This window comes from Mesorhizobium sp. M0166, assembly GCF_040322255.1.
Classification (GTDB): Bacteria; Pseudomonadota; Alphaproteobacteria; order Rhizobiales; family Rhizobiaceae; genus Mesorhizobium.
In genome coordinates, this window is record NZ_JAMYTD010000006.1 from 169151 (window position 1) to 223337 (window position 54187).

Sequence of the window (54187 nt, forward strand, 5' to 3'; positions counted from 1 at the left end):
TGCCGGTGACCTATGCATCCCTGAAGAACAAAGACCTCGACGTGTTCCTTGGAAACTGGATGCCGTCGATGACAAACGACATCAAGGACTATACCGCCGAAGGCTCGGTCGAGACCGTCAGCGAAAACCTCAGCGGTGCCGGCTACGGCATCGTCGTTCCGACCTATGTCGCCGATGCCGGTGTCAAGACGCTGACCGATCTCGGCAAGTTCAAGGACAAGTTCGACGGCAAGATCTACGGTATCGAGGCCGGCAATGACGGCAACCGCATCATTCTCGATATGATCAAGGATCCGAAGACTAATCTCGAAGGCTTCGAACTGGTCGAATCTTCCGAGGCCGGCATGCTCACCCAGGCCGAGCAGTCGATGAAGAACAATGAATGGATCGCCTTCCTCGGCTGGACGCCGCATCCGGTGATGGGCGCCATGAAGATCACCTATCTCGAGGGGATGGGCGATAGCGGCTTTGGCGCTGCCACCGTGCATACCAATGTGCGCAAGGGCTACATTAGCGAATGCCCCAATGCCGGCAAGTTCATCGCCAACCTGAAGTTCAACCTGGACATGGAAGGCGAGATGATGGACGCGATCCTGAAGGGCGGCGACGCCAATACGGTCGCGACCGACTGGCTGAAGAAGCACCCGGACGCGGTCGCTCCCTGGATCGCCGGCGTCACCACCTTCGACGGCGGCGATGCGGCGGCTGCGGTGAAAACGGCGCTCGGAAGCTGACCCGACCATCTGGCATGACGAGACAAGGGGCCGCCACGGTAGAAATGGCTGCCCTTTTTCATATCCTGTGACAAGATGACCCTCCGGCAAGGACGGCGCCGGCAGAAGAGGGGCTAGATGGATCCGATCTCCAAATTCCTGGTCAGCTACAAGATTCCCATAGGGGCGTGGGGGAAGGCGTTTTTCGGCTTTCTCACCGATAATTTCGACACCGTCTTCAGGGCTTTTTCCAACAGCCTCAACTTCCTGCTCGACGGCATCGTCGACGGGCTGCTGCTGCTGCCGCCGGTTCTGCTGATCGCGCTGATCGCTCTGCTCGCCTATTTCCTGCAGCGCTCGAAAGGACTGGCCCTGGCGGTGTTCATCGGTTTGCTGTTCATCCTCAACCAGAATCTGTGGAAGCAGACAGTGGAGACGCTGGTGCTGGTGGTTGCCGCCGCCGCCGTGTCGATGGCCATCGGCGTGCCGCTCGGCATCTGGGCCGCGCACAAGCCGAAGATCTATCGCGTCATGCTGCCGGTACTTGACCTGATGCAGACGCTGCCGACCTTCGTCTACCTGATCCCCGTGCTGACCCTGTTCGGCCTCGGCAACGCGCCCGGCCTGATCGTCACCATCATCTTCGTCATCCCGACCTCGGTCCGGCTCACCCATCTTGGCGTCACCTCGGTGCCGAAATCGATCGTCGAGGCGGGCGAAGCTTTCGGCGCCACCAAGCGCCAGCTATTGTGGAAGGTGGAGCTGCCTTCGGCACTGCCGACCATCATGGCTGGGCTGACCCAATCGATCATGCTGTCGCTGTCGATGGTGGTGTTCGCCGCCCTGATCGGCGCCGGCGGGCTCGGTACGGAAATCAACCGGGCGCTCGGGTCGCGCAGGATCGACCTCGGGCTTGAGGCAGGGTTGGCCATCGTCGTGCTCGCCATCGTGCTCGACCGGATGACGCGCATCGGCGTGGGAGGCAAGAAATGACCGTCGCCGTCGATTTCAGGAATGTCGATATCGTCTTCGGCGCCGACCAGGCAGGCTCGCTGGCGCTGATCGACAGTGGTGCCACCCGAGCCGAGATCCTCGAACAGACCGGCAACGTACTGGGCTGCGCCGGCGCCAGCCTCACCGTGAACGAGGGCGAGATCTCGGTGCTGATGGGGCTTTCCGGCTCCGGCAAATCGACGCTGCTCAGAGCCGTCAACCGGCTGAACGTCGTCTCGCGCGGTCAGGTGCTGGTCAAGGACGGCGATGGTACGGTCGACGTCGTCACCTGCGACGAGGCGACGCTTCGGCGGCTGCGGCAGAAGCAGGTGGCGATGGTGTTCCAGCAGTTCGGCCTGCTGCCGTGGCGCACCGTGGAGGACAATGTCGGCCTTGGCCTCGAGCTCGCCGGGGTACCCGAAGCCGAGCGCAAGGAGCGGGTGAACAGGCAGCTGAAGCTGGTTCATCTCGACCAGTGGTCGAAAAAATACGCGCATGAGCTTTCCGGCGGCATGCAGCAGCGCGTCGGCCTGGCGCGCGCCTTTGCCACCGAGGCGCCGATCCTGTTGATGGACGAGCCGTTCTCGGCGCTCGATCCGCTGATCCGGACCAAGCTGCAGGACGAGTTGCTGCAGCTCCAGGCCGAGCTGAAGAAGACCATTATCTTCGTCAGCCACGACCTCGAGGAGGCGCTGAAGATCGGCACCCACATCACCATCATGGAGGGCGGGCGTATCGTGCAGACCGGCGCGCCGGAAGACATCGTGCTGCGGCCTGCCAACGACTATGTCCGCGACTTCATCGCCAATGTGAACCCGCTCTCGGTGCTGACCGCCTGGAACGTCATGCGCGACCGCCGCGACCTCGAGCACGGCGAGAACGGCTGGGTGTGGCTCGACCGGCGCAAGACGACGCGCTTCAAGATCGACGAGCATGGGCTGGTGGCGGCGGCCGAGCGCGACGGCAAGCCGGCGGTATGGGTGTCCTGCGCCGATGTCGAAGCCCAGCCGGAGGAGACTGCGCAGGTGTTCTGGGCCAATCCCGGCACCTCGCTGAAGACCGTGATGCTGGCCATGCATCGCTCGCAGACCGCACCGGTGGCGCTGTTCGACGACCAGTCGCGCTTCGTCGGCGCTATCGGCGTCAGGGATGTGCTGAGCGCGGTGCTGCGAAGATAGCTTTTTTCCTTGGGGAGAGAACCAAGATCAAACGCCGGCTTAGCCCGATACCGCATGCTAAACCGCCAGCGGCAGGCGCAACTCCGTCAGCAGGCCGCCATCGGGATGGTTGGACAGGCTGACTTCACCGCCGGCGGCGCGGGCGATGTTGCGGGCGATGGTCAAGCCGAGGCCGAGGCCGCCGGTCTGGCGGTTGCGCGATTGTTCCAGGCGCACGAACGAGCCGAACACGGCGTCGAGCTCGGCCTGCGGTATGCCCGGACCGTCGTCGCGGATCGCCAGCGTAATTGTCTTGCCTGATTGACGCAGGCTGAGATGCGCCCTCTTGCCATAGGTCACCGCGTTCTGGACGAGGTTGGTGACGCAGCGCCGGAGCGCGACCGGCCGCGCCACGCAGATCAGGCCGCGCGAGCGCGCGTCCTCATTGTCGAAGGAGACCTCGTCGAAGCCGTCGGCGATCGATTCCACCAGCGACCAGAAATCGATCCTCTCGCTCTTTTCCTCGGTCACCTCGAAAGTGGCGAAGTCGATGACCGAGCTGGCAATGCCTTCGATGTCGGCGAGGTCGTGCGCCAGTGCGGTGCGGACGGTCGAATTCCTAAGCAATTCGAGGCGCAGCCGCATCCTGGTCAGCGGCGTGCGCAGGTCGTGCGCCAGTGCGGCCGCAAGATGCTCGCGGTCCTCGACATAGGCGCGCAGCCTCGCCTGCATGGCATTGACCGCCTTTGCCGCGGTACGCACCTCGCGGCTGCCGCTCTCGGCGATCGGCGGGCTCTTCAGGTCCTCGCCGATCCGCTTCACCGCGGTCTCCATCATCCGGTAGGGCGCCGTCAGCCGGCGCAGCGACCAGATCGAGGAAGCCACCACCAGCCCGGCGATCAAGGCATAGAGCGGCAGGCTGTCGAAGCTCAGTATCGGCCCGGCCGGTGTGTTCGGCTCGGTGAAGTTCAGCCATTGGCCGTCGGCAAAGCGAAGCGAGGCGGTCAGCTTGTCGCTCTGGGCGAAATCGGCCGCCAGTACCAGCAGGTCGCGCTCGACCTGGCCGATATCGGGACCGGCGACCGTCCCACCGGGAGCGTCGGCTTCGTGCGTTGCCGGGTCGCGGCGGACCCGCGCGTCGGTGATGCCGAACTTCGATAGCCGGCCGACCAATATGTCTTCCAATTCGGCCAGTTCGTCGTCGCCGGCTATCGAGGAAGTAACAGCGGGCGTGTTGGAAACGGTGAGCGCATAAGTGGCGTTGAACAGGCCGGAGGCCGTCGCCTTGCGCTGTTCCGGCGTAGCGTCATGCATCAGCTGTACCAGCGAGAAGGCGCGGTCGTTGAGCCGGTAGAGATCGACGACGTCATTGGCGGCGGCACGGTCGCGCGAAACGATGTAGAGGGTCGCGATCTGGCTGATCAACAGGCCGGCGATGACGATGAGCAGCACCCAGACCGGCAGCGTTTGCGGCAGGATGCGTCTCATTCGGAGGTCGTCTCAGGCAGAAACTGATAGCCGCCGCTGCGCACGGTCAGGATCAGCTTCGGCGTTTTCGGGTCGTCCTCCATCTTGCGCCGCAGCCGGCTGACCAGAATGTCGACGCTGCGGTCGAAGCTGTAGCCGCTGTCGCCGCCGGACAGCTCGATGAGCTGCTCGCGGCTCAGTACGCGCTGCGCGCTCTTGACGAAGGTCTGCAGGAGATTGAATTCGGCCATCGTCAGCTCGATCCTGACGTCGCCCGGCGCCATCAGCCGGCGGCGCGAACAGTCCATGGTCCAGCCGGCGAAACGGTAGACCTGGCGCGACGTGGGCCGTCGCGGCTCGGCGGCGCCGTTGCGCCTCAGCACGGCACGGATGCGTGCCAACAGCTCGCGCGGATCGAAGGGTTTCGGCACGTAGTCGTCGGCGCCCATCTCCAGGCCAACGACCCGGTCGGTAGTTTCGGTAACCGCGGTCAGCATGATGATCGGTGTCGAATAATTGGCGCGCAACTCGCGGCAGAGTTCCAGCCCGCTCTTGCCGGGCAGCATGACGTCCAGGACGATCAGGTCGACCTGGGCGCGGCGCAGGATGGTCTCCATCTCGGTGCCGTCGGCGGCGACTGATGTATGCAGCCCTCGCTTCTGGAAAAATTCCTGAAGCAGGTCGCGAATGCCCTTGTCGTCGTCGACGATCAGTATGTGGGGGTCGGATTTCACAGGGAACCTGTCATTTGTGGATCGCCCAAGCGGTGCTTCGGCCGTCAGCCAGACGATAGAATTCAGGCCATAAGTTGGCCAGTGAAGATCGGCAGCCCGATCCGGGCTGCCCAGAAACAATCCAGAAACAAAATTCTACAATCCGGAAAAACTGCCGAAAAAAATCAAGGGCATAAGTGGTGCCGTGGCGGTCAGGTCATCGGCTGCGACACGCGTTACGGGATTACGGATAGACCAATGCAAAGGTTCTCGATCAGTCTGATGGGTGCGTTGCTTTCCATTTCGCTCGTCACGGCCGCGGTTGAACAAGCCGATGCAAAACTGGCCGATGCAAAGGTGGCCAATGCAAAGGCGGCCGATGCAAAGGTGGCGACCACCCGCAGCGAGCGTTGCATCGATCTGAACCGCCAGTTTGACGAAGCCCTCGAAACCCATGCCGCGGCAACGCAGGTCACCGCGGCGAAAGCACTTCAAAGAAAGGGAAACCGGTTCTGCGCCAACAAGAAACAGGCACAGGGAATCCGGATGCTCGCAAATGCTTTGAAGCTGCTTGGTGTCACACCGATCGACCCGGTTCAGTGATGCTCAAACCGACCTGCACAAACAAGGAAATGAAACCATGAAAAAGTCCCTCCTCTCCGCTCTCGGTCTCGCCGTCGCGCTTGCTTTCTCGATGCCGGTCCTCGGCAACGCCGCTGCCACGACCGTTGCTCCCGCCGCCACGACGACAGCGGCTGCCCCGGCGAAGGCGCCGATGAAGAAGGTTGTCTCCAAGACGACCGCCAAGAAGGTCTGCAGGGTTACCAAGACGCACAAGTGCCCGGTTAAGCACACCGTCAAGAAGACCGCCCCCAAGGCTTGAACCACGCTTACCTAGAGCGGTTCATCGTTTCACGGAACGCCGAACCGCTGCATGTCTTTGTTTTTGCGCAATTCCGGACGAAAACCGTTTCACACTTTTCCTGGAATTGCCCTAGACTACAAGGCCGCTCCAGCCGCAATCTGGTTGGAGCGGCCTTCTGGTGTCGCATACGCATCCGATATCCCGCGTCGCATAACCCGGTCGCAATCCCGTCCCGCCGAGGCATCCGCATGAACGAGCGCGTCGAGCCCGTTTTGTTCGCGCCCAGGATTTTCCGTGGATTGGAGCTACATCGCCATCTGGCGGACCCGATTGCTGATTGTGCTCATCGGCTCGGTGTTGGTCGTCGCCTGGCTGGCCACCGCATGGAGGGAACGCCGGCCGCAGGCTGCCGGGCCTCGTCCCGATGCGCCGCCCGCCGCACCAAGGCGGCAAGTCCACGACCGTCGCATCTTCGGCCGCCAGGACCGTTGAACGCCAGGCGATAGCTCCCACATAGATTGCGAATGACCGCGCCGATCGTAATCCCTGCGCGGTTGAAAAATGGACGGCCGCTTTCGCACATGTCAAAATGAAAGCGAGTTGTCGCGCAGCTACCGGTCCCATGCCAGAAATCACGACAAAACCTCGCACCAAGGCCCAGCCGAAGGTCGAACGGCCGAAGCTCTACAAGGTCATCCTGGTCAATGACGATTTCACGCCGCGTGAGTTCGTGGTGACAGTGCTGAAGGGCGAATTCAAGCTGAGCGAAGACCAGGCGCATAGGATAATGATCACCGCGCACCGGCGCGGCGTCTGCGTTGTCGCCGTCTTCACCAGGGATGTCGCCGAGACCAAGGCGGCGCGGGCAACCGATGCCGGCAAGGCCAAGGGCTACCCGCTGATGTTCACGACGGAGCCGGAGGAGTAGGTCTGGTTCTCCCATCTGCCACGGGTGGGAAGCGGTGCAGCTACCGCCCTTCGCGGTACCACATCGAGCCCATCGCCAGAAGCAGCAGGCCGAGCCCCAAAAAGCCACCGAAGAGCGGCACGCGCGAGACGGCCTTGAGCACGCTGTCATCGGTGGTGCGCAGGCCGATCCAGTCATTGCCTGAGGCCGCGCCCGAGGAACGGACCGGAACGATTGAGGGCAGCGTGACCGTGCTGGTGAGATTGCCGAGCGCCGAGGCCGGCGCCAGCCTGCGAACGCTGCCGCCGGTTGCCTCAGCCGGTGGTTTGAGCCGGTTCTCGGTGGAGACGACGTCGGTGAATTCCGGCGCGTTGACCGGCCCGACATGGGCCAATGCCGTCAGGTCCCCATTGCCGACCTGATAGAGACCGATTTCGCTGGTTTCGACGCTGCCGAGGAAGACGCCTGGCTCGGATTTCTCGAGCCTGACGATCAGTGCCTTGCCGGATGGCGTGATGACTTGCGCCGGGCCGGGGTCGTCGCTCATCGTCTGGCGGCGGATCTCCAGCACCATGCCGCGGCCGTCGGCGGTCAGCCGCTCTTCCTCGAGTTCGGGCTCCTTCATCAGCCAGTGGGCGATGCGCCGGTAGAGTTGGACGTGCGGGCCACCGCCCTCGAAGCCGCGCGCCCACAGCCAGCCCTGGTCGGACAGAAGCATGCCGACGCGGCCTTCGCCCTTGCGGTCGAGCAGCAGCAGCGGCCGGTTGTCGGCGCCCTTCATCACCACCTCGCCCTCGGGATTCTCGACGCCGATAGTGCGGAACCAGCGGCTCCAGTGCGGCGGCTCGGTCGCGGAGCCGTCGAGCCCGCGGGTTACCGGATGACGCTGGCCGGTATCGGTGAGGCGCGGATAGAAGGCCTTGTCGATGACCTCGCCGGTCGGCATTGCCGGCAGCGCCGACATCAGCGGCGTGCGGGCGATCGAGCTTTCGCCGGCATATTCGGGGCCTGCCGCGATCAGCAGCGCGCCGCCCTTTTCGACATATTCGGAGATGTAGTCGTAATAGAGGATCGGCAGCACGTCGCGGTGCTGATAGCGGTCGAAGATGATCAGGTCGAAATCCTTGATCTTCTCGACGAACAACTCGCGCGTCGGAAAGGCGATCAGCGACAATTCGTTGATCGGCGTACCGTCCTGCTTTTCCGGCGGGCGCAGGATGGTGAAGTGCACGAGGTCGACCGAAGCGTCGGATTTCAGCAAATTGCGCCAGGTGCGCTCGCCGGCATGCGGTTCGCCGGAAACAAGCAGCACGCGCAGATTTTCGCGGATGCCGTCGATCAGCGCGATGGCGCGGTTGTTGGTGTCGGTGAGTTCGCCCGGCTCGTGGTTGATGGCGAGTTCGACGATGTTGCGCCCGGCGCTGGGAATCGTCACCTGCAGCGGCATCGCCTGGCCGATGTTGGCGTGCTCGACCGATACCTGCTCGCCGTTGACCGATACGCGGACGTCGACCGGGCCGGTTTCGTTGTTGGTGGCGATGACGCGATAGGTCATGTCGAGCGGCTTGCCGACCAGCCCGAATCGCGGCGCATTCTCGAAGCGGATGCGGCGGTCCTTCTCATGCTCGTTGCCGGTAATCAGCGCGTGCAGCGGGGCAGTGAAGTCGGGTGCGCCGGGCGGCGCGTCATGCACCTCGCCATCGGTGATCATGATGGCGCCGCCAATGCGCGACGGCGGCACGTCGCGGAAAGCATTTTCGAGCGAGGAAAACAACCGCGTCTCGGTGCGCTCGTCGGCGGCTTCGGACTTGCCGGTTTCGACGACGCGGACGTCGAACTGCTTGAAGCGGCCGAGACGCTGCTGAAGCCCGGCCAATGCCGCATCGGTCTGCTTGGTACGGTCGCCGATATCCTGGCTCTGGCTGCGATCGACGACGACGGCGACGATGCTTTTCAGCGGCTCGCGTTCTTCGTCGAGGAACACAGGATTGAGCAGCGCCGCAGCCAGGGCAATCAGGGCTGCCAGGCGGAAGACCGCGCCGCGCTGGCGAAACCAAAGGCCGACCAGCGCCAGCAGCAGCAGCGGGACCAGAACTACTGCGAGCAGCGGCCAGGTGGTGAGCGGTTCGAAGGCGAGCGACCAGTTCATGGTCTATTGCCCCAGCCGTTCGAGCAGCACCGGGACGTGCACCTGGTCGGATTTGTAGTTGCCGGTCAGCATGTACATCATGATGTTGACGCCGGCGCGCAGCGCATAGATGCGCTGCATCGGATCCGACGGCACGGTCGGCAATAGCGGGTCGCCATTCTCGTCGACGGCCCAAGCGCCGGCGAAATCATTGGCGGTGATCATGATCGGGGAAACGCCGTCGCCGGTGCGCACCGGGCGGTTCTCGGTGTTGCTGGCTTCAAGCGATGCCTCGACCCACAGCGGGCTGCCGGCAAAACGGCCGGGAAACTCCGGAAGGATGTAGAAGGATTTGGTCAGCACGTGGTCCGACGGCACTGGTTCCAGCGGTGGCACGTTGAGGTTGCCGAGGATGTCGCGCAGCCGCTCCGTCGCCGGGCTGGTCGAATCCGCACCAATGCCATTGGCGAACTGGTCGCGGGTGTCGAACAAGACCGTTCCGCCCTGCTGCATGTAGGCGTCGATGCGGGCGATGGCGGCCTCGCTCGGCATCGGGGCCGAGGGATCGATCGGCCAGTAGATCAGCGGATAGAAGGAAAGTTCGTCCTTCGAGATATCGACGCCGGCCGGTGCTCCGGGTTCGAGCGCGGTTTTTTCTATGAGGAAGCGGGTCAGGCCTTCGAGCCCGGCGCGGCTGATCGAATCGACACCCGGCTCGCCGGTCAGCACGTAGGCGATCCGGGTCTTTGAAATGTCCCCGATCGCCTCCGTATCTCCCGGTTTGGCGTCGTCGGCGCGCGCAACGTCCGCGTGGCCAATCAAGGCGCCGAGCGCAATCAGCAGGACGGCTGCCGTCGCCGCCGCGCCGGCACGGCGCGGCCGGCGCGACAACAGGCCGCCCATCCAGAATACGGCAAGCGTGTCGAGCACCATCAGCACCAGGGCGGCCGTGACAAGCGGACCTTTGAGGTTGCGCTGCTCGTCGAAAGCATACTGGATGGTGGTGACCGGCACCGTGATCTCAGGCCGGGCCAGCGGCGTGAATGCGCTGTCGCCACCGAGCAGATTGTGAGCGAACACTCCCGTCTCCGAGCCGTAGAGGCCGGGCGGGTTTTCCAGCGTCACCGGCAGCGGGCCGGCGTCGGGCACCAGCGGCCTGGCATCCGGCGTCGGCGGCCCCAACGTGCCGTCGGCGGCGATCATGCGATAAGGTGCCAGCGACGTCGCGGCGGCCTCGGCATTGGCGACAGCCGCGCCCTGGTTGCGCGACAATTGCACGATGCGCCGCAGCATCTCGACGAAGCTGCCGGAGATCGGCAGGTTGGACCATGTCGCCTCGGGGGTGACGTGGAACAGCACCAGGGTACCCTTGTCCTTCTTCATCCCGGTCACCAACGGCGTGCCGTCGGCAAGCGTGGCCCAGGTGCGCTCGACGATGTCGGGCGTCGGTTCGGCCAGCACCTGCCTGGTGACGGTGACCTCGGTGGGCGGCGCGAGGTCGGCGAAGGGACCGGTTTTCGGGAATTCGGTGACCGGCTGCGGCGCGGTCCATGACAGCGCGCCGCCAAGCGATCGCTCGCCGGTGCGCAGCCGGACCGGCAGCAGGTCGTCGTCATTGCCGGCAGCGGCCAGCCGCGAACCGGCAAAACGCACCAGCGTGCCGCCCTTGTCGACCCAGTCGACCAGCCTTTGCCGCGCCTGTTCCGGAATGGTGCCGACATCGGCCATGACGATCATTGCCGGCTTCTGGTCGAGCAGTTGCGGGATGGCGTCGGCGAGATCGACGCTCGACGGCTCGACGAGATCGGCAAAGGGCTGCAGGGCGCGGCGAATGTAGTAGAGCGGCGACAGCAGCGGTTGCGCCTGATCGGCCTCGGACTGCGAAAGTAGGCCGACGCGGCGGCGTTTTGAACTCTCGTCGAGAACGCGGACGGCACCGGCCTGGCGCTCGCCATCGAGCGCGATGTAGGCGAAGTCGTTGCGGAGTTCGAACGGCACCGCCATCGTGCCGGTGGCGGTGGTTCCGCCCGGGGCAAAGGTCAGCGTCGCGTCGGCAATGCGGCGGCCCTTGTCGTCGAAGGCGCCGGCCGTCACCTGTGCAGGTGCCGGATCGCCCGGTGCGCGGATGGCGGTCAGGGCGAAGCCGTCGACCTGGTTGTCGGCGCCGGTCAGGCCGGTCAGCGACAGCCGGTCGGAGACGGCCCACACGACACGTGCCGCGTTCTTTGACAACAACGTGTTGAAGGCGGCTTCGTCGCCTTGCGCCGCCAGACCATCGGCGAGCACCGCGACGCTGGCGCCAGGCAGCGACTCCAAGGCTGAAGCGACGCGGCCGTAGACGGCGGGGCGGTCGGTCGGGATCGGCCGCGGCTTTGCCGCGCGCAGCCGGTCGAGCGCGGCAGCGGCATCGAAGGGACCGATCTCGGCATTCGGCTTCTCGGCGGTGAAAGCGATGAGCACCGGCACGCCGTTCGAATTGGCATCGGCGATCAGCCGCTCGGCGGTGGCGACCCGCTTGCCCCAGTCGGCGGCACTTGCCCAGTCATTGTCGATCACCAGCGCCAAGGCGGCGCCCTCGGCCGGCAGCTTTTCGCGCGGGTTGAAGACCGGTTCGGCAAGTGCTGCCACGATAAGCGCGGCCATCAGCAGCCTGAGCAGCGTCAGCCACCAAGGGCTCTGCTGCGGCGTTTCTTCGCGCCTCAGCACGCGGGCGAGAATCCTGAGCGGCGGAAACACCTCGGTTTGCGGCCTGGGCGGGGTCAGCCGCAGAAGCCACCAGATCACCGGCAGCGCCAGCAGGCCCCACAGCACCATCGGCGCCCCGAAGGAGAGCGGCAGCCAACTCATGCGCGGGCTCTCCCGGCAAAGCTGCCCTCGGCGGTCATCGCCATGTGGATGCGCACCAGCGCCTCGGAGGCAAGGCGATCTGTATGATTGACGGTAAAGCTCCAGCCAAGCCGTTTGCACCAGGCGGCCAGCTCCTGGCGGCGGGCGGCATAAAGCAGGCGATATTCCTCGCCCAGCATTTCGGCGCGGCCGGCGGTCAGCTTGTCGCCGGTCTCAGGATCGGTGAATTCGGTGCGCCCGGCATAGGGGAAGCTTTCCTCGGCCGGATCGGAGACCTCGATCAGATGCGCGCGCACGCCGTGGCGGGCGAGCACGTCCAGCCAGGCTATAGTGTCCTCGACCGGGTCGAGGAAATCGCTGACGAGGACGATGTCGCAGAAGCGGCGAATGCCGGACAGGTCGGGCTTTGCCGGCAGGTCGGCGGCATGCATCAGTTGCGCCGCGATGCGCTCGGCGCCATTGCGGGCGGTGAACGGGTCGGTCAGGCCCGGCCAGGCAATGCGCTCGCCGCTGCGCGACAAAAGCTCGGCCATGGCCAGCGCCAGCACAAGGGCGCGCGATTCCTTGGAAACGCTGGCTCCGGTCGATTTGTAGAGCATGGAAGGCGAGGGATCGGCCCACAGCCACACCGTATGGGCGGCCTCCCATTCACGGTCGCGGACATAGGTGTGGTCGTCGCGGGCGGAACGGCGCCAGTCGATGCGCGAGGAATCGCCTTCGACATAGGGCCGGAACTGCCAGAAATTCTCGCCGATGCCGCGCTTGCGGCGGCCATGCCAGCCGGCAATTACCGTGTTGACGATGCGGCGCGCCTCGACCAGCAGGTCCGGCACCAACGAAGCCCGCAACCGGCCTCTGGCGAGCGCATCGCGCGTCGCTGCCGGTGCCTGCGCTTCACCGATGCGCGCCATCAAATCCCTTTCGCGAGCTTCGCCACAACATCGCGAACCGTGGTGCCCTCGGCGCGGGCGGCGAACGTCAGCGCCATGCGGTGCTGCAGCACCGGCTCGGCCAGCGCCCGGACGTCGTCGACCGACGGCGCCAGCCGGCCGTCATAGAGGGCGCGGGCGCGGGCGCACAGCGTCAGCGCCTGACTGGCGCGCGGGCCTGGGCCCCAGGCGACGTGCTTGTCGGTATCGGCATTGCCCTGACCGGGACGCGCCGAACGCACCAGCTTCAGGATCGCCTCGACGACGCTTTCCGGCACCGGCATGCGGCGGATGAGCGTCTGGATGTCCTTCAGTCGCGCCGGCTGCAGCACGTTTTCGGCCTTGGCATCCTCGATACCTGTGGTCTCCAGCAGGATGCGGCGCTCCGCCTCGATCTCGGGGTAGAGGATGTCGACCTGCATCAGGAAACGGTCGAGCTGTGCCTCGGGCAGCGGATAGGTGCCTTCCTGCTCCAGCGGGTTCTGCGTCGCGAGAACATGGAACGGTGACGGCAAGTCATGGCGCACGCCGGCAATGGTGACGTGGTATTCCTGCATCGACTGCAGCAGCGCCGACTGGGTACGCGGCGAGGCGCGGTTGATCTCGTCGGCCATCAGCAATTGCGCGAAGATCGGCCCGGAAATGAAGCGGAACGAACGCTTGCCGAATTCATCCTGCTCCATCACCTCTGAGCCGAGAATGTCGGACGGCATTAGGTCGGGCGTGAACTGGATGCGACGCGAATCGAGGCCGAGCACGATGCCCAGCGTTTCGACCAGCTTGGTCTTGGCTAGGCCGGGCACGCCGACCAGCAGTGCATGGCCGCCGGCCAGCAATGCGACGAGCGTGCGCTCGATGACGCTTTCCTGGCCGAAAATGACCCGCCCGACGCCGTCACGGACCCTCGAAATGTCGGCCAGCGCTTTCTCGGCCTGCGCCACCATGTCCTTTTCGCTGATTGGGCTTTCCTTGATCATAACGCTCATGCAGCATCGATCCTTCTGTTGGAAACACCGCTTGGCACCTTGGTGCCGCAGAGAATGCCGCGATTCGGCCTCGCATGGCGCCTGCAATGAACTTAAATCACAGACTTAGGCTGACAAGCGGAACAACAGTGACTATTTCGTGACCATGACGGAAGCCGCCGACCATCGTGAAGAGAGCCTGACGGCCGCGACCGAGGCACGCGGGCTGGAAGCGCTGGTCTCGCGCGCGACGCGCGCCGGCAAGGGGCCGGCGCCGGTGGAACGCTGGAATCCGGCGTTTTGCGGCGATCTCGACATGGAAATCAAGCAGGACGGCACCTGGTTCTATCTGGGAACGCCGATCGGCCGGATGCCGCTGGTGCAGCTTTTCTCCTCGGTGCTGCGTAAGGACGAGGACGGCAGGACCTACCTGGTGACGCCGGTGGAAAAGGTCGGCATCCGCGTCGCCGACGCGCCCTTTATTGCCGTCGAGATGGACGTGTCGGGCGCAGGCGACGGACAAATCATAACCTTTCGCACCAATGTCGGGGACTTGGTCGAGGCTGGGGCGGGGCACCCGTTGCGCTTCGTCGATGAGGACGAGACAGGTGGCCTGAAGCCCTATGTGCTGGTGCGCGGGCGGCTGGAGGCGCTGGTGGCACGGCCGGTGATGTACGAGCTGGTCGAGCACGGCGAAGAGATCGACATCGGTGGCAAGATGATGTTTGCCGTCCGTTCCAAAGGCGAGGTCTATCCAATCATGCCGGCTGAGAAACTGAAACGGCTGAGCGCATGATGGACCGCCTATGATGGATCAGGTGACGCCGTTGCCGTTTTCCGCTGCCGGGTTCCGCCAGCGCGCCGCGGCGCAGCCGCTGGCGCATGCCGGCGACGATTTTGGCGACCACCGCTTCAATCCGGGCCATCCCAGGCTGAAGCTGGCCAAGGCGCTGCGCGATGCCGCCGTGCTGATCCCGGTGGTCGATCATGGCCATGAAGCCACGGTCCTTTTGACCAGGCGGGCGGAAAAGCTGCGCAACCATTCGGGGCAGGTGGCTTTCCCCGGTGGTACCATCGATCCAACCGATGCGAGCCCAGAAGCGGCGGCGTTGCGCGAGACATCCGAGGAGATCGGTCTCGATAGGGATTACATCGAGATCATCGGCCGTCTGCCGGACTACGTTTCCGGCAGCGGCTATCGCATCGCTCCGGTGCTCGGGATTGTGCGGCCCGGTTTCAGCCTGACGCTGAATTTGGACGAGGTCGATGCCGTCTTCGAGGTGCCGCTGGGCTTTCTGATGGACCCCGCCAACCACACCAGAGACAGTCGCATGTGGAACGACTTCGAATGGTTCTATTACGAGATGCCCTATGGCGACCAGCGCATCTGGGGCGTCACCGCGGGCATCATCCGAACGCTTTATGAGAGGCTCTATTCGTGAGCGATCCGGTGTCGATTGCTGGCAAGGCCGGCTGGCTCGGCGAAAGCCACCTGCAGCGCCTGCTCACCGCGCTCACCGACGGCGGCGAGGAGGCACGCGTCGCCGGTGGTGCCGTGCGCAATGCGCTCATCGGCCAGCCGGTCGCCGACATCGACATCGCAACCACGACGGTGCCCGAGGAAACCATCCGGCGCGCCGAGGCGGCGGGCTTCAAGACGGTGCCGACCGGCATCGAGCATGGCACCGTCACCGCGGTCGCCCACGGCAAGGCCTATGAGGTCACCACGCTGCGTGCCGATATCGAAACCGACGGCCGGCGCGCCAAAGTGTCGTTCGGCCGCGACTGGAAAGCCGACGCTGAGCGGCGCGATTTCACCATCAATGCACTCTATGCCGAAGCCGATGGAACGGTCGTCGATCTGGTCGGCGGTATCGCCGATATCGAAGCGCGGCGGCTGCGCTTCATCGGCGATCCGGAAGCGCGTATCCGCGAGGATTATCTGCGCATCCTGCGTTTCTTCCGTTTCTTCGCCTGGTATGGCGACGGCAGGCCGGATGCCGAAGGGTTGAAGGCTTGTGCCCGACTGAAGCAGGGGCTCGACCAGCTCTCGGTCGAGCGCGTCTGGTGGGAATTGAAGAAATTGCTGTCAGCGCCAGATCCGTCGCGGGCGCTGCTGTGGATGCGCCAGGCCGGCGTTCTGACCGCCGTTTTGCCGGAAAGCGAGAAATGGGGCATCGATGCCATCCACGGGCTGACCAAGACCGAGAAGGATCTGGCCTGGGCGCCGGACCCGCTGCTCAGGCTGGAAGCCATCGTGCCGCCGGATGCCGCGCGCATGAAAACGCTTGCCGAGAGATTGAGGCTTTCCGCGAGCGAGGCAAGCCGGCTGCGGAATTGGGCGATCACGGCTGCCGTCGATCGGAAAACGACCGAAGGAGAGTTGGCGAAAAGGCTTTATTTTGGCGACCGCCAAGGCTTTATCGATCGGTTGCGGCTGTTGCTCGCTTCCGCTCGAGCCCGCGCGGTCGAAGACAATGACGCACTGCTCGAAGCCGGCGGCTTCTCGCGGCTGCTTGCCTTCGCTGCAAAATGGCAAAACCCTGTTTTTCCGGTCAAGGGCGCCGATCTAACGACGCTTGGCGCATCACCGGGGCCGAAGCTTGGTGCAACGTTGAAGAATCTCGAAAAGGAATGGGTCGAGTCCGGTTTTGCGCTTGATCGCGGCGCGCTGCTCAAGCGCGCCGCGGAGGCACTCGAATCCTGACCGTCACGCTGCGTCGCGGACCTTTTCGATGCGCGAGCGGATCGCCTCGATCATCGTCTCGCGGATCACCGTCTCGCCATGCGTCTCGCGCAGATGCTCGACGGCACGGCGCATGACCTCAGCCTCCTCCTCGGCGCGTGTGTGCCACTCGCAGCCGGGTACGAGCGACCCGCAATGGAATTCCTTCATTTGGCTTCTCCTCATCTCCTCCTTGGAGCGCCGCGCCGCGCAATGACACGGAAGCTCCAGACCTTTGATTGCGCGATCCGGAAACCGGGTCCGGTATCCGGCTACACGCTGGCCAGCTAAGCATAACACGATCGAACGGTTTTGGTTGCCTTAGAGCGCCGCGCGTCCAAGCCGACACGCGGCCCTCTAGTGATCTGATTGCGAAAAGGCGGAGCAGCGCTGCTCCGCCCTCTTACGCTACCCAGGACGCAAGACCTCGTCTTGCTTCAGCGGGCAGGCATCACTTCACGATCTTGACGGCCTCGGCAATTTTGTCCTTGCCGCTCATATCCCACGTGACGCGGACCTTTTCGCCGACCTTCAGGCCAGGATCCTTGAAGGTCTGGGGCAACGTAAAGGTGGCTCCGTTATCCAGAACCAGGCTCATCGCCGTTCCATCAAAGCTTTTGATCGTGCCGGTGGTGTGCTTGACCGCGGCGAATGCGGCAGTACCAGAGGCGAGAACGGCAGCGGCGGCTGCGGTCATAATAAGCTTGCGCATGGCATGCTCTCCTGGAAAATGCGGGCACGCGCTTGGGAAGGTGCCCTATTCAATCATGGGCCGTCCGGTCACGTCGGGTCGCGGCTCTCGGGAGTAAAGGACCGCCGGCGTTTCCCGGCCCGACGCGACAAATAGCCCAATCTTTTCAATAGAATATTAGACGAAAAAGATATTTTCTGGCGCGCGTTGCGCCACATTTGCCGTCAAATTCTGGGGATTTAGACCCGATTGCGGCTCACATCATGCTCACCGAGATTTTACGGCCATTTCACCTCAGGCGGCAGGCTGGACAGGATCGACGCGACATTGCCGCCGGTCTTCAGCCCGAAGATGGTGCCGCGATCGTGAAGCAAGTTGAATTCGACATAACGGCCGCGGCGGATGAGCTGCTCGTCACGGTCGCCATCGGTCCAGTTGTCGTTGAAGTTGGACCGCACCAGATGCCCGTAGACGACGAGAAAGGATCGGCCGACGTCCTGGACGAAGTTGAAATCGGCGTCCCAGCCGCCTTTGTCCTCGCCCGAATGCAGCCAGTCGAAGAAGATACCGCCGGTACCACGTGGCTCGTCGCGGTGCGGCAGATAGAAGTACTCGTCGCACCAGGCCTTGAATTTCGCGTAGTCGGCGATCGCCGCGTTCTTCTCGCAGGCAAATTGCATCGCCCTGTGGAAGGCGATCGTATCGGGGTCGTCCTGGCTGCGGCGGCGGTCGAGCACCGGTGTCAGGTCGGCGCCGCCGCCGAACCACAGGCGCGAGGTGACGACCATGCGCGTGTTCATATGCACGGCCGGCACGTTGGGGTTCCACGGATGGGCGATCAGCGAAATGCCGCTCGCCCAGAAGGACGGGTCCTCTTCGGCGCCCGGCATCTGCTTCCTGAATTCGGGCGAGAACTCGCCGTGGACGGTCGAGGTGTGGACGCCGACCTTCTCGAAGACGCGGCCGTGCATCATCGACATGATGCCGCCGCCGCCCTTGCCGGCATCGCGTTGCCACGGCGTCTTTTCGAAGCGACCGGGCGACCAACTGGCCTGCGGCCCCTGCAGGTCCAGCTCGATCTGTTCGAAGCTAGCGCAGATGCGCTCGCGCAATGTCTCGAACCACAGCCGTGCCTTCGTCTTCTTCTGTTCGATGTCGGCTGGCAGCCCCGCCGGTATCTCGGGTCGTTGCAAATCCTGTCTCCGGTTGCGGGCGCGCCCGACAAATGACTCGTCTTTTCCGGCCGCGATCCCTAATCTCTTGGGTGCAAGGGTCAAGTGTGAATGGAGTTATTTCGTGCGCACCCCGGCAAGACCGCCGCTGGATGGCCTGAAGAAGAGGCTCGACCGTTCACGCGCCGAGAACGCGCGCATGCCGCGCGACGGCTTCCTGCGCGAGACCTTCGTGCTGCCGCGCTCCGACGCTCGTCTCAAGGCGAAGGAATGGTTCGAGCGCTTTCCCAAGCAGGCCTATTGGACCGAGATCGAGAGCTGGTTCGAGCGGCCGGGCGACGTCATCGAATTCACAATCAGGCGGCTGCCGGCGGCGGATTAACGCTCGATCAGCAAGCGTCTCGCTCCCGGCCCCCGGATGCTCAGCCTGTCGTCCTTATTCCGCAGCGGACATTTGTCGATCGACATGCAGCCGCAGCCGATGCAGTCGGTCAGCCCGTCGCGCAGCTTCTTGAGCTGACTGATCTTCTGGTCGAGCTCGTCGCGCCAAGCCGTCGAAAGCAGGTTCCAATCCTCGCGCGTCGGCGTTCGGCCTTCGGGCAATGATCGAAGGGCTGTGCCGATCTCGGCCAGCGAAATGCCAACCTCCTGCGCTACCTTGATGATCGCCACCCGCCGCAGCACGTCGCGGCCGTAACGCCGCTGGTTGCCTGATGTGCGGTGGCTGCGGATCAGCCCGCGCGCTTCGTAGAAATGCAGCGCCGACACCGCCACGCCGCTGCGCATCGCCACCTGGCCGACTGTCAATTCCGTTGCCGCAGCCATTCTAATTTCCGCTTGACCTCAAGTTAAGTTGAGCTTGTAGCGAAGAAGCCTCGAAGATGCAAACGGCAGGAGAAGGCGATGTGCGTCTGGATGAGAATGACCGGAGAGGACGCAGTGTTGCGTGAGGACGACGCCTTGGTCGCTGCGGCCGGCGATCGCGTACACATCCTAGCGAAGCTGCCGGATCGCCTCGCCCGCCACCATCGCAACGGAAAGCGCGACGTTGATGCTGCGCGCGCCGGGCTGCATCGGAATGGTCAGGCGCGCATCCGCCGCCTCGTGGACGGCATCCGGCACGCCTGCGGATTCGCGGCCGAACAGGAGAATGTCGTCGCCGGCAAAGACGAAATCCGTGTAGGCGACAGCTGCTTTGGTCGACAGCAGCACCAGCCGCCGCTTGGCAAGCTTGCGCCAGTCCTCGAAGGCGTGCCAGTCGACATGCCGGGTGAGCGCCGCCATTTCGAGGTAGTCCATGCCGGCCCGTTTCAGCGCCCGGTCACTGAGCGGGAAGCCCGCCGGTTCGACAATGTCGACGCCGAGACCGAGGCAAGCGGCGAAGCGCAGGATAGTCCCGGTATTGCCGGCGATATCCGGCTGGTAGAGCGCGATGCGGAGACGGTCGTTCATTTCCGCGCCTTTCTAATAAGTGGCAGATCAGCCACAGAGCTCTCGCGGTTTTGGAAATTCCTGGACTGGCGGGTGGTCATTTTCTGCGAAGTCGGTTATACGGCCAGCATTGTCAACCCGAACCGATGGAGGGGTAATTCATGATGGCCATGCACATCCACCACCCCTCTCGTGGGCTTACCAGCCCGACGGCGGTTTCGGTACGACGATTCTCCTGACCTTCTAGACTTCAATCGCACCGGTTCCCGCCGAAACCTTTTTCGGCCTTTTGAAGGAATCCTGCGATGTTTTTCAAGCTGCGGAAGGGGCGGAACGCCCCACCTGAACACGCTTCGAGCGATGCCACCCTTGCCGCGCCGCGCATGCCCGCGGCCTGGGTTGGTTCACCCTTCTACCTGCATCTTCAACTGGAGGACGGACCGATGTTCGATCCCTGTAGAATACCTGGCTCAAGAAGCCTGCACGAGCGCAAGACTGCGACCTGGGCGCTTTTGATCGGCGAGACCTACTCGTCGGCGGTTCACGCCGAGACCCGCCGGCGTCCGCATCGCGGCATGCTGCCGGACGTCGATTTCTCGCGCGCCGTTCCGGACTATAGCCGGCCGTCGCTGGTGCGCCGGATCATCAGGCTGATCCGGCCTGGTGCAAAAACCGGCGCGAAAATCCGGATCGTCAAAACGTCGTCAGCATCGTCAAACGAGACTGTCGGCGAAAGGCCCGCGACAACCTATATAGCGCGAAGCAGGACCGGCGAGGCGGACGATTCCGTATCGCCGGTCCTTGGCGCCATGCGGTCTGGGCACCTCGTCCGTTCTCGTGCCGCGTGAGCGGAAACAGTACTGTGAGCATCACTATGTTTAGCTGGTTTGAAAAAAGGCTCGATCCGTTCCCTGCCAAGGAGCCGGTCGAGCCGCCGCGGACACTGATCGCCTTCTGCGTGCATTATACGCGCGGCGCATGGCCCTACATCGCTCTCGATGCGGTACTGGTGACGGCCATCGCCCTTGCCGAGGTGTGGATGTTCGGCTTCATGGGCCGGATCGTCGACTGGCTGTCTGCGCAGAATCGCGAGACGTTCCTGCAGACCGAAGGCTTGAAGCTGGCCGGCATGGCCTTCATCGTGGTCTTCGCGCTGCCGGCAACGGTCTGGTTCCATTCGCTGCTCAACCAGCAGACGCTGATGGGTAATTATCCGATGCGTATCCGCTGGCAGGTGCATCGATACCTGCTCAAGCAGTCGATGAGCTTCTATCAGGACGAGTTCGCCGGACGCATCGCGACAAAGCTGATGCAGACGGCGCTCGCCGTGCGCGAGTGCGTCATCAAGCTCATCGATGTGCTCAATTATATCGTCGTCTATTTTCTCGGCATGCTGTTCATTGTCGGCTCGGCAGACTGGCGGCTCGCTGCGCCGCTTGCCGTCTGGCTTACCGGCTATGTCCTGCTGTTGCGCCATTTCATCCCGCGGCTGGGCAAGGTCGGCGAGGAGCAGGCCAATGCGCGCTCAACCATGACCGGCCGTGTCGTCGACAGCTACTCCAACATCCAGACTGTCAAGCTGTTCTCGCATGCGCGGCGCGAGGCATCCTTCGCCAAGGACGGTATGGCCGGCTTTCTCGATACGGTCTACCGGTCGATGCGGCTGGTGACACAACTCTACGGCCTGCTCTACGTCCTGAATTCGCTGCTGTTGTTTTCGGTCACCGCAATCTCGCTGTGGCTGTGGCTCGGTCAAGCCGTGACGATCGGCGCCGTCGCCCTGGTCATCGGCCTCGTGCTGCGGCTCTGGGGCATGTCGCAATGGATCATGTGGGAGATGTCCACGCTGTTCGAGAATATCGGCACGGTGCAGGATGGCATCGCCTCGATCTCGCTGCCGCGCCTCGTCGAAGACCGGCCAGACGCCAAGGATATTGCCGTGACCAAGGGCGAGATCCGTTTTGAGGACATCCGCTTCCACTACGGCAAGCAGAAGGGCGTGATCGAAAGCCTGTCGCTGACGGTCAAGCCGGGCGAGAAGGTTGGCATCGTCGGTCGTTCGGGTGCCGGCAAGTCGACGCTGGTCAATCTTCTGTTGCGCTTCTACGACCTCGAAAGCGGCAAGGTCCTGATCGACAGCCAGGACATTGCGGCGGTGACGCAGGACTCGCTGCGCGCGCAGATCGGCATGGTCACTCAGGACACCTCGCTGCTGCATCGCTCGGTACGCGAGAATATCCTCTATGGCCGGCCGGACGCCAGCAACGAGATGCTGATCGAGGCGGCGCGGCGCGCCGAGGCGCTGGATTTCATCGCCGGCTTGTCGGATTCGAACGGCCGCAGGGGTTTCGACGCGCATGTCGGCGATCGCGGCGTCAAATTGTCCGGCGGCCAGCGGCAACGCATCGCCATAGCCCGTGTCATGCTGAAGGACGCGCCGGTCCTCATTCTCGACGAGGCGACCTCCGCCCTCGATTCCGAGGCCGAGGCGGCCATCCAGGAGAATCTCTACAAACTGATGCAAGGCAAGACCGTCATCGCCATCGCGCACCGGTTGTCGACGATCGCGGCCATGGACCGGCTCGTCGTCATGGACAAGGGCCGAGTCATCGAGGAAGGTTCGCATGAGGAACTCGTTGCCAAAGGCGGGCTCTACGCCCAGCTCTGGCAACGCCAGTCGGGCGGATTCCTGCTCGACGACGGCCCCTCAGCCAACGATGCAGCCGCCAACGATGCAATCGCCAAGGGTGAAGCCGCCGAATGATGACTGCCATCTACCGCTGGTTCGAGAACTGGGTCTATCCATTCCGGGAGCCCGCGGACCTTCGGCCACCTGCCGGCGTCAGGGGTTTCCTCTGGCATTATGTCGGGCAGGCGAAGATCGCCTTCTTCGCCATGCTGGTGATCGGCGGCATCGCGCCGCTGGTCGAAGCCGGACTGTTCTATTTCGTCGGGCGGCTGGTCGACATCCTGGACCAGCTTCCCGGCGAACGCAGCTGGCACGCGCTGTGGACTGCCGCCGGCCCGGAACTTGTCTTCATGATCGCGGTGGTGCTGGTCATCCGCACCATCGTCGTCAGCCTGTCGGCGCTGGTCGACGAGCAGACGATCACGCCAGGTTTCTATAATCTCGTGCGCTGGCAGGCGCATCGCCATGTCTCGCGCCAATCCTACGCCTTCTTCCAGAACGACTTTGCCGGACGTATCGCGACCAAGGTCTGGCAGGCGGGACAGGCGACCGGCGATCTGATGGAAAGCTTCATCGAGGTCGTCTGGTTCATGGTCGTGTATACGGTGACGACGCTGGCGCTGGTCGCCGGGCTCGATCTCCGGCTAGCGATGCTGGTGGTGATCTGGATTACCGCTTTCGGCTTGCTGGCCAGGCGCTATGTGCCGGCGATCCGCAAGCATGCCGAAGCCACAGCCGAAGCCGGCTCGATGATCACCGGCCGCCTTGTCGATTCCTATTCGAACGTGCAGACGTTGAAACTGTTCTCGGCCGATGGCGACGACCGCTACATCAGGAACGGCTTCGACATCTATCTCGACGCGCTGCGCCCGTTCACCCGCCGGCTGACAGGCGTGCGCATGGCGCTGACGATGCTGTCGGGCATCATGATCACGGCGATCGCCTGCTTTGCCGTTTATCTCTGGGTCGAGGGTTCGATCACAGTCGGCGCCGTGGCCTTCACGCTATCTTTGGTGCTGCGGCTGAACATGCTGCTCGGCCGGCTGATGATGCAGCTCAACGGCATCTTGCGAAACCTCGGCGTGCTTGAGAATTCCAAGGCGCTGATCTCGCAGCCGCTCGCCCTGACCGATCCGCCGGACGCGAAAGAGCTTGTCGTCGGCGGCGGGCGCATCGACGTGAGCAATGTCGAGTTCCATTACGGCAAGGGGTCCGGCGTGCTCAACGGCATCGATCTCGTCGTGCGGCCGGGCGAAAAGGTCGGCCTGGTCGGCCCGTCCGGCGCCGGCAAGACGACCTTGGTCAATCTGATTCTGCGCCTCTACGATCTCGAGAGCGGCAAGATCACCATTGACCGGCAGGACGTCTCCAGGGTCACGCAGAATTCGCTGCGCGCCAATATCGGCGTCGTTAGCCAGGATACGGCACTGTTCCACCGCTCGCTGCGCGACAACATCAAGCTCGGCATGCCGGAAGCGACCGACGCCGAGGTGGTCGCGGCAGCGAAGAAGGCCGAGGCGCACGAGTTCATCCTCGGTCTGCGCGACAATCGCGATCGTATTGGCTATGAGGCCTATGTCGGCGAGCGCGGCGTCAAGCTCTCCGGCGGCCAGCGCCAGCGCGTGGCGATCGCCCGCCTCTTCCTCAAGGATGCACCGATCCTGGTGCTCGATGAGGCGACCTCGGCGCTCGATTCCGACATCGAGGCGGCGATCCAGGAAAATCTGGCAAGGCTGATGGAAGGCAAGACGGTCATCGCCATCGCGCATCGGCTGTCGACCATTGCGGCACTCGACCGGCTGGTGGTGCTCGACGACGGCCGCATCGTCGAGCAAGGCACGCATGACGAGCTGGTCGGGCTCGACGGGCTCTATGCCAGGCTGTGGAAGCGGCAGTCCGGCGGCTTCCTGTTCAACGAGGAGAGCGCGCTGGCCGAGACCCGGCCGGCGGAGTAGCTTCTGAAAACCGGAGTAGACCATGGCGGTGAGAATGCCATCGAATTTCGGACGATCCGGCGCGCAGGAGAGCGCGTTGGACCTGCTTGGCCATGAAATCCTCGGCGAAAAGGCGGCCGCGCTCGGCCGCGCCGGCCGACGCGTCGAGGAGACATTGACGAAGCTGCGCGAGAATTCCGACAGCGTCGACCGTGCCCGGCTGCTCAAGGACGCAGCCGAAGCGGTGCACGGCTATTTCATCCAGCGCGAACTCTGCGGCCTGCGCAAGCACGACGCGGTGATCCGGGAATACAACATTCCCAAGGCCGTGCTGGCCAGGCTCGGCGCCAGCGCATGATCCGAACCGGAATTGGTTCGGGAGGCGTTATTCCAGCCACTCGGTGATGAAGCTGCCGTTCTCGTGTATGTCGGTGGTTTCCAGCGGGCCTGGCCCGAGATTGGTGAATTTGTGCGGGGTGTTCGGTGGCACGACCAGGATCTGGCCGGCTGTGGCCTCGATCTGCCGGTCGCCGACGGTGAACAGACCGGTCCCAGTCCGGATGATAAAAATCTCGCAATAGGGATGGCTGTGCAGCCTGGGGCCGCCGCCGATCTCGGGCAGTTAGTTGAAGATCAGGCAGCTGTTCGAGCCGTAAGCTCCGCCTTGCAGCTCGCCCTGCCAGTGATCGGGCCAGCGGTCGGGCGCATCGGCCCATTTGTCGCGGTCTATGACATGCGCCATAGGCCGAGGATAAACCGGGCCAGCGCCAGCTGTCGAGGCGAACGCAGCCATTTGGTTTTGCTGCTGTTTTCCAATCATTCCGCCGTGCGAATTACGTCCCCGCGACAATCTGCCCTTGTGCCTTCACCCGTCTGGACAAAAACAGGCTTCACGCATAAACCCAAGTCCCAAATGCCGGAGGAATTCGCTAGCCTGTTCGCCATGCGCTGTCGGGCCGGCGCGATTGAGCGGGAACAAGGCTCGGCCGCCGGCACGGAAGAGGCGAAAGGATCAGGCACCCGTGAGCGCAACCGACACCCAGGATCCCAACCGTCGTGATTTTCTCTACGTTGCCACCGGCATGGCCGCGGTGGTCGGCGCGGGTGCCGTCGCCTGGCCGTTCATCGACCAGATGCGTCCGGATGCCTCGACACTGGCGCTCGCCTCGGTCGAGGTCGACGTCTCCTCGCTGACGCCGGGAATGTCGCTCGTCGTGAAGTGGCGCGGCAAGCCGGTTGTCGTGCGCAACCGCACCGAAAAAGAGATGAAGGAAGCCGAGGCGGTCAATCTCGCCGAGCTCAAGGATCCAATCGCCCGCAATGCCAACCTGCCGGCCGACGCGCCGGCAACCGACGCCAACCGAACCACGCCGGGCAAGGAAGCCTGGATGGTGATGGTCCAGGTCTGCACCCATCTCGGCTGCATCCCGCTTGGCCAGGAAGGCGATTTCGGCGGCTGGTTCTGCCCATGCCATGGTTCCGTCTACGATACCGCCGGCCGCATCCGCAAAGGGCCGGCGCCGGAGAACATGGCGGTACCGGTGTTCCAATTCGTTTCCGACACCAAGATCCGTATCGGCTGAGGCAGGGGATATTTCCATGAGCGAGGGACACTCGACCTATACGCCCAAGACCGGCATCGGACGCTGGTTCGATTCGCGCATGCCGCTGCCGCGGCTGGTCTATGACAGCTTCATCGCCTATCCGGTGCCGCGCAATCTAAACTATGCCTGGACCTTCGGCGGCATCCTTGCGCTTATGCTGGCGGCGCAGATCCTGACCGGTATCGTGCTGGCCATGCACTACGCAGCCGACAGCACTCTCGCCTTCGATTCGGTCGAGAAGATCATGCGCGACGTCAATTCCGGCTGGATGCTGCGCTACCTGCATTCGAACGGCGCGTCGTTCTTCTTCATTGCCGTCTACATCCATATCTTCCGTGGCCTCTACTACGGCTCCTACAAGGCGCCGCGCGAGCTGCTGTGGATCCTCGGCTGCATCATCTACCTGCTGATGATGGCGACCGGGTTCATGGGCTACGTGCTGCCTTGGGGCCAGATGAGCTTCTGGGGCGCTACCGTCATCACCGGCTTCTTCACCGCCATACCGCTGGTTGGCGACTGGATCCAGCAGCTTCTCCTCGGCGGCTTCGCGGTCGACAATCCGACGCTGAACCGCTTCTTTGCGCTGCATTACCTTTTGCCGTTCATGATCGCCGGCGTCGTCGTGCTGCACATCTGGGCGCTCCACGTCGTCGGCCAGAACAATCCGACCGGCATCGAGGTCAAATCGAAAACCGACACGCTCGCCTTCACGCCTTACGCGACCATCAAGGATGGGTTCGGCATGATCGTGTTCCTGTTCGTCTTCGCCTATTTCGTGTTCTACCTGCCGAACTATCTCGGCCATCCGGACAATTACACCGTGGCCAACCCGCTGAAGACGCCGGCCCACATTGTGCCGGAATGGTACTTCCTGCCGTTCTACGCGATCCTGCGCGCCATCACCTTCAATATCGGGCCAATCAACTCCAAGCTCGGCGGCGTGCTCTGCATGTTCGGCGCGATTGCAATGCTGTTCCTGGTGCCGTGGCTCGACACCTCGAAGGTGCGCTCGGCAGTCTACCGGCCCTGGTACAAGCTGTTCTTCTGGCTGTTCGTGGCCGACGCCATCCTGCTGGGTTGGCTGGGCTCGCAGCCGGCCGAGGGCAGCTATGTGTTCATGGCGCAGATGGCGACGCTGTTCTACTTCGCCTTCTTCCTGGTAGCGCTGCCGGTACTCGGGCTGATCGAAAAGCCGCGGCGGCTGCCGAATTCGATCACCGAGGCGGTGCTCGAGAAGAGCAAGGGCGGCGGCGGACATCCTGCCGGCGCCACGGCCGCGCCGGAAACCAAGGGCTGAGCATGATTCCGAAAAGTGGAAACCGGTACTCGGACAAGGTCATGCTCGAGACGGTGACAGCGCGTCAGAGAATCTCAAGGGGATTTGGCATGAAGAAGATTCTCACCTCGCTGGCGCTGCTTGGCCTTGTGGCCGCGGGCATGGGGGCCGCAGGCACGGGAGCCAGCGCCCAGGAAGAGGCGCACAATGAGGCGGCGCCGACGCATTTCCCGATACACGAACCGAAGGAAATGGACTGGAGCTTCGCCGGGCCATTCGGCACCTACGACAAGGCCCAGCTGCAGCGCGGGCTGAAGGTCTACAAGGAAGTCTGCTCGGCCTGCCATTCGATGAATTTGGTAGCGTTCCGTACGCTGGAAGGCCTTGGCTATTCGGACGCGCAGATCAAGACGCTGGCGGCCGAATATACGATCCATGACGGCCCGAACGATGCCGGCGACATGTTCGACCGTCCCGGCAAGCCGTCCGACCATTTCCCGGCACCATTCCCCAATGTCGAAGCGGCAGCGGCGGCAAATGGCGGCGCAGCGCCGCCCGACATGTCATTGTTGGCCAAGGCGCGCGGCGTCGAGCGTGGCTTCCCGCGCTTCGTGTTCGACATCTTTACCCAGTATGCCCAGGGCGGCCCCGACTACATCCACTCGCTGCTGACCGGCTACGACCAGCAACCGCCGGCGGGCATGGTCATACCGGAAGGCACGCACTACAATCCGTACTTCCTGTCCGGCGTGTCGCTGAAGATGCCGAAGCCGCTCTCCGACGGCCAGGTTACCTATGATGACGGCGCGCCGCAGACGGTCGACCAGTATTCTCGCGACGTGTCGGCCTTCTTGATGTGGGCGGCCGAGCCACACCTCGAGGATCGCAAGAAGACCGGCTTTCGCGTACTGGTCTTCCTGCTGCTGTTCGGTGCGCTGGTCTACCTGACCAAGCGCAAGGTGTGGGCCGGCGTGATGCACTGAACCCTGCGATATACGAGAATGCGAGGGCGTCGAAAGGCGCCCTTTTCATTGCAGGCATGTCGATTCATCGCAGCCGGCGCTGAACAAGGCCCTTTGCCGGACAATTTTCCGTCAGGCGTCACATGGCGGTAGCCGGACTTAGCTGCACCGGGTTACGATTGGCCAATTCCCTTCACGTCTTCAGCCGAATCTGAATGGCCCGGAGAGCCGCTTGATGAAATCCTCGCTCGAAGAGACGCTGCTTGCCGCGATCCGCACCATTCCGGATTATCCCAAGCCGGGCATCCTGTTTCGCGACATCACCACGCTGCTCGGCAATGCGCGGGCCTTCCGCCGCGCCATCGACGAACTGGTGCATCCCTATGCCGGCCTCAAGATCGACAAGATCGCCGGCATCGAGGCGCGCGGCTTCATCCTCGGCGGCGCCATCGCCCACCAGCTCTCGGCCGGCTTCGTGCCGATCCGCAAGAAGGGCAAGCTGCCTTACGAGACGGTGCGCGTCGCCTACAGCCTGGAATACGGGCTGGACGAGATGGAGATGCACAAGGACGGTGTTTCTCCGGGCGAGAGGGTAATCCTCGTCGACGATTTGATCGCCACCGGCGGCACGGCCGAGGCGGCCGTCAAGCTATTGCGGCAGATCGGTGCCGACATCGTCGCCGCCTGCTTCGTCATCGACCTGCCGGACCTTGGCGGCCGAGAGAGGTTAGAGGCGCTCGGCGTACCGGTGAGGACGCTGATCGGGTTTGAGGGGCATTGAGCGTTTCTTCCTTCTCCCTTTCTGTGGGAGAAGGAAGAACTCCGCTCACCCCACCTTCACCAGCACGGCACTTTCGAATTCGATGACCTTGTCGCCCATCGAATCGAAGGCCTCTGAGCGGAGCGTCAGCAGCCGCCAGCCCGGTCGCGAGGCAATGGGGCGATGGGCCAGCGCGGTGCGGGTGAAAGTCACGGTTTCCCCGGCATAGACAGGTTTGGGCCATTTGAGGTTCTTGAAGCCGGGCGAGGGGCCGAATTCCGGCACCGGCCCAGGGCCGGGCCAGCGGGCGACCTCTGCCTCCATGCCAGCCTCGAGGTTCAGTTTCATCCAGGTGGCGGCGGTGTGCCAGCCCGAGGCACAGAGCCCGCCGAATATGCTGTTCCTCGCCGCCTCTTCGTCGATATGGAATATCTGCGGGTCGTATTTGCGGGCGAACGCCTTGATCGCCTCCGGTTCGAATCGATGCGAACCGAGCGTGACGGTGATACCGATGCAGAAGAATTCGTCGAGGCTCACGCACTGCCCTCGCGGGTGAGGAACATGACGGTGTTTTCGAGCTCGAAAACGCCTTCGCCGCGCTGGTTGAACAACTCGCTGCGCATGGTCACCAGGCCAAGCCGGGGTTTCGATCTGGATAAACGCTTGGCAAGGACGGTGGTGCTGCCGCTCAACAGGTCGCCGGCAAGGACTGGCCGTTTCCATTTGACCTGGTCGACGCCTGGCGCGCCCTGCGAGGTCGAGTCGAGCAGGAAGGCATCGCACAGCATGCGCATGAACATGGCGCAGGTGTGCCAGCCCGAAGCCGCCAGCCCGCCGAGGATGCTGGCCTTGCCCGCGGCCTCGTCGAGATGCATCGGCTGGGCATCGAATTCGCCGGCGAATTCGATGATTTCGGCGGCACTTACCAGCTTGGTGCCGAGATCGAGCGAAGCGCCCTCGACAAAATCCTCATAAGCCCAGGTCTTTGCGGTCATGATGGAAATCCGGTTCATGATTGTACGATCGCGGGTCCGGGTCCCGGATGCAGGCAGGGCGGCATTTGGTCAAGCAATTTCTACTGCGCCAGCCCGCTGCGCCCAAGCCGCAGCGGAGCTATTGATGACGCTACAGCCAGCCGCGGCGGCGGAAATACCAGAAGGGCAGGATTGCCGAAAGCACCATCATGCCGATGGCGAAGGGATAGCCAAAGTGCCATTTGAGCTCGGGGATGATGTCGAAATTCATGCCGTAGATCGAAGCGACAAGCGTCGGCGGCAGGAAGATGACAGCGGCGACGGAGAAGATCTTGATGATAGCGTTCTGCTCGATCGAGATCATGCCGAGCGTCGCGTCGAGCAGGAAGCTAATCTTCTGCGACAGGAACGTGGCGTGGTCGGCGAGCGACAGCACGTCGCGCGACAAGGTCTTGATGCGGGCGCGTGTATCCTTGCTCATCTTGGTTTGCGTGGAGGCATGGGCGAGAAACCCGGCAAGGCGCTGCAGCGAGATCAGGCTGTCGCGGATCGAGGAGGCGAGGTCCTCCTTGCGGCCAATGCCTTTCAACAGCTCCTGGAAGTCGCGGTTGCGCTTGGAAACCTTGGTCGAGCGTGCCTCGAAGATGTCGCGCGAGATCACCTCGACGTCGCGGCCGGCGCGCTCCAGAATGTCGGCGAGGCGGTCGACGATCGCCTCCAGCAGTCCGATCAGGATGGTGTCGCCGCTGGTGCAGCCGGTCGCCACCTTCTCGGCGCGCAGCGGAAAGGTCTTGAACGCCTTCGGTTCGTGGTACCGCACGGTGATCAGCCTGCTGCCGGCGAGCACGAAGGTAACCGGCGACATCAACGGATCGTCCACCTCGGTCTGGGCAGGCAGAATGGCGGTCATGAAGTAGGCGCCGTCCTCGACGTAGAGACGGCTCGAGATCTCGATCTCTTCCATCTCTTCGCGGGTCGGAACCGCGATGCCGAGCCAGGTCTCGATTGTCGTCTCTTCTTCCTTTGTCGGGTTGAAGAGATCGATCCAGACGACAGTGTCGCTGTTTTGCAGGAGATCGTCGACCAGGCGCAGGCGATCATTGTCGACGACGAAGGCCTTGATCATCGCCGGGTCTCCCTTGCTGTTGCCAAAGAGCGTTCGTTTGGAGGGGGCGCGTCAGTCGGGTCGCACGGACACGGGCAGGTGAGGCGCGAGGCCGGTGCAGAGGCCCCTTAGACCCCGCACGACGGCCCGTCAAGCAGCGCAAGAGGCACTGCGACATCGAGCGACGGCAATGGTCGCCACTGGGCTCCCTCGCCGGGTCAGGTGTTGAACTTGAACAGCATGATGTCACCGTCCTGGACGACATACTCCTTGCCTTCGTCGCGCGCCTTGCCGGCCTCCTTGGCCGCCATTTCGCCGCCCAGCCTGACGAAGTCGTCATAGGCGATGGTCTGGGCGCGGATGAAGCCGCGCTCGAAATCGGTGTGGATGACGCCTGCCGCCTGCGGCGCCTTGGCACCCTTGTGAACGGTCCAGGCGCGTGTCTCCTTCGGCCCGACGGTAAAATAGGTAATGAGTTGCAGCAGCTCGTAGCCGGCGCGAATCACCTTGTTCAGGCCCGGCTCGTCGAGCCCAAGCGAGGAGAGGAATTCCATCTCCTCTTCGTCCGAAAGCTGGGCGACCTCGGCTTCGATCGCCGCTGAAATCACGACGGTGCGGGCGCCTTGCGCGGCGGCCATCTTCTCGACCGCCCTGGTATGCGCGTTGCCGGTAGCGGCATCGGCTTCCGCGACGTTGCAGACATAGAGCACGGGGTGAGACGTCAACAGGTTCAGCCCCTGCAGGATGCGCAGGTCCTCGGCCGAGATGCCGTTGAGCAGGATACGGGCGGGCTTGCCGGCCTGCAGCAGTTCAAGCGCCGCTTCCATCATCGGAAGTACGGTCGCTGCTTCCTTGTCTTTGCCGGCGGCACGCTTGCGGATCTGCACGATGCGGCGCTCGAGGCTGTCGAGGTCGGCAAGCATCAATTCGGTCTCGACGGTCTCGGCATCGGCGACAGGATCGATGCGGCCCTCGACATGGGTGATGTCGTCATCCTCGAAGCAGCGCAGCACATGGACGATGGCGTCGACCTCACGGATGTTGGCGAGGAATTGGTTGCCAAGCCCTTCGCCTTTCGAGGCGCCACGCACCAGGCCGGCAATGTCGACGAACGAGATGCGGGTTGGGATGATCTCCTTCGACTTGCCGATCGCGGCGATCTTCTGCAGGCGCGGGTCGGGCACCGCCACCTCGCCGGTATTCGGTTCGATGGTGCAGAACGGATAATTGGCGGCCTGCGCCGCCGCCGTCCTGGTCAGCGCATTGAAGAGCGTCGACTTGCCGACATTGGGCAAGCCAACGATGCCGCATTTGAAACCCATTTGTCTGGTCCTATCGGGAAATCGAAATTTGATCAGGGCTATGGGCGAAAGCGCCGATGATCGTCAAGGCGCAATTCAATTCAGACGCTGCGCGATGTCATCGGTGCCTATCGCCAACGAACGAACGCCGGACCTGCTCAGTATTTGCAGGAGATGCCAGAACGCGTCGACCTCGGCGGTTCCGAAATCGATGGTCAGTTGGCCGTCGAGCAATTGCGCACTGTGAATGATGTTTCCGACGGTCTCCGATGTTTCACGGTCGCCATCGATATCGAACCAGCCGCGAAACCATTCGTCGAAGAGATCGCCGTCGAGCTCATTTACGGGGAATTTGAAATAAACCTCGTCCCATTTGAACGGTGAGACGAGGACATCCATTCCACCAATCCCGGCGTGAATATCCGGAGAGAATTTCACATAGGCATCGCTGTTGATGAATTGCGGATTTGGCTGTCCGTCATTGCCGACGAAATCAACCGCGATGAGATTTCGATAGAAGGAATCGACATTCGAAAACTTGATCTCGGTTGCATGCGACCCTTGGCTGTTGCGAGCAAGTTCGCCGGCAGCAGCGACGAAATAATCAACATACTTCTGTCTGATGAGACGGACCAATTCCTGAACGTCATCCATATCCATGGCTCAGTCCTTGCCGCCAAAAAGCTTCTTCAGCATAGCCGCCATCGGGCCGGTTTCGGGCAGCTTGGCCGCCGGCTGCTGCGGCCGCGCCTGGCGGACGTGGCTTTGCGCCTTTGGCGCCTTGGGCGGTGGGCGATCGTCGTCGCCCGTCGGCGTGAGCTTGTCGCGCAGGGCCAGCGTCACGCGGTTCATGAACGAGTTGTCGTCGCCCTTGGCAAGCAATCCGGCACCATCGGCGATTTCGTCGAGCAGCACGTCCAGCCATTCGCGGTCGCCCTTGGCGAAATCGCCGAGCACATGGCCGTGCACCATTTCCTTGACGCCGGGGTGGCCGACGCCGATGCGCACACGGCGAAAATCCTTGCCGACGTGCTGGTCGAGCGAGCGGATACCGTTGTGGCCGCCGGAACCGCCACCGACCTTGACCCGCACCTTGCCGGCGGCAAGGTCGATCTCGTCATAGAAGACAGTCAGCGCCGAAGGGCCGAGCTTGTAGAAGCGCAAGGCTTCGCCGACCGACTGGCCGGACAGGTTCATGAAGGTCTGCGGCTTGATCAGGATCACCTTTTCGCCGGCAAGCGTGCCTTCGGCGATCAGACCCTGGAATTTCTTCGACCAGGGTGAAAAGGAATGGCGGCGGGCGATCGCGTCCGCCGCCATGAAGCCGACATTGTGCCGGTTGTTGGCGTATTTCGCGCCCGGATTGCCGAGGCCTGCAAAGACAAGCATCGTCGCCTCCGGGCGGGAAGGAGTTACTTCTCTTCGGCGGCAGGAGCCGCTTCGGGCGCAGCCGCTTCAGTCGTCTCTTCCGCGGCCTCCGGCTTCATCGCCGAGGAGCCGGCAATGGTCGCGATGGTGAAGTCGCGGTCGGAGATCACCGGCTTGACGCCGGCCGGCAAGGTGACGGCCGAAATGTGGATCGAATCGCCGATATCCGTGCCGGTGAGATCGATGGTGATGAAATCCGGGATCGCATTGGCTGGGCAGTGGAACTCGACCTCGTGGCGCACGATGTTGAGCACGCCGCCGCGCTTGATGCCGGGCGACTTGTCTTCATTGATGAAGTGCACGGGCACATCGACGTTGACTTCGGTATCCTTGCCGATGCGCAGGAAATCGACATGGACAGGGAAATCCTTGACCGGGTCGAGCTGGAAATCCTTGGGCAGAACCTGGATCTTGTTGCCGTCGACATCGATCGTGGCGACCGTGGTCAGAAACCCGCCGCCATGGATCTTGTAGTAGATGTCCTTGTAGGTCAGCGCAATCGCCAGGGGAGGCTGCTTGTCGCCGTAAATCACTGCAGGCACTTTACCGTTGCGGCGAACTGCACGGGCGGACCCCTTACCGACCTGTTCGCGCGCTTCGGCCTTGAGCTCGTAAGTATCGTGGCTCATGGCATTTCCTTTCGCGTTGTTCTGGAGCGTTCGCGGCCGGCAAAGTGCCGGGGCCGTAAACGTCGAAAGCCGCCATAGCTAACGCATGATCTGGTCCGAAAACCGGAATCCACTTTTCGGGATCATGCGGGAAGGCGGCCTTCCGCCGCGTTGCCTCCAAGGGTGTCTACGCGGGTGGCGGCTCTATAGCGGAAGGCGGCGCGAGGTGCAAGTCATGGCAGGCAAGGTCTGCAAGGGTTCCGCCCATGGCATGGCGACACCCATGCCGATGTCATCGACGCCGACCTGCTGGCCTTCTTCAGGGCGCAAGGCCTTTCAGAACGTAACAAGAACACCCGCCAGATGGCGGGTGTTCTTGTGTCAGGTGGTGCCGATGTCAGGCGATGCTCAAGCCGCCATCGATCAGCATTTCCGCACCGACCATGAACGGGCATTCGTCCGAAGCAAGAAAGACCACTGCGTTGGCAATTTCCTCGGCGGTTCCGAAACGACGGGCAGGCACCAGGCCGACCACAGCTTTCGCGCGCACCTTCGCCGCTTCGGGGTCCAGCCCAAGTTTGTCGTTGAGCGGCGTGTCGATCGGACCCGGGCTGATCACATTGGCGCGAATACCGCGTTCTATCAGTTCGCCCGAGAGCGTCCGAGCGAGCGAAATCATGCCGGCCTTGGCCAGCGCATAGACGTGCGTTCCAGCCATTCCCATATGTGCGTTGACCGAGCCGCTGAGGATGATCGACGAGGGGTTCGAAAACAGCGGAACGAGCGCCTTGACCAGGAAGTACGGCCCCTTGAGGTCGACATCGATGCTCCTGTCAAACGCGGCCTCGGTCCAGTCGCCAAGCGGGCGCAGGTCGGCGATACCAGCATTGAGGAAGAGAGCATCGAGCTTGCCGAAGGTTTCCTCGATCCGCCGCGCTATGTCGTTCTGGGCAGCAGCATCTCCGGCGTCGGCGGCAATCACAAGCACATCACTGCCAAGGATGGTGCGCGCCTCCTCGAGACGGCTCGCATTGGTTCCGGTGATGGCGACGCGCGCACCTTCCTCGATGAAACGTCGCGCCGTCACCAGGCCGATGCCGCTGGTGCCGCCGGTAATCAAAGCGACCTTGCCTTTTAGTCTGGGCATAAGCTAATTGCCTTTTCTGGCGCGGAGCGCTGCGCAGCATCAGGGCTGAGCCCGGTATGTTCAACTTGAAGGCGTTGCTGACCAAAATTTTGCCTTCAGGGGTGGACCCTCTCTAACAGGCTTTTCACCCGGCGTGTGGTGAAAGAATCATCGAGGGCGCGACAAATGTCGCGCCCCTCGTATCAATTCCGAAAGATGAACTGATTTTAGCTGGCCACCGCCTCCACCTTCCTCGCTTCCTTCATGTTCGGCAAAAACACCGTCAGCAGGCCGAGTAGCGGCAAATACGAGCAGACCTGGAAGACGAAATCGATGCCTTTCATGTCGGCGACGACGCCAAGCACGGCGGCCGCGATGCCGCCCATGCCGAAGGCGAAGCCGAAGAAGATGCCGGCGATCATGCCGACCCGGCCGGGCACCAGTTCCTGCGCGAAGACGACGATGTTCGAGAAGGCCGAGGACAGGATCAGGCCGATCAGCACGGTGAGAACCATTGTCCACTCGAAATTGGCGTAGGGCAAGGCCAGGGTGAAGGGCAGCACGCCGACGATCGAGAACCAGATCATCGCCTTCTGCCCGTAGCGGTCGCCGAACGGGCCGCCGAGCAGGATGCCAAGGGCCGAGGCGCCGAGGAACAGAAACAGCATGACCTGCGACATCTGCACTGAGACGCCGAATTTATGGATGGCATAGAAGGTGTAGTAGCTGGACAGGCTGGCGATGTAGGCGTTCTTCGTCAGCACCAGCAAGGTAAGCACCAGCAGCGCGCCCATCACCTTGCGGCGGGGGAAGGGCGAGACGAAGCCTGCCGCCTTGCGGGTGCTCTGCGCGGCACGCAGGCGGCTGTACCAACCACCGACCTGCCACAGCACGATGATGCCGATCAACGAGCCGCCGGCAAACCACGCGATGCTGGTCTGGCCGAAGGGCACGACGATGAAGGCTGCCAGCAGCGGCCCCATCGCCTGGCCGAAATTGCCGCCGACCTGGAACAGCGACTGTGCCAGCCCGAACCGGCCGCCGGAGGCGAAGCGGGCGATGCGCGAGGATTCCGGATGGAAGATCGCTGAGCCGATGCCGATCAGCGAGGCGCCGATGAGGAGCAGGAAATAGTGTCCGGCATAGGCCAGCACGACCAGGCCGATCAACGAGGAGGCCATGCCGTAGGGCAGCGAGTAAGGCATCGGCCGCTTGTCGGTGATCATGCCGATCACCGGCTGCAGCAAGGATGCCGTCACCTGGAAGGTGAAAGTCAAAAGGCCGATCTGCCAGAAATCGAGACCGTAATTGTCCTTCAGCAGCGGATAGATCGCCGACAGCAGCGACTGCATGATGTCGTTGATGCAATGGCAGAAGCTCACCGCCAGGATGACGGTGAAGGCCGTCGCCTGAGCTGAAATGTGGCTGGCCGCTGCCGGCTTGGCGTCGGCGGTTGCTGTGGTATCGGTCAAGGCAGGCTCCGTGGTCTTTTTGGCGGGCGCTCCCGCAGGCGGTCTTATGGGCCGGCTGCCTTATACGTTGCTTGTCACGCGACTTCTTTCGTGGTTTGGTCCAATAGTTTCGCAAGTGGGCCATAGCTGATGCCGCATGGCAGGGAAATGTTCAGAGCGGGCGATACCGATCTCGGCCTGTTGCACGAGCGTCGCTGGCAATGGCTGGAGCAGGCCGTCGGGCCGGCCGTGGCGCTGCCGACCGAATATCCGGACGGCTATCACGTGCCACGGCACCATCATAGCCGCAGCCAGTTGCTGCACGCGCTGGTCGGTGTCGTGCTGGTGACGACGCGGCATGGGCGCTGGATGGTGCCCCCCGACCACGCGATGTGGATCCCCGCCGGCACCGAACATTCCGTCGAGATGCTGGGCGACGTCAGCATGCGGTCCGTCTATGTGATGCCGGAGGCCATTCCGGGCCTGCCGGACGGGTTGCGCGTCGTCGGCATCACCGACCTGATGCACAGCCTGATCGTGGAATCGGAAAAGCTGCCGCAAGGCGCCGAGCTGGAGGGGCGGGGTGGGCTGATCATGAAGCTCCTGCTGCACGAAATCCCGAACCTGCCGGAACGGCCGCTCGGACTGCCGTTCCCGTCCGATGCAAGGCTGGCGGCGCTGTGCCGGCGCTTCGTCTCAGCACCGTCACCGCATGCGACGATCGACGAGTGGGCCGCTATCGTCGGCATGAGCCGCCGCTCTTTCACCCGCGCGTTCCACCGCCAGACCGGATTGTCGCTATCGACCTGGCGCCAACAGGCCTGCCTGTTCGCGGCGCTGCCGCGGCTGGCCGACGGCGAGCCGATCACGAGGGTGGCGCTCGATCTCGGCTATGACAGCGTGCCGGCGTTCATCACCATGTTCAAGCGCATGCTGGGAGCCTCGCCACGCGGTTATATGCGGGGCGCGCGTGATGCTGGCGAAGGTGTGCGACGAATAAGCGGTCCGGCTCGGCCTGAGTCGCAGCCCTAAAGGGCGTCGCGTTCGGCCGGCCTCATGCGCCGCGCTTTGGGTTCTTGTTTTTATGCATTTCGTTATCGCAAAACCGCTGCACAGTTTTGCGCGACACGCATTAATCGAACAGGCTCGACACCGATTCCTCGGTCGCCGTGCGCGAGATCGCCTCGCCCATCAGTTCGGCGATGGAGATGACGCGGATATTGGTGGCGTCGAGCACTGCCTGGGTCGGCTGGATGGAATCGGTAATGACCAGTTCCTGCAGTTTCGAGGCGCCGATGCGGGCGATGGCACCGCCGGACAAAACGCCATGGGTAGTATAGGCGGTGACACTGGTGGCGCCGTCGGCAAGCAGCGCATCGGCCGCATTGCACAGCGTGCCGCCCGAATCGATGATGTCGTCGATCAACAGGCAATCCTTGCCGCGCACGTCACCGATGACGTTCATGACTTCCGATTCGCCGGGGCGCTCGCGGCGCTTGTCGACGATGGCAAGCTGGGCGTCGATGCGCTTGGCGAGCGCGCGGGCGCGGACCACGCCGCCGACATCCGGCGACACCACCATGACATTGGCAAGCTGCTTGTATTTTGCCTTTACGTCGCGGGCCATGACCGGCACGGAAAACAGATTGTCGGTCGGGATGTCGAAGAAGCCTTGAATCTGGCCGGCATGGAGATCCAGGGTCAGCACCCGGTCGACGCCCGCCCTGGTGATCATGTTGGCGACCAGCTTGGCCGAGATCGGTGTGCGGCCGGAGGCGCGGCGGTCCTGCCTGGCATAGCCGAAATAAGGAATAACCGCAGTGATGCGCTTGGCCGAGGAGCGCATGAAGGCGTCGATCATGATGAGTAGTTCCATCAGATGATCGTTGGTCGGGAACGAGGTGGATTGCAGGATGAAGACGTCCTCGCCGCGCACGTTCTCCTGGATCTCGACGAAGATTTCCTGGTCGGCGAAGCGCCTGACGCTGGCCTTGCCCAGCGGAATGTTGAGGTAGCGGGCGACTGATTCGGCCAGCACCCTGTTGGAATTGCCCGCGAAGAGCTTCATGCACCGTTCCTGGCGAAGGATTGAGAGACTCCGATAGCACTCCAGCCTCTTAGTCGGGCTTTTAGCGGCCCGCGCCGGTATTGCAAGCGTCGTGAATGGGAATCCGCCGGCTAATCTCAATAAACGCTTACGGCTTGAGCATGCGGCGATAGAGCCGGTTCCATGCCCGGCGGAATCGGGTTGGCGCTATCTTTCTGTTTGAGCATGATCTTTCCGAAAACCGGATTCCACTTTTGGAATCATACTCCAGGTCAGCCGGCGCCGCCGCCAAGCCAGGTGGCGAACTGGTCGATTGTCTGGTCGGCAATTGCCTGCATGGTCGCCGGCGCGACCGCCGCCCAGCCTTCACCACCGCCGACGGAGGGCGCCTTCTGCTGGCCATTGATGCGATGCAGCCGGTTGCCGGCCGGGTCATAGATGTCCCAGACGTAGATGACGGTGGTGTCCTTGCCTTCCGTCATGGTCGAGAAATAGCCCTTGAGCACATGCGTTGGGGTTTGGTCGGTGCTGCCGGCCAAAGTGATGCCGCGCTGCCTGGCGCGTGTCTGAAGCTCGGCGGTCAGCGGTGTCGCGGCTTCTACCGAGGCGCCGACGATCGGCGCCACCTGCAGCCGGGTCCGCGCAATGGCAGCCGCGCTTTTGGCGGGCGGCACGGCTGCTGCAGTGGAAGGCTGCGCTGTACCTGCAGTTTGCGCGGTGCCGGCAGGCTGAGCCGGGGTTGAGGGGGGCGTTGCGGCACCTCCGGCTCCGGAGAGCGATTGCGTCGATTGCGGGGCAATGGCCGAGGGTTCGAGAACGTCCTTCGCATTGGTGCAGGCCGCCAGTGCCAGCGCCACGAGCAATGACACGGTCGTCACATGCGATCGTCTCATTAGCCTGAAAACTCCTTGGCGACGAACGCCCCTCACACTCTTTCCATTATGGATTCACTGCACGATCAAGTCGAGATCATGGCGGGACAGCGGCTTCGGCTGGGATTCGGTCGTCAGATAGGTGCGGCCAAGCGTCATCGCGGTTTCGGTTTCGGAGTCCATGATGATCATATGGGCGAACAGCGTCATGTTCGGCGCGATCGGTTCGGGATTGCCCTGATAGAACATCGGCATATCCATCCAAGACGGGGTGAAGCGGGCGCCGAGCGAATAGCCGCAGGCATTGAGCCGGTGCTTGGTCAAATTGTGGGCCTCGAGCGTGCGGGCATGGGCGTCGAACACGTCGCCGAACGTGTTACCGGGCGTCATCGCCTTCTCGACTGCAAGTAGCGCGGCGCGGGCGGCATCGAACAATTCCTGGTGGCGTTTCGATGCCTTGCCGGTCAGCACCGTGCGCATCATTGCCGCATGGTAGTGGTGGAAGACACCGGCCCATTCGAGCGTCAGCTGGTCCTTCTTGGTGAGCTTGCGGCGACCGGCCTTGTAGCGGCAAAGCAGGGCGTCGACGCCGGAGCCGATGATGAACTCGTTGGCCGGATAATCGCCGCCGCCGGCAAAGATCGCACCTTGCATGGCGGCCAGGATCAGCGCCTCATCGCCGCCCTGCTTGATCAGCGGCAGTGCTGCGTCCAGCGCGTCGTCGGCCAGATTTGCGGCTTTTTCCGCCTTGGCGATTTCTGCCGGGCTCTTGAACAGCCGTAGCCGGCTGACAATGCCGGAGGCATCCGCGATCTGCCCGAAGGTCTGCAACTGCTCGTCGAGGCGCCGGCCATTATAGGCCGTCAGGCCGTGGGTGTCGTACTCGACGCCGATCCGGGCGCCGAGCAGGTCGAGTTCGTTGAGCAGATTGCGCAGGTCTACCGCCGGATTGGCGCCGTTGCGGTCCGTCCACAAAACGATGTTGTCGATGATCGAGGTGTGGCGCGCCTGGCGCAAGTCGGCCGAACGCGTCAGCAGCACCATCGAGCCGTCGGCCTTGACCACCAGGCACTGGAAAAAGCAGAAGCCGAAGGTGTCGTAGCCGGTCAGCCAATACATGCTTTCCTGGGCAAACAGCAGGACGGCGTCGAGCTTCTTTTCGGCGATCTCGATCATCAGTCGATCGCGCCGCGCGTCGAATTCCGAGCGTTCGAAATGCAGCGCCATCAGTCAGCCTCCAAAACGATTGCCGAAACCTGCCGCCCGTAGTCGGGCTCGTTGCGATGCGTGCTGCGCCGATAAGAGTAGAAAAGCTCTTCCTCGGCATAGGTGCAGCGGCCAAGTCCCTCGGCGTTGACGCCAGCCTTGGTCAGCCGGTCGACAGTGTAGCGGTTGAGATCGAACATCGCGTGTCCGGCATTTGCGGAGGGCGCGAAATAGCGGGCATTGCCGGCATCGGCGTCGACGAAGCGGGCGACGAATTCCGGTCCGACTTCGTAATTTCGTGGGCCGATGGAAGGACCGAGCACTGCGACGATGCGGTCGCGCCGGGCGCCAAGGCTTTCCATTGCCGCGACGGTGTTTTCCAGCACGCCGGTGAAAGCGCCTTTCCAGCCGGCATGGGCGGCGCCGATAATGCGCGCCTCGGAGTCGGCGAAGAGGACCGGTCCGCAGTCGGCGGTCGAGGCACCGACGGCAATGCCCGGCCGGTCGGTGACAATGGCGTCGGCCTTGGGCCGCTCGCCGGCGAAAACGTCCCTGGCAATGACGACGTCCGGCGAATGAACCTGGTGAGCGGTCAGCAGATGGTTTGCAGGCACGCCCATCCATTCGGCGACCCGGCGGCGATTCTCGCGCACCAGCGTCTGGTCATCGCTCGAGCCGGTGCCGATGTTGAGCCCCCGGTAGATGCCGCTGGAAATGCCGCCGACGCGTGTGAAGTAGCCGTGGCGGATGCCTTGCGCCGTTTCCAGCAAGGGCGACCGAACGGGATCCGGTTTGGTCTGATTCAGCATGGCGGCTTTGTTGTCCGTATGGGCGATTTCGTCAAGCGAGTTCAGACGGGGCGAGTTGAAGGCTGGTCAGTTAAGGCTGGCGCAGTTGATGTCGGGCGCTAGTCGAAGATGGGAGAGTGGGAGAGGCGGCAGCGAAAAGTCAATCCGTGCTTGGAAACGGCGGAACGGCAATGCCGGCGGGGAGGACGGCAAGCACCTTGAAGAGTTCGCCCATGGCCAGCGGGCCGGCGAGGCGCTCGACGTCGGCCGCTATCTTTTCGCGAGCTGCCTCATCCGCATTGGCGCCGAGCCGGCCAGCCCGTTCGAGAAGCCCCATCTTGAGCAGGAATTCACCTTGCGTTGAGAGGTGGGCATCGAGGCCGTGTGCCCGAACGGTTGCCGCAAGGGCAGCGAAATCGACATGGGCGGTGAGATCGGCCTGCCCCGGATTGGCCAGCACGTCTTCATGACCGTGCTTGCGCAATGCCTGCAAGGTGTCGCCGATCCCGGGCTGGAGGTGACCGTAGTCGAGAAACAGGCCGGCGCCGCCAAATCCGGCAAGTCGCCCGGCGATGGCCGCCATCAGGGCAGCGCGGGCTGGCGCCACCTCGACGATGGCACCTTGCGGCGCATTCTCGGCACCCTCCGGCAGCAGCATCGGGTCGAGCGAGCCGGCGCCGACGAAAAAGCGCAGCCGGTTCGTATCGTCGAGACCGATCATCCGTTCGCGCCAGCCGGCTCCAGCGCGGACGAACTGGCGGATAGGCACCGCGTCAAACAGCTCGTTGCCAACAATCAGAAGCGGCCCCTGCGGTAGTGTGTCAACGGCCTCATGCCAGGCGATGGTGGCCGACGTCCCGGCAAGCGTCCGTTTCTGGACCTCGGTCAACCGCGGACTGGTCTCGATCAAAGCGAACGATGCACTGGCGGCAAGCGTCGGATCAAGCCGCGAAAGCGTGCGCAGCATATCTCTCATCAGCGTGCCGCGGCCGGGGCCTATTTCGGCGATGGCGACCGGCGTCGGCCGGTCGATCGCCAGCCACGCCTGGTAGAGCCAGATGGCGACCAGTTCGCCAAACATCTGGCTGATCTCCGGCGCGGTGACGAAGTCGCCGGCGGCGCCGAACGGCTCGCGTGTCGTATAATAGCCGTCCTGCGGATCGAACAGGCAGAGCGCCATGTATTTGCTGATGGGGATCGGTCCCACCGCACCGATCAGCTCGGCGATGCGGGTCTTCAGCCGCGTCATGCCGGCTGCGGGTTTGCCACCGGCTTGGCTGTAGCCATCGCCCAGATGCCGGCCAGCACCATCGGCAGTGACAGCACCATCCCCATGGTCAGCCAGCTCGTGCCAAGGAGATAGCCAAGCTGCTGGTCGGGCTCGCGAAAGAATTCGATGAAGATGCGCGAGGCGCCATAGCCGGCGATGAAGGCGCCGCCGACGAAGCGCGGCGTCTTCAGCTTGAGCCGCGAATGGGTGAGGAAGCGCAGGACAAGGAACAACACCAGCCCTTCGAGGAGCGCCTCGTAGATCTGGCTCGGATGGCGTGGAAATGGGCCTCCATTGGGGAATTCGAATGCCCATGGAACGTCGGTCGGCCGGCCCCATAGTTCGGAATTGATGAAGTTTGCCAGGCGAACGAGGCCAAGCCCCACCGGCACGCCGGCGGCAACCACGTCGAACAGTGACCATGTGCGGATGCCGCGAGACCGGGAAAACAGCGTCATTGCGAGAATGACGCCGAGCAGGCCGCCATGAAACGACATACCGCCCTGCCAGACGGCGACGATATCGAGCGGATTGGCAATGTAGCGCGGCAGGTCGTAGAACAGCACGTAGCCGGTGCGTCCGCCGAGCACCACACCGATGGCTGCCCAGACGATGAAGTCGTCGAGGTCGACGGGCTTCATCGGCAGGGTGCCGTCAGGCCAGAGTCTCGGGTTGGTGACGAGGCGCTTGGCATACCACCAGGCGAACAGAATGCCGACGATGTAGCCGACGCCGTACCAATGCACCGCCAGTGGTCCGATCCTGACGATGACCGGGTCGATGTTGGGAAAGGGCAGGGCGGCCAGCGGCAGCAAATATTCGCTCAACAGGGTCTCCGGGTTCCAATCAGGTTCGGGCGCGGACCATGCGGCAGGGTTTTGGCAGGGTCAAGGCAAGCATATGCTTGCATTCCGAATCGTGCGCCACTACGTCAATTCAACCAAGCGAGGATTTGCCATGGCGACCGGACCGAACCGCATTCTCGATGAATTCGCCAAGCTGATGACCGACGCAGCCGGTGCCGCGCAAGGCGTGCGGCGCGAGGTCGAGACCGCCTTCAGGGGCCAGGCCGAGCGCATACTCAACTCCATGGACGTGGTGCAGCGCGAGGAATTCGAGGCCGCTCGCGACATGGCGGCGAAGGCCAGGGAAGAAAACACCCGCCTCGCCGCTCGCATCGAGGCGCTCGAGGCCAGGCTTGCCGAATTGACCGGTCAAGTAGCGCCTGCGGCTGCGGCGAAGCCGCGTGCAAAAAAATAATAAGAAATAAATCATTAAACTTTTCCACAAAGCTGGATCGCAAAAAGCGCTTTGTCGTGAATCGCTTACCGGTACTGCGTGAATCTTTGTGACAGCGCCTTTCCACATGCGAATGACGCAGTGCGAAAAATTTGGCTGGTCACGCGACTCCCGATCAATAGACTGAATTTGTTGCATGATTCGGAGCAGGGTCATGCGCCGGGCGGTGGGGTCCGGTCCGGGGTCTTTGCGTTGACGAAGTCCTGGCCGTCCGAGTTCTAGGCAGAATTGTTCGAGTGTGCCTCTTCCGCGGAGCGTGTGGTGGCGCTCCCAGAACGACAGGAAGCATTTCATGGAACTTCTCGAACTCGAATTCTCCCGCGAAATCCATCCGGTGGATGTTATCGAGCAGGTGGCGCACAACAACGACTGGTCCTTCGAACGGGCCGGCGACGACGAGATCTCGATTTCGGTTGCCGGAAGCTGGACCGACTACCACGTTTCATTCTCCTGGATGGAGGACTACGAGGCGCTGCACCTGGCCTGCGCCTTCGACATCAAGGTGCCTGAGGCGCGCGCGCTCGAGGTGATGCGGCTGCTTTCGCTGATCAACGAGCAGATGCTGTTTGGCCATTTCGACTTCTGGGAGCAGGAAGGCGCCATCATGTTCCGCCAGTCGCTGCTGCTGGCCGGTGGGGTCGAGCCGTCGAGCCAGCAGGTCGAGGTGCTGCTGTCGTCGGCGCTGGAAGCCTGCGAATGCTATTTCCAGGCGTTCCAGTTCGTCGTCTGGTCAGGGACTTCGGCCAAGGATGCGCTGGCCGGCGTGTTGTTCGAAACCTACGGAAACGCCTGACCGTCGATGAGTTCGAGCAAGGCCCGAAAACCCGAGATCAGCTTTGCCGATTTCGACCGCATCGACATCCGCGCCGGCACGATCGTCGAGGCCGAGCCTTTTCCCGAGGCGCGCAAGCCGGCGATCAAGTTGAAAATCGACTTTGGTCCCGTGATCGGGGTGAAGAAATCCTCGGCCCAGATCACAAAATACTATACGCCCGAAACCCTGATCGGCCGGCAGGTGTTCGCTGTGGTCAATTTCCCGCCGCGCCAGATCGGGCTATTCATGTCGGAAGTGCTGACGCTCGGCTTTCCCGATGAAGAGGGCGCCGTCGTCCTTGGCGCGATCGAGCGCAGGGTGTCGGACGGCGGCAGATTGTTTTAACCGCGCTGTTGCTCAGGCGGCCAGTTTACGCTTGGTACCCAGCGCTTCTTCGACCGTTTCCATGAACATTTCCGCGCATGCCTTCCAGCTGTAGCGCATCGCGCGTTGCCGCGCCTCGGCGCGGTCGACGTGAAGGGCAGCGAGCGCCGCTTGCCGCAGGTCGTCCGACACCGCGCCGCCGATGCCGTCACCCACAATATCGATCGGTCCGGTGACTGGATAGGCTGCGACCGGCGTGCCGCTGGCCAGCGCCTCTATGATGACGTTGCCGAATGTGTCGGTGCGGCTGGGGAAGACGAAGGCATCGGCCGAAGCGTAGATCTCGGCCAGTTCGTCGTTCGGGCGATGGCCGAGGAAATGGGCATCGGGATATCTGGCCTTCAGCTTCGCCAATTCCGGCCCTTCGCCTACGATCACCTTGCTGCCGGGCAGGTCGAGGTCGAGGAAGGCCGGCAGGTTTTTTTCGACCGCGACGCGGCCGACGCAGAGGAAGATCGGTCCGGGAAATCCCAGGTCCTTTCTTTTGTCCGGCCGAAAATGATCGGTGTCGACGCCGCGCGTCCACGGCCGGAGCTTGGTGAAGCCGCGCGCCGCAAGATCGTCGGCAAGCGACTGAGTGGCAACCAGCGTGCCCTGTCCTGAATTGTGGAAATCGCGCAGCCAGCGATAGGCCCATGCTTCAGGCACCGGCAGGCGCGCGCTCAGATATTCCGGAAAACGTGTGTGATAGCTGGTCGTGAACGGGCGGCCGGCGTTGCGGCAGTAGCGCCGGGCCATAATACCGAGCGGTCCTTCGGTGACGATATGGATGTGGTCCACCTTGCGTGCCTCGATCAGCTGCGCCACGCGGTGCGGCGTCGTCAGCGCCAGCCTGATATCGGGATAGGTCGGCAGAGGCAGGGTGCGAAAGATGTTCGGCGTCAGGAAGTCCGTCTCGACATCGAAGGATTTCAGGGTCTCCGAGAGACGCTCCAGCGTGTGGACGACGCCGTTGACTTGCGGGCGCCAGGCGTCGGTGACCATCAGGATGCGCATGGCGGTCCCTTGGCGGAGAGCTTGATTGCCTTGCCGCGATACCTGAACGGCGACCACGCCGCAGCTCTGGCCTCGCACCGGCGCACCCGGGCAGGCGCGGGGTCGAAATGAGGCCGCAGGGCCGAATCAATCAAGATCGCGCGCTTCATTGGCGCTCTTCACCATGGTTTCATGACGGGCCGATGAAGGCCGGGTCTCGTTGCCGTCAAGCCGGAACCTTGATCACCGCCCGCAGGCCGCCGAGCGGGCTGCGTTCGAGGACGATGTCGCCGCCGTGGCTGCGGGCAATATCACGTGCGATGGAGAGGCCAAGGCCGGTGCCGCTGGCATCGAGGTTGCGGGCCTCGTCCAAACGCACGAAAGGCTTGAATACATCCTCCCGCTTTTCGGGTGGAATGCCCGGACCGTCATCGTCGATGGTGACGAGCAGCGAACCGCGTCCGTGATTGGCATTGATCTCCACCGTCTTGGCATAGCGGAATGCATTGCCGACGACGTTGGACAGCAGCCGGGCAAAGGCATTGGGGCGCACATGCACATGCGGATCGCCGACAAGCACGGTCGACATCTTGCGCTTGCGCAGCGCGGCTTCCTCGCGAAGCTTGTCGAAGAAGGCTTCGAGATCGAACTGACCGGCGTCTTCCGACGCTTCTCCGCGTGCAAAGGCAAGGTAGCCTTCCAGCATCGACTGCATGTCATCGATGTCCTGGTCGAGTGCCTGGGTATCGGCCGCCTTGGTCCCGGCAAGCGCCAATTGCAGCTTGAAGCGGGTGAGGATGGTCCTCAGATCGTGGCTGACGCCGCTCAGCATGGCGGTACGCTGCTCGAGCTGGCGTTCGATGCGTTCGCGCATCTGGATGAAGGCAAAGCCGGCGCGGCGGACTTCTTCGGCTCCGCGCGGGCGAAAATCGCGCGGCATCGGCCGGCCCTTGCCGAAGCTCTCGGCCGCCTCGGCCAGCGTCAGAATCGGCCGGATCTGGTTGCGCAGGAAGGGAATGGCGATCATCAGCAGCACCAGCGAGGTGCCGACCATCCAGATCAGGAAAATATGGGTGTTCGATGCATAGGCTTGGCTGCGGCGCACGAAGACGCGCAGCACCTTGTTCTCAAGCTGGACGCGGACCTCGACGATATTGGAATTGCCGACCGTATCGATCCAGAACGGACGGTTGATCTGGCGGGTGATCTCGGACGAAAGGATCTCGTCGAGGATCGAGAAGAACGGCTTTGGCCCGGGAGGCGGCAGCGGGTCCGGCGGCAGGAGGTCGACCTTCAGCTGCATGCGATCCTGGGCGATGCGGATGACGTTGGCGTAGTCGGCGTCGTGCGGATAGGTCTCTATCAGGTCGATGATGGCGGCGATGTCGCGCACCGTGGCCTGCGACAGGCGCTGCGTCACGGTCTGCCAGTGGCGCTCCATGAAGACAAAGGCGACGACCGACTGCAGCATGATCATCGGCGCGATGACGATGATCAGCGAGCGGGCATAGAGCCGCTTCGGCATGTAAAGCGATACCAGGCGCCAGAAACGATTCCAGGCGCGCGGCACGGCCTTGAGCGCCCGCGTCGCGCGAGCGCTCAAGCCGCCATCTCCCGGCCGTTCGAGTTGCGTGGTCGCCATTCGTCTTTTCGCTCACCGGCGGCTCGGCAAAGGACCGCTGTCGGCGGCATTCTATTCCACGCTGAGCCGATACCCAATACCGCGCACGGTCTGCAGCCAGACCGGATTGGACGGATCGCGTTCGATCTTGCGGCGCAGCCGGTTGATCTGGACGTCGATCGTGCGCTCGCCGACCTCGGACTCGTCGCCGACAAGCTCATGCCGCGGTATCGTCTCGCCGGCACGCGCTGCGAAGATCGCCAGGATCTCCTGCTCGCGGTCGGTCAGCTTGAGCGCCTCGCCGCCGCGCTTGAGCTCACGCCTGGCGATCTGGAACGTATAGGGGCCAAAGACCAGTTGTTCGACCTTGGGCGTTGTCGCGGGGCCGCCGCGGCGCAGGATATTGTTTATACGCAGGATCAGCTCGCGCGGGTCGAACGGTTTTGGCAGATAGTCGTCGGCGCCGGCCTCGAGCCCGGTGATCCGGCTGTCGGTTTCCGACAGTGCGGTGAGCATCAGGATCGGTACGTTTTTCTCCGCCCGCAGCGCCTTGGTGAGGTCGACGCCGCTTTCACCCGGCATCATGACGTCGAGCACGATCAGATCGAAGTCGAGACCGGCGAGCTTGCGCCGCGCCTCTCCGGAATTTCCGGCGACGGTAACGCGAAAGCCGTTTTCGGTCAGATACTGTTTCAGAAGATTGCGGATACGGGTGTCGTCATCGACCACAAGCAGATGCGGCGCATCGTCTTCCGGTGCTGTCGGATGATCAACCCTCTCAATGGTCTCCATGGCTTTTCCCTGACATCTTTGCGGGCACAATGTCGATCTGCGCCCTTAGTTCCGGATTGACCATCGCTTCCAGGAACCGTTCGATAACGGCGCGTTCGGTGGCTCCGGAATCTTCCAATGCAGCATGGATGCGGCGCGACTGTGGCCGCGCCAGCGCCAGCGCCAGGGCACGGCCTTTGGCCGTCGGGTAGAGTTCGCGCTGGCGGCGGTCGCGAGGGCCCTGCAATTGCACGATATGGTCGGTGTCGATCAGTTGTTTGAGCACGCGCGCCAGGCTCTGCTTGGTGATCTTGAGCACGTCGAGGAGTTCGGCGACCGTCAGACCGGGCCTGCGATTGACGAAATGCAGCACCCGGTGATGGGCACGGCCAAAACCGTAATCGGCCAGGATCTGGTCCGGATCGGAGGTAAAGTCGCGATAGGCGAAGAAGAACAGCTCGATGATGGCGAAATCGATGCCGTCCTCGTCGGTGATCGCCGTCCTGATCGGCTCTGCGGCTGCGTGGCTCGTCATCTTTTCTCCGTGTGAAGCAGGAAATTATGTCAGCACTATTGACGTATTTTCCGCGTGATGGTAATTTTTGGCAAGCTTTTCGGCGGATTGCGAACGAAAAGGCAAGCGAAGCCGTTTTTTCCGGAACTTCCTGAGTTTGCCAGACCTTAAATATCCGCCTACGCTTTAGGACAATGGCGGCCTGCAGCGGCCGAAACGAAACACGCAACGACACAATGATGTGCGGGCTGCCGCCCGCGGGAGGTTACCATGGCATCCGTTCCCTTCGACCAACTGGACGGCTTTATCTGGATGAACGGCGAATTCGTCAAATGGGCCGACGCCAAGATCCACGTCTTGACCCACGGGCTGCACTACGCCAGCGCGGTATTCGAGGGCGAGCGCGCCTATGGCGGCGAAATTTTCAAGCTGACCGACCACACCGAACGCCTGCATGAATCGGCGCGCCTGCTTGGCTTCAAGATACCCTACTCGGTCGCCGAGATCGACGACGCCTGCCGTACGCTGTTGAAGAAGCAAGGTTTCCAGGACGCCTATGTCCGGCCGATCGCATGGCGCGGCAGTGAACAGATGGGCGTCTCCGCACAGAACAGCCGGATCAACTGCGCCATCGCCATCTGGCAGTGGCCGAGCTATTTCGACCCGGCGCAGAAGCTCAAGGGCATCCGCCTCGACATGGCCGAATGGCGCCGCCCCGACCCGCGCACCGCACCGTCGAAATCGAAGGCGGCCGGCCTCTACATGATCTGCACCATGTCCAAGCATGCCGCCGAGGCCAAGGGCTATGCCGACGCCATGATGCTCGACTGGCGTGGCCAGGTGGCGGAAGCGACAGGCGCCAACATCTTCTTCGTCAAGGACGGCAAGATCCATACGCCCAAGCCCGATTGCTTCCTCGACGGCATCACCCGCCGCACCGTCATCGGCCTTGCCAAGGACCGTGGTTTGGAGGTGATCGAGCGCGCCATCATGCCGGAAGAGCTTGAAGGCTTCCAGCAGTGCTTCCTCACCGGGACGGCAGCCGAGGTGACGCCGGTTTCGGAGATCGGTCCCTACCGATTCGAGGTCGGCGATATCGCCAAGACATTGATGAACGACTATTCTGCGGCGGTTCAACCCAACCACGCGATTGCTGCAGAATAACGAAAGTCACAGGTTTTTTATCAAGTAGGGGCGGTTTTCGGGCCGCCCCTTTTATTTAAGCGTCTGCGCATTTGACTTTCATTCAATTCGGCGTCTCATGATGGCGTCGGCCTGGGAGGCTGGCGGCTATGGAGGGACTGGAAATATGGATATGAACACGCTTCTTCCGATCATTATTCAGGTGATTACGGGTATCATCGGTGGTCAGGCGGTCGGTGCGGCTATCAAGACTGCGGCGATGGGGCAGCTTACCAAAATCCTGGGCGGCGCTGTCGGCGGCGTCGGCGGTGCGGCCATCCTCAACAGTCTGCTGGGTGGCGCGGTCGATCCGGCAGCAGCCGCTACAGCGGCAGGGGCCGGCAGCGCGTTGAACATTTCAAATATAGTTGGCGGTGCCGGCGGCGGCGCCATCCTGACCGGCATCATCGGTGCGGTCATGAACGCGATGAAGAAATAAGCTCCGACGTTTCAGGCTTTTCCAATGGGCGGCTTCGGCCGCCCATTCCGTTTGCCGTTTGTGGAGCGGTGGACGCCGTTCGCGTGTGTCTCTACATCAGGACCTGGTTCAAGGTTAGGGCTTTCCTGACGCGTTCGAGGGGACGCGCAGCGCTCCGACAGCGTGAAAGGACGAATATGGGTCAGCTCAACGCCGGCATCGTGCCGGTCACGCCGTTCCAGCAGAATTGCACCATCCTCTTCGACATGGACGACAGACAAGGCGTTGTCGTCGATCCGGGCGGTGACATCGACAAGGTGCTGGCGGCGCTCGAGGACAATGCGATCACTGCCGGCGCGATCTGGATTACGCATGGCCATATCGACCATGCCGGCGGCGCCATGGAACTGAAGGAGGCGCTCGGTATCGAGATCATCGGCCCGCATGCCGCCGACCGGCCGCTGCTCGCCAATCTCGAGACCCAGGCGAAGCGCTACGGCATCACCGATCCGGTGCGCAACTGTGTGCCTGACCGGTTCCTCGCCGAAGGCGAGACCGTTTCGTTCGGCTCACATGTGTTCGAGGTGCTCCATTGTCCGGGCCACGCACCCGGCCACGTCGTCTACTACAACCGGGCGGCGAAGTTCGCCCATGTCGGCGACGTGCTGTTTCGCGGTTCGGTCGGCCGCACCGACCTGCCGGGCGGCGACCACGCCGCACTGATCGCCTCGATCAAGGAGAAGCTTTTGCCGTTGGGCGACGACATCGGCTTCATCTGCGGCCATGGTCCCGGCGGCCGCTTCGGCGAGGAGCGGCGGAGCAATCCGTTCCTGATCTGAAACCGCTTACCGAAACAAAAAAGCGCGGCCTGTGCGACCGCGCTTCTTTCCGACAGGAAACTGCCTCCGTTAATTGGCGGTGCAGAAATGCTGTTCGCCGTCATAGCCGGTGAACGTGCCGGTACGCGAGTTGAAGCTCCGGTAGCGGTCCGAGCAGTATTCGTACCAGCCGCGGGTCCACGGCTCCGCATAGCTTTCGGCATAGGCTACTCGCGGCTGCACGTAATAACGGCGCACCGGGGCAGGCCGGTAGTATTCATCATCATAGGCCGGATCGTAATAGCGGGGCTGCGGGCTGGCGAGCGCACCGCCGATCAGGGCACCGGCCGCAAGGCCGAGCACGCCGGCCGCAACGGCATCGCCGTGGCCGTGGTGGCGGCGGTGATGGCGCCATTCGTCGGCACTGGCCGCGGGCAAGGTCGCAAGCGTGGTCGCAACGACCGCGGCGGACAGGATGGCAGTCTTGAAAATTCGGTTCATGTCGGTCTCCTTCGTGCCGGCCCGGGTCGTTTTCGGGGGATGCGGTCCGGCTTTAACGAAGATTAATATGCGACCGTGGCTGAACGGGGGCTGAACGAAATTTGACCAGGCGGTTCATCTAACTGGGCGATTCAAGCGTGCGGCAAACACCGCAGGCCAGACCGGCCCACGTCCATTCTGTCCAGGGCTGGTTCAGCCGATCGACAGGTTGACGGCTTTCGGACCCTTGCCGCGCTTGTCCGGCTCGGTGTCGAATGTCACTTTCTGCCCATCCTCGAGACCGGGAAGACCCGACGCCTGCACGGCCGAAATATGGACGAAGACATCCTTTGCCCCGTCGTCCGGCGTGATGAAGCCGAAGCCCTTGGCGTGATTGAAGAATTTGACGGTGCCGGTCTGCGGCATGGGAAGCTCCTTTGATCCCACAAGTCCAGTCTCGGGCCGGCAAATGCCCGGACGGAAATTTGTCCTTTATTTTAGTGCCATCGGCAAGAGAAAGTTTTGCGGGCGCCTGCAAGCATCCCGGAACGCAAAAGGCGCGACGAAAACCGCCGCGCCTTTACAGAATCCAAGTTCACTCCAAAAGCCTTGCAGCATCCTCACACCCGAAAGGACGCGCGGCACGCTGTGGTTTCAGGCAGCGCGGAGATTGACCGCTTTCGGACCTTTGCCCATACGGTCGGGCTCGACATCGAAGGTGACCTTCTGACCGTCGACGAGCGTGCGCAGCCCGGAAGCCTCGATCGCCGAGATGTGGACGAACACATCCTTGGCGCCGCCATCGGGCGTGATGAAGCCGAAGCCTTTGGTAGCGTTGAAGAATTTAACGGTGCCGGTCTGGGCCATTGGGGAAACTCCTTCACCCGTGTCAGTCTTGGTGGTTCCGCCCGCCGCCTGGCGCCGTGGGCAAGTCCCGGTGGTTGCTTCGGCAGTCATGCATTGGCGCATGGTAAAACCCCCCGCCGAAAACGGGGCTGTCAGAGATTCACAGTATCGGGGAAAGGTCGTCCAAAACGTTCCGCTCTCCGGGTCGCAAATGCCCGAACACAAAATTTATCGCACGGAAACGTGATGCTTGCAAGATACAGCCGCGGGTGGCCCCAACAGGCGCATCCCGACGCATCGCACCGATAGTCCCGGTTCTCCGCGCGGTCATCGGCCAGGCGCCACCCAGGCATGGTCCAGCAAGCGGGGCAGGTGCTGTTTTGGCTTTGCGCCGGCGTAAGCCATTGGTTCGCCAGTTGCAAACAGGGGTTGCATTTGGCAGCGGAATGACGAGGATCGGCCGGACGCAGGCACCGTTTGTGCAGGCAGGAGTTTCGAGGGAGGAACATTCATGCGGTTTCTTGCGGCAATCTTTCCGCGGCAGGTTTTCTCCATCCTGTTCCTGTCGGCAATTCTCGCAGCCTGCACCGTCGTGGTGGATGATGAGGGACCGGGGCCGCGCCCGCCACAGCCGGGGCCGCAATTCTGCACCAAGCAATATGACCCGGTCTGTGCCCGGCGCGGCGGCGACCGCCAGACCTTCGCCAATGCCTGCCTTGCCGAACGGGCCGGATACCGCATCATCCGTGAAGGCGAGTGCCGTGGCGGTGGTGACGGCGGGGAGCAGACATTCTGTACCCGCGAATACCGCCCGGTCTGTGCCCGTCGCCATGGCGAACTGCGCACATTCCCCAACGAATGCGAGGCCCGCGCGGCGGATTATCGCGTCGTCGATGACGGGCCGTGCTAGCGCACCGGCCTCACTGTTCGTCCGGATAGGCACCATCGGCGGGGCCGACGT

At 63.0% G+C, this 54187-nt stretch carries 61 protein-coding genes and 1 pseudogene (2 of these 62 cut by a window edge); 27 read left to right on the forward strand and 35 right to left on the reverse strand.

The annotated features are described in order from the left end of the window. The 3 genes from NKJ46_RS10400 to choV all read left to right on the forward strand — a co-directional run. Nucleotides 1-734: the 3' portion of a choline ABC transporter substrate-binding protein gene (locus tag NKJ46_RS10400; RefSeq protein WP_352664613.1), read on the forward strand. 202 nt of this gene lie to the left of the window's left edge; only the last 734 of its 936 coding nucleotides appear in the window; its start codon lies beyond the left edge, outside the window; its stop codon occupies nt 732-734. A gap of 117 nt (nt 735-851) precedes the next feature. After that, nucleotides 852-1706 carry a choline ABC transporter permease subunit gene (choW, locus tag NKJ46_RS10405; protein ID WP_023719230.1) on the forward strand — a complete coding sequence of 285 codons (855 nt, stop codon included), beginning with the start codon at nt 852-854 and terminating at the stop codon, nt 1704-1706. Then, nucleotides 1703-2884, forward strand: coding sequence for a choline ABC transporter ATP-binding protein (gene choV, locus NKJ46_RS10410; protein ID WP_352664615.1), 1182 nt, complete (start codon nt 1703-1705; stop codon nt 2882-2884). Before choW ends, choV begins: the two co-directional genes overlap by 4 nt. Before the next feature lie 57 nt (nt 2885-2941). Here the strand turns inward: choV and NKJ46_RS10415 are convergent, their stop codons facing one another. Continuing rightward, a complete protein-coding gene (locus NKJ46_RS10415) occupies nt 2942-4351 on the reverse strand; it encodes an ATP-binding protein (RefSeq protein WP_352664617.1) in 1410 nt (469 codons plus the stop codon). Further along, nucleotides 4348-5064 carry a response regulator gene (locus NKJ46_RS10420; RefSeq protein WP_352664619.1) on the reverse strand — a complete coding sequence of 239 codons (717 nt, stop codon included), beginning with the start codon at nt 5062-5064 and terminating at the stop codon, nt 4348-4350. The genes NKJ46_RS10415 and NKJ46_RS10420 overlap by 4 nt, the downstream gene beginning before the upstream one ends. A gap of 237 nt (nt 5065-5301) precedes the next feature. Between NKJ46_RS10420 and NKJ46_RS10425 the strand changes: the two genes are divergently transcribed. From NKJ46_RS10425 to clpS, 4 genes are all read left to right on the forward strand, one after another. Beyond that, entirely contained in the window at nt 5302-5646 is a 345-nt protein-coding gene (locus NKJ46_RS10425) for a hypothetical protein (protein ID WP_292665026.1), read from the forward strand. Between the two features lie 37 nt (nt 5647-5683). Further along, nucleotides 5684-5926 carry a hypothetical protein gene (locus NKJ46_RS10430; RefSeq protein ID WP_352664621.1) on the forward strand — a complete coding sequence of 81 codons (243 nt, stop codon included), beginning with the start codon at nt 5684-5686 and terminating at the stop codon, nt 5924-5926. Nucleotides 5927-6202: 276 nt separating this feature from the next. Next, a complete protein-coding gene (locus NKJ46_RS10435; protein ID WP_352664623.1) occupies nt 6203-6400 on the forward strand; it encodes a hypothetical protein in 198 nt (65 codons plus the stop codon). 130 nt (nt 6401-6530) lie between these two features. Continuing rightward, nucleotides 6531-6836 (forward strand): ATP-dependent Clp protease adapter ClpS, encoded by a 306-nt coding sequence (gene clpS, locus NKJ46_RS10440; RefSeq protein ID WP_352664625.1) that lies wholly within the window; start codon nt 6531-6533, stop codon nt 6834-6836. A 40-nt stretch (nt 6837-6876) separates the two neighbouring features. On the opposite strand, the gene NKJ46_RS10445 is transcribed toward clpS, so the two are convergent. Genes NKJ46_RS10445 through NKJ46_RS10460 form a run of 4 tightly spaced genes read right to left on the reverse strand, consistent with a single transcriptional unit; the run spans nt 6877 to nt 13705 of the window. Further along, nucleotides 6877-8964, reverse strand: coding sequence for a hypothetical protein (locus NKJ46_RS10445; RefSeq protein WP_352664627.1), 2088 nt, complete (start codon nt 8962-8964; stop codon nt 6877-6879). A 3-nt stretch (nt 8965-8967) separates the two neighbouring features. Then, entirely contained in the window at nt 8968-11790 is a 2823-nt protein-coding gene (locus NKJ46_RS10450; RefSeq protein WP_352664629.1) for a DUF4159 domain-containing protein, read from the reverse strand. After that, a complete protein-coding gene (locus tag NKJ46_RS10455) occupies nt 11787-12701 on the reverse strand; it encodes a DUF58 domain-containing protein (protein ID WP_352664631.1) in 915 nt (304 codons plus the stop codon). The genes NKJ46_RS10450 and NKJ46_RS10455 overlap by 4 nt, the downstream gene beginning before the upstream one ends. Next, on the reverse strand, nt 12701-13705 hold the full coding sequence (locus NKJ46_RS10460) for an AAA family ATPase (protein ID WP_352664633.1): 1005 nt from the start codon (nt 13703-13705) through the stop codon (nt 12701-12703). Before NKJ46_RS10460 ends, NKJ46_RS10455 begins: the two co-directional genes overlap by 1 nt. A 145-nt stretch (nt 13706-13850) precedes the next feature. Between NKJ46_RS10460 and NKJ46_RS10465 the strand changes: the two genes are divergently transcribed. The 3 genes from NKJ46_RS10465 to NKJ46_RS10475 are packed head-to-tail and all read left to right on the forward strand — an operon-like array spanning nt 13851 to nt 16391. After that, complete coding sequence (locus NKJ46_RS10465) at nt 13851-14480, forward strand: DUF1285 domain-containing protein (RefSeq protein WP_352664770.1); 630 nt, start codon at nt 13851-13853, stop codon at nt 14478-14480. A gap of 13 nt (nt 14481-14493) precedes the next feature. Then, the gene (locus NKJ46_RS10470) at nt 14494-15126 is read left to right on the forward strand and encodes a CoA pyrophosphatase (protein WP_352664634.1); all 633 of its coding nucleotides are present in this window, start codon (nt 14494-14496) and stop codon (nt 15124-15126) included. Further along, nucleotides 15123-16391 carry a CCA tRNA nucleotidyltransferase gene (locus NKJ46_RS10475; protein ID WP_352664636.1) on the forward strand — a complete coding sequence of 423 codons (1269 nt, stop codon included), beginning with the start codon at nt 15123-15125 and terminating at the stop codon, nt 16389-16391. Before NKJ46_RS10470 ends, NKJ46_RS10475 begins: the two co-directional genes overlap by 4 nt. Before the next feature lie 3 nt (nt 16392-16394). Here the strand turns inward: NKJ46_RS10475 and NKJ46_RS10480 are convergent, their stop codons facing one another. The 3 genes from NKJ46_RS10480 to hemF all read right to left on the reverse strand — a co-directional run bounded on the left by NKJ46_RS10480 (nt 16395) and on the right by hemF (nt 18293). Next, nucleotides 16395-16580: a DUF1059 domain-containing protein gene (locus NKJ46_RS10480; RefSeq protein ID WP_023679490.1), complete on the reverse strand. Its 186-nt coding sequence runs from the start codon at nt 16578-16580 to the stop codon at nt 16395-16397. A gap of 280 nt (nt 16581-16860) precedes the next feature. After that, complete coding sequence (locus tag NKJ46_RS10485; protein ID WP_023679489.1) at nt 16861-17121, reverse strand: DUF1344 domain-containing protein; 261 nt, start codon at nt 17119-17121, stop codon at nt 16861-16863. Between the two features lie 257 nt (nt 17122-17378). After that, nucleotides 17379-18293: an oxygen-dependent coproporphyrinogen oxidase gene (hemF, locus tag NKJ46_RS10490; RefSeq protein ID WP_352664638.1), complete on the reverse strand. Its 915-nt coding sequence runs from the start codon at nt 18291-18293 to the stop codon at nt 17379-17381. 103 nt (nt 18294-18396) lie between these two features. Between hemF and NKJ46_RS10495 the strand changes: the two genes are divergently transcribed. Then, nucleotides 18397-18654, forward strand: a complete 258-nt coding sequence (locus NKJ46_RS10495) for a hypothetical protein (protein ID WP_023679487.1) — start codon at nt 18397-18399, stop codon at nt 18652-18654. Here the strand turns inward: NKJ46_RS10495 and soxR are convergent. Further along, complete coding sequence (gene soxR, locus NKJ46_RS10500) at nt 18651-19097, reverse strand: redox-sensitive transcriptional activator SoxR (protein ID WP_352664640.1); 447 nt, start codon at nt 19095-19097, stop codon at nt 18651-18653. The two genes, NKJ46_RS10495 and soxR, sit on opposite strands and share 4 nt — an antisense overlap. Before the next feature lie 168 nt (nt 19098-19265). After that, nucleotides 19266-19724, reverse strand: coding sequence for a tRNA (cytidine(34)-2'-O)-methyltransferase (locus NKJ46_RS10505; protein WP_352664642.1), 459 nt, complete (start codon nt 19722-19724; stop codon nt 19266-19268). A 284-nt stretch (nt 19725-20008) separates the two neighbouring features. Here NKJ46_RS10505 and NKJ46_RS10510 point away from each other — a divergent pair, with 284 nt between their 5' ends. The 4 genes from NKJ46_RS10510 to NKJ46_RS10525 are packed head-to-tail and all read left to right on the forward strand — an operon-like array spanning nt 20009 to nt 24684. After that, nucleotides 20009-20551, forward strand: coding sequence for a hypothetical protein (locus NKJ46_RS10510; protein ID WP_352664644.1), 543 nt, complete (start codon nt 20009-20011; stop codon nt 20549-20551). A gap of 26 nt (nt 20552-20577) precedes the next feature. Continuing rightward, on the forward strand, nt 20578-22467 hold the full coding sequence (locus tag NKJ46_RS10515) for an ABC transporter ATP-binding protein (protein ID WP_352664646.1): 1890 nt from the start codon (nt 20578-20580) through the stop codon (nt 22465-22467). Next, nucleotides 22464-24347: an ABC transporter ATP-binding protein gene (locus tag NKJ46_RS10520; RefSeq protein ID WP_352664648.1), complete on the forward strand. Its 1884-nt coding sequence runs from the start codon at nt 22464-22466 to the stop codon at nt 24345-24347. The genes NKJ46_RS10515 and NKJ46_RS10520 overlap by 4 nt, the downstream gene beginning before the upstream one ends. Nucleotides 24348-24369: 22 nt before the next feature. After that, nucleotides 24370-24684: a DUF6665 family protein gene (locus tag NKJ46_RS10525; protein WP_352664650.1), complete on the forward strand. Its 315-nt coding sequence runs from the start codon at nt 24370-24372 to the stop codon at nt 24682-24684. A gap of 27 nt (nt 24685-24711) precedes the next feature. Here NKJ46_RS10525 and NKJ46_RS10530 read toward each other — a convergent pair. Then, a pseudogene (locus NKJ46_RS10530) lies at nt 24712-25068 on the reverse strand (cupin domain-containing protein). Between the two features lie 280 nt (nt 25069-25348). Here NKJ46_RS10530 and petA point away from each other — a divergent pair. From petA to NKJ46_RS10550, 4 genes are all read left to right on the forward strand, one after another. After that, nucleotides 25349-25909: a ubiquinol-cytochrome c reductase iron-sulfur subunit gene (gene petA / locus NKJ46_RS10535; RefSeq protein WP_352488992.1), complete on the forward strand. Its 561-nt coding sequence runs from the start codon at nt 25349-25351 to the stop codon at nt 25907-25909. A gap of 16 nt (nt 25910-25925) precedes the next feature. Next, on the forward strand, nt 25926-27227 hold the full coding sequence (locus NKJ46_RS10540; RefSeq protein ID WP_352664652.1) for a cytochrome b: 1302 nt from the start codon (nt 25926-25928) through the stop codon (nt 27225-27227). Between the two features lie 89 nt (nt 27228-27316). Further along, nucleotides 27317-28189 carry a cytochrome c1 gene (locus NKJ46_RS10545; protein ID WP_352664654.1) on the forward strand — a complete coding sequence of 291 codons (873 nt, stop codon included), beginning with the start codon at nt 27317-27319 and terminating at the stop codon, nt 28187-28189. 214 nt (nt 28190-28403) lie between these two features. Then, nucleotides 28404-28949, forward strand: coding sequence for an adenine phosphoribosyltransferase (locus tag NKJ46_RS10550; RefSeq protein ID WP_352664656.1), 546 nt, complete (start codon nt 28404-28406; stop codon nt 28947-28949). 45 nt (nt 28950-28994) lie between these two features. On the opposite strand, the gene NKJ46_RS10555 is transcribed toward NKJ46_RS10550, so the two are convergent. The 9 genes from NKJ46_RS10555 to NKJ46_RS10595 form a co-directional block, all read right to left on the reverse strand. Beyond that, entirely contained in the window at nt 28995-29465 is a 471-nt protein-coding gene (locus tag NKJ46_RS10555) for a MaoC family dehydratase (protein ID WP_352664658.1), read from the reverse strand. After that, nucleotides 29462-29923, reverse strand: a complete 462-nt coding sequence (locus NKJ46_RS10560; protein WP_352466830.1) for a MaoC family dehydratase — start codon at nt 29921-29923, stop codon at nt 29462-29464. Before NKJ46_RS10560 ends, NKJ46_RS10555 begins: the two co-directional genes overlap by 4 nt. 130 nt (nt 29924-30053) lie before the next feature. Continuing rightward, entirely contained in the window at nt 30054-31028 is a 975-nt protein-coding gene (corA, locus tag NKJ46_RS10565; RefSeq protein WP_352664660.1) for a magnesium/cobalt transporter CorA, read from the reverse strand. Nucleotides 31029-31225: 197 nt separating this feature from the next. Further along, entirely contained in the window at nt 31226-32329 is a 1104-nt protein-coding gene (gene ychF, locus NKJ46_RS10570; protein WP_352664662.1) for a redox-regulated ATPase YchF, read from the reverse strand. Nucleotides 32330-32404: 75 nt separating this feature from the next. Beyond that, nucleotides 32405-32968, reverse strand: coding sequence for a hypothetical protein (locus NKJ46_RS10575; RefSeq protein ID WP_352664664.1), 564 nt, complete (start codon nt 32966-32968; stop codon nt 32405-32407). 3 nt (nt 32969-32971) lie between these two features. Then, complete coding sequence (pth, locus tag NKJ46_RS10580) at nt 32972-33697, reverse strand: aminoacyl-tRNA hydrolase (protein ID WP_352664666.1); 726 nt, start codon at nt 33695-33697, stop codon at nt 32972-32974. Nucleotides 33698-33720: 23 nt separating this feature from the next. Further along, complete coding sequence (locus NKJ46_RS10585; RefSeq protein ID WP_352489001.1) at nt 33721-34365, reverse strand: 50S ribosomal protein L25/general stress protein Ctc; 645 nt, start codon at nt 34363-34365, stop codon at nt 33721-33723. A gap of 376 nt (nt 34366-34741) precedes the next feature. Beyond that, nucleotides 34742-35491 (reverse strand): SDR family oxidoreductase, encoded by a 750-nt coding sequence (locus NKJ46_RS10590; protein ID WP_352664668.1) that lies wholly within the window; start codon nt 35489-35491, stop codon nt 34742-34744. Between the two features lie 206 nt (nt 35492-35697). Beyond that, a complete protein-coding gene (locus NKJ46_RS10595) occupies nt 35698-36942 on the reverse strand; it encodes an MFS transporter (RefSeq protein WP_352664670.1) in 1245 nt (414 codons plus the stop codon). Between the two features lie 129 nt (nt 36943-37071). Here NKJ46_RS10595 and NKJ46_RS10600 point away from each other — a divergent pair, with 129 nt between their 5' ends. After that, nucleotides 37072-37953 carry an AraC family transcriptional regulator gene (locus tag NKJ46_RS10600; protein ID WP_352664672.1) on the forward strand — a complete coding sequence of 294 codons (882 nt, stop codon included), beginning with the start codon at nt 37072-37074 and terminating at the stop codon, nt 37951-37953. A 100-nt stretch (nt 37954-38053) separates the two neighbouring features. Here the strand turns inward: NKJ46_RS10600 and NKJ46_RS10605 are convergent, their stop codons facing one another. From NKJ46_RS10605 to lgt, 6 genes are all read right to left on the reverse strand, one after another. Continuing rightward, entirely contained in the window at nt 38054-38989 is a 936-nt protein-coding gene (locus NKJ46_RS10605) for a ribose-phosphate pyrophosphokinase (RefSeq protein ID WP_352489004.1), read from the reverse strand. 251 nt (nt 38990-39240) lie between these two features. Next, the gene (locus NKJ46_RS10610) at nt 39241-39861 is read right to left on the reverse strand and encodes a hypothetical protein (protein ID WP_352664674.1); all 621 of its coding nucleotides are present in this window, start codon (nt 39859-39861) and stop codon (nt 39241-39243) included. Between the two features lie 54 nt (nt 39862-39915). Then, nucleotides 39916-41067 carry a M24 family metallopeptidase gene (locus NKJ46_RS10615; RefSeq protein ID WP_352664676.1) on the reverse strand — a complete coding sequence of 384 codons (1152 nt, stop codon included), beginning with the start codon at nt 41065-41067 and terminating at the stop codon, nt 39916-39918. Continuing rightward, nucleotides 41067-41855, reverse strand: a complete 789-nt coding sequence (pgeF, locus tag NKJ46_RS10620; RefSeq protein ID WP_352664678.1) for a peptidoglycan editing factor PgeF — start codon at nt 41853-41855, stop codon at nt 41067-41069. Before pgeF ends, NKJ46_RS10615 begins: the two co-directional genes overlap by 1 nt. A 139-nt stretch (nt 41856-41994) precedes the next feature. Next, nucleotides 41995-43083, reverse strand: coding sequence for a class I SAM-dependent methyltransferase (locus tag NKJ46_RS10625; protein WP_352664680.1), 1089 nt, complete (start codon nt 43081-43083; stop codon nt 41995-41997). Continuing rightward, nucleotides 43080-43931 (reverse strand): prolipoprotein diacylglyceryl transferase, encoded by an 852-nt coding sequence (lgt, locus tag NKJ46_RS10630; protein ID WP_352664682.1) that lies wholly within the window; start codon nt 43929-43931, stop codon nt 43080-43082. Before lgt ends, NKJ46_RS10625 begins: the two co-directional genes overlap by 4 nt. 130 nt (nt 43932-44061) lie before the next feature. Here lgt and NKJ46_RS10635 point away from each other — a divergent pair, with 130 nt between their 5' ends. From NKJ46_RS10635 to NKJ46_RS10645, 3 genes are all read left to right on the forward strand, one after another. Beyond that, nucleotides 44062-44364 carry an accessory factor UbiK family protein gene (locus tag NKJ46_RS10635; protein WP_352469177.1) on the forward strand — a complete coding sequence of 101 codons (303 nt, stop codon included), beginning with the start codon at nt 44062-44064 and terminating at the stop codon, nt 44362-44364. Nucleotides 44365-44695: 331 nt separating this feature from the next. Further along, nucleotides 44696-45196, forward strand: a complete 501-nt coding sequence (locus NKJ46_RS10640; RefSeq protein ID WP_352664684.1) for a type III secretion system chaperone family protein — start codon at nt 44696-44698, stop codon at nt 45194-45196. A gap of 6 nt (nt 45197-45202) precedes the next feature. After that, a complete protein-coding gene (locus tag NKJ46_RS10645; RefSeq protein WP_352664686.1) occupies nt 45203-45562 on the forward strand; it encodes a tRNA-binding protein in 360 nt (119 codons plus the stop codon). 12 nt (nt 45563-45574) lie between these two features. On the opposite strand, the gene NKJ46_RS10650 is transcribed toward NKJ46_RS10645, so the two are convergent. From NKJ46_RS10650 to NKJ46_RS10665, 4 genes are all read right to left on the reverse strand, one after another. Beyond that, nucleotides 45575-46597 (reverse strand): glycosyltransferase family 4 protein, encoded by a 1023-nt coding sequence (locus NKJ46_RS10650; protein WP_352664688.1) that lies wholly within the window; start codon nt 46595-46597, stop codon nt 45575-45577. Nucleotides 46598-46802: 205 nt separating this feature from the next. Then, the gene (locus NKJ46_RS10655) at nt 46803-48218 is read right to left on the reverse strand and encodes an ATP-binding protein (protein WP_352664690.1); all 1416 of its coding nucleotides are present in this window, start codon (nt 48216-48218) and stop codon (nt 46803-46805) included. A 51-nt stretch (nt 48219-48269) separates the two neighbouring features. Continuing rightward, complete coding sequence (locus NKJ46_RS10660) at nt 48270-48989, reverse strand: response regulator (protein WP_023678415.1); 720 nt, start codon at nt 48987-48989, stop codon at nt 48270-48272. Continuing rightward, a complete protein-coding gene (locus tag NKJ46_RS10665) occupies nt 48976-49503 on the reverse strand; it encodes a MarR family winged helix-turn-helix transcriptional regulator (RefSeq protein WP_023719182.1) in 528 nt (175 codons plus the stop codon). Before NKJ46_RS10665 ends, NKJ46_RS10660 begins: the two co-directional genes overlap by 14 nt. 249 nt (nt 49504-49752) lie before the next feature. Between NKJ46_RS10665 and NKJ46_RS10670 the strand changes: the two genes are divergently transcribed. From NKJ46_RS10670 to NKJ46_RS10680, 3 genes are all read left to right on the forward strand, one after another. After that, the gene (locus NKJ46_RS10670; protein WP_352489012.1) at nt 49753-50646 is read left to right on the forward strand and encodes a branched-chain amino acid aminotransferase; all 894 of its coding nucleotides are present in this window, start codon (nt 49753-49755) and stop codon (nt 50644-50646) included. 145 nt (nt 50647-50791) lie between these two features. Beyond that, nucleotides 50792-51103, forward strand: a complete 312-nt coding sequence (locus tag NKJ46_RS10675) for a hypothetical protein (RefSeq protein ID WP_352615707.1) — start codon at nt 50792-50794, stop codon at nt 51101-51103. Between the two features lie 176 nt (nt 51104-51279). Then, nucleotides 51280-51921, forward strand: a complete 642-nt coding sequence (locus NKJ46_RS10680) for an MBL fold metallo-hydrolase (RefSeq protein WP_352664693.1) — start codon at nt 51280-51282, stop codon at nt 51919-51921. A 69-nt stretch (nt 51922-51990) separates the two neighbouring features. On the opposite strand, the gene NKJ46_RS10685 is transcribed toward NKJ46_RS10680, so the two are convergent. The 3 genes from NKJ46_RS10685 to NKJ46_RS10695 all read right to left on the reverse strand — a co-directional run bounded on the left by NKJ46_RS10685 (nt 51991) and on the right by NKJ46_RS10695 (nt 53247). Continuing rightward, nucleotides 51991-52401, reverse strand: a complete 411-nt coding sequence (locus NKJ46_RS10685; RefSeq protein ID WP_292661272.1) for a BA14K family protein — start codon at nt 52399-52401, stop codon at nt 51991-51993. A 192-nt stretch (nt 52402-52593) separates the two neighbouring features. Then, the gene (locus NKJ46_RS10690) at nt 52594-52806 is read right to left on the reverse strand and encodes a cold-shock protein (RefSeq protein WP_006202521.1); all 213 of its coding nucleotides are present in this window, start codon (nt 52804-52806) and stop codon (nt 52594-52596) included. Nucleotides 52807-53034: 228 nt separating this feature from the next. Continuing rightward, nucleotides 53035-53247, reverse strand: a complete 213-nt coding sequence (locus tag NKJ46_RS10695; protein WP_006202520.1) for a cold-shock protein — start codon at nt 53245-53247, stop codon at nt 53035-53037. 490 nt (nt 53248-53737) lie between these two features. Here NKJ46_RS10695 and NKJ46_RS10700 point away from each other — a divergent pair, with 490 nt between their 5' ends. Next, on the forward strand, nt 53738-54136 hold the full coding sequence (locus tag NKJ46_RS10700; protein ID WP_352664695.1) for a Kazal-type serine protease inhibitor family protein: 399 nt from the start codon (nt 53738-53740) through the stop codon (nt 54134-54136). 10 nt (nt 54137-54146) lie between these two features. Here NKJ46_RS10700 and NKJ46_RS10705 read toward each other — a convergent pair whose 3' ends face one another. Further along, on the reverse strand, nt 54147-54187 hold the 3' portion of the coding sequence (locus NKJ46_RS10705; protein ID WP_352664697.1) for a hypothetical protein. It continues 190 nt past the right edge of the window; the window shows 41 of its 231 coding nt (coding positions 191-231); its start codon lies beyond the right edge, outside the window — the gene reads right to left on this strand; the stop codon is at nt 54147-54149.

Bases quoted from the DNA above. Each gene is read 5' to 3' on its own strand.
- NKJ46_RS10640 (WP_352664684.1), top strand. From the start codon at position 44,696: ATGGAACTTCTCGAACTCGAATTCTCCCGCGAAATCCATCCGGTGGAT.
- pth (WP_352664666.1), bottom strand. From the start codon at position 33,697: ATGCTTGTCTTTGCAGGCCTCGGCAATCCGGGCGCGAAATACGCCAAC.
- NKJ46_RS10505 (WP_352664642.1), bottom strand. From the start codon at position 19,724: ATGAACGACCGTCTCCGCATCGCGCTCTACCAGCCGGATATCGCCGGC.
- NKJ46_RS10690 (WP_006202521.1), bottom strand. From the start codon at position 52,806: ATGCCGCAGACCGGCACCGTCAAATTCTTCAATCACGCCAAGGGCTTC.
- NKJ46_RS10645 (WP_352664686.1), top strand. From the start codon at position 45,203: ATGAGTTCGAGCAAGGCCCGAAAACCCGAGATCAGCTTTGCCGATTTC.
- NKJ46_RS10455 (WP_352664631.1), bottom strand. From the start codon at position 12,701: ATGGCGCGCATCGGTGAAGCGCAGGCACCGGCAGCGACGCGCGATGCG.
- NKJ46_RS10470 (WP_352664634.1), top strand. From the start codon at position 14,494: ATGGATCAGGTGACGCCGTTGCCGTTTTCCGCTGCCGGGTTCCGCCAG.
- NKJ46_RS10590 (WP_352664668.1), bottom strand. From the start codon at position 35,491: ATGCCCAGACTAAAAGGCAAGGTCGCTTTGATTACCGGCGGCACCAGC.
- NKJ46_RS10695 (WP_006202520.1), bottom strand. From the start codon at position 53,247: ATGGCCCAGACCGGCACCGTTAAATTCTTCAACGCTACCAAAGGCTTC.
- NKJ46_RS10685 (WP_292661272.1), bottom strand. From the start codon at position 52,401: ATGAACCGAATTTTCAAGACTGCCATCCTGTCCGCCGCGGTCGTTGCG.
- choW (WP_023719230.1), top strand. From the start codon at position 852: ATGGATCCGATCTCCAAATTCCTGGTCAGCTACAAGATTCCCATAGGG.
- corA (WP_352664660.1), bottom strand. From the start codon at position 31,028: ATGATCAAGGCCTTCGTCGTCGACAATGATCGCCTGCGCCTGGTCGAC.
- NKJ46_RS10465 (WP_352664770.1), top strand. From the start codon at position 13,851: ATGACGGAAGCCGCCGACCATCGTGAAGAGAGCCTGACGGCCGCGACC.
- NKJ46_RS10635 (WP_352469177.1), top strand. From the start codon at position 44,062: ATGGCGACCGGACCGAACCGCATTCTCGATGAATTCGCCAAGCTGATG.
- NKJ46_RS10480 (WP_023679490.1), bottom strand. From the start codon at position 16,580: ATGAAGGAATTCCATTGCGGGTCGCTCGTACCCGGCTGCGAGTGGCAC.
- NKJ46_RS10445 (WP_352664627.1), bottom strand. From the start codon at position 8,964: ATGAACTGGTCGCTCGCCTTCGAACCGCTCACCACCTGGCCGCTGCTC.
- NKJ46_RS10670 (WP_352489012.1), top strand. From the start codon at position 49,753: ATGGCATCCGTTCCCTTCGACCAACTGGACGGCTTTATCTGGATGAAC.
- NKJ46_RS10450 (WP_352664629.1), bottom strand. From the start codon at position 11,790: ATGAGTTGGCTGCCGCTCTCCTTCGGGGCGCCGATGGTGCTGTGGGGC.
- NKJ46_RS10425 (WP_292665026.1), top strand. From the start codon at position 5,302: ATGCAAAGGTTCTCGATCAGTCTGATGGGTGCGTTGCTTTCCATTTCG.
- NKJ46_RS10615 (WP_352664676.1), bottom strand. From the start codon at position 41,067: ATGGCGCTGCATTTCGAACGCTCGGAATTCGACGCGCGGCGCGATCGA.
- NKJ46_RS10585 (WP_352489001.1), bottom strand. From the start codon at position 34,365: ATGAGCCACGATACTTACGAGCTCAAGGCCGAAGCGCGCGAACAGGTC.
- NKJ46_RS10700 (WP_352664695.1), top strand. From the start codon at position 53,738: ATGCGGTTTCTTGCGGCAATCTTTCCGCGGCAGGTTTTCTCCATCCTG.
- NKJ46_RS10680 (WP_352664693.1), top strand. From the start codon at position 51,280: ATGGGTCAGCTCAACGCCGGCATCGTGCCGGTCACGCCGTTCCAGCAG.
- pgeF (WP_352664678.1), bottom strand. From the start codon at position 41,855: ATGCTGAATCAGACCAAACCGGATCCCGTTCGGTCGCCCTTGCTGGAA.
- NKJ46_RS10610 (WP_352664674.1), bottom strand. From the start codon at position 39,861: ATGAGACGATCGCATGTGACGACCGTGTCATTGCTCGTGGCGCTGGCA.
- NKJ46_RS10515 (WP_352664646.1), top strand. From the start codon at position 20,578: ATGTTTAGCTGGTTTGAAAAAAGGCTCGATCCGTTCCCTGCCAAGGAG.
- NKJ46_RS10655 (WP_352664690.1), bottom strand. From the start codon at position 48,218: ATGGCGACCACGCAACTCGAACGGCCGGGAGATGGCGGCTTGAGCGCT.
- NKJ46_RS10650 (WP_352664688.1), bottom strand. From the start codon at position 46,597: ATGCGCATCCTGATGGTCACCGACGCCTGGCGCCCGCAAGTCAACGGC.
- NKJ46_RS10665 (WP_023719182.1), bottom strand. From the start codon at position 49,503: ATGACGAGCCACGCAGCCGCAGAGCCGATCAGGACGGCGATCACCGAC.
- NKJ46_RS10550 (WP_352664656.1), top strand. From the start codon at position 28,404: ATGAAATCCTCGCTCGAAGAGACGCTGCTTGCCGCGATCCGCACCATT.
- NKJ46_RS10540 (WP_352664652.1), top strand. From the start codon at position 25,926: ATGAGCGAGGGACACTCGACCTATACGCCCAAGACCGGCATCGGACGC.
- NKJ46_RS10625 (WP_352664680.1), bottom strand. From the start codon at position 43,083: ATGACGCGGCTGAAGACCCGCATCGCCGAGCTGATCGGTGCGGTGGGA.
- NKJ46_RS10605 (WP_352489004.1), bottom strand. From the start codon at position 38,989: ATGAAGCTCTTCGCGGGCAATTCCAACAGGGTGCTGGCCGAATCAGTC.
- NKJ46_RS10485 (WP_023679489.1), bottom strand. From the start codon at position 17,121: ATGCGCAAGCTTATTATGACCGCAGCCGCCGCTGCCGTTCTCGCCTCT.
- NKJ46_RS10430 (WP_352664621.1), top strand. From the start codon at position 5,684: ATGAAAAAGTCCCTCCTCTCCGCTCTCGGTCTCGCCGTCGCGCTTGCT.
- NKJ46_RS10660 (WP_023678415.1), bottom strand. From the start codon at position 48,989: ATGGAGACCATTGAGAGGGTTGATCATCCGACAGCACCGGAAGACGAT.
- clpS (WP_352664625.1), top strand. From the start codon at position 6,531: ATGCCAGAAATCACGACAAAACCTCGCACCAAGGCCCAGCCGAAGGTC.
- NKJ46_RS10600 (WP_352664672.1), top strand. From the start codon at position 37,072: ATGCCGCATGGCAGGGAAATGTTCAGAGCGGGCGATACCGATCTCGGC.
- ychF (WP_352664662.1), bottom strand. From the start codon at position 32,329: ATGGGTTTCAAATGCGGCATCGTTGGCTTGCCCAATGTCGGCAAGTCG.
- NKJ46_RS10575 (WP_352664664.1), bottom strand. From the start codon at position 32,968: ATGGATATGGATGACGTTCAGGAATTGGTCCGTCTCATCAGACAGAAG.
- NKJ46_RS10415 (WP_352664617.1), bottom strand. From the start codon at position 4,351: ATGAGACGCATCCTGCCGCAAACGCTGCCGGTCTGGGTGCTGCTCATC.
- soxR (WP_352664640.1), bottom strand. From the start codon at position 19,097: ATGGCTGCGGCAACGGAATTGACAGTCGGCCAGGTGGCGATGCGCAGC.
- choV (WP_352664615.1), top strand. From the start codon at position 1,703: ATGACCGTCGCCGTCGATTTCAGGAATGTCGATATCGTCTTCGGCGCC.
- NKJ46_RS10675 (WP_352615707.1), top strand. From the start codon at position 50,792: ATGGATATGAACACGCTTCTTCCGATCATTATTCAGGTGATTACGGGT.
- NKJ46_RS10520 (WP_352664648.1), top strand. From the start codon at position 22,464: ATGATGACTGCCATCTACCGCTGGTTCGAGAACTGGGTCTATCCATTC.
- NKJ46_RS10460 (WP_352664633.1), bottom strand. From the start codon at position 13,705: ATGAGCGTTATGATCAAGGAAAGCCCAATCAGCGAAAAGGACATGGTG.
- NKJ46_RS10545 (WP_352664654.1), top strand. From the start codon at position 27,317: ATGAAGAAGATTCTCACCTCGCTGGCGCTGCTTGGCCTTGTGGCCGCG.
- NKJ46_RS10560 (WP_352466830.1), bottom strand. From the start codon at position 29,923: ATGACCGCAAAGACCTGGGCTTATGAGGATTTTGTCGAGGGCGCTTCG.
- NKJ46_RS10525 (WP_352664650.1), top strand. From the start codon at position 24,370: ATGGCGGTGAGAATGCCATCGAATTTCGGACGATCCGGCGCGCAGGAG.
- NKJ46_RS10510 (WP_352664644.1), top strand. From the start codon at position 20,009: ATGTTTTTCAAGCTGCGGAAGGGGCGGAACGCCCCACCTGAACACGCT.